The 53,322-nt window shown below is 46.1% G+C and carries 71 protein-coding genes, 1 tRNA gene and 3 pseudogenes (2 of these 75 running past the window's edge); all 75 read right to left on the bottom strand.

What is annotated here, in order from left to right; genetic code table 11:
* A protein-coding gene (locus DXA97_RS10070; RefSeq protein WP_001820670.1) for a recombinase family protein crosses the window boundary here: on the bottom strand, positions 1-1,807 show its 5' portion. It extends 50 nt beyond the left edge of the window; 1,807 of the gene's 1,857 nt are visible here — the first part of the coding sequence; its start codon is at positions 1,805-1,807; its stop codon lies off the left edge, out of view.
* 54 nt (positions 1,808-1,861) lie between these two features.
* Positions 1,862-2,053, bottom strand: a complete 192-nt coding sequence (locus tag DXA97_RS10065) for a hypothetical protein (RefSeq protein WP_001820669.1) — start codon at positions 2,051-2,053, stop codon at positions 1,862-1,864.
* Between the two features lie 71 nt (positions 2,054-2,124).
* Positions 2,125-2,355 carry a PC4/YdbC family ssDNA-binding protein gene (locus DXA97_RS10060; protein ID WP_001206986.1) on the bottom strand — a complete coding sequence of 77 codons (231 nt, stop codon included), beginning with the start codon at positions 2,353-2,355 and terminating at the stop codon, positions 2,125-2,127.
* 45 nt (positions 2,356-2,400) lie between these two features.
* On the bottom strand, positions 2,401-3,255 hold the full coding sequence (locus DXA97_RS10055) for a ParB/RepB/Spo0J family partition protein (protein ID WP_000743700.1): 855 nt from the start codon (positions 3,253-3,255) through the stop codon (positions 2,401-2,403).
* Positions 3,256-3,263: 8 nt separating this feature from the next.
* Positions 3,264-4,229 (bottom strand): MobV family relaxase, encoded by a 966-nt coding sequence (gene mobV, locus DXA97_RS10050; RefSeq protein WP_001820668.1) that lies wholly within the window; start codon positions 4,227-4,229, stop codon positions 3,264-3,266.
* A 525-nt stretch (positions 4,230-4,754) separates the two neighbouring features.
* A complete protein-coding gene (locus tag DXA97_RS10045) occupies positions 4,755-5,780 on the bottom strand; it encodes an AAA family ATPase (protein ID WP_001170964.1) in 1,026 nt (341 codons plus the stop codon).
* Between the two features lie 154 nt (positions 5,781-5,934).
* Positions 5,935-6,409: pseudogene (locus tag DXA97_RS10040) on the bottom strand (sigma-70 family RNA polymerase sigma factor).
* Between the two features lie 83 nt (positions 6,410-6,492).
* Positions 6,493-6,918 carry a sigma-70 family RNA polymerase sigma factor gene (locus tag DXA97_RS10035; protein ID WP_000323895.1) on the bottom strand — a complete coding sequence of 142 codons (426 nt, stop codon included), beginning with the start codon at positions 6,916-6,918 and terminating at the stop codon, positions 6,493-6,495.
* Positions 6,919-7,011: 93 nt separating this feature from the next.
* Positions 7,012-7,521, bottom strand: coding sequence for a sigma-70 family RNA polymerase sigma factor (locus DXA97_RS10030; protein ID WP_105116765.1), 510 nt, complete (start codon positions 7,519-7,521; stop codon positions 7,012-7,014).
* A 599-nt stretch (positions 7,522-8,120) separates the two neighbouring features.
* Positions 8,121-9,340: pseudogene (tet(40), locus tag DXA97_RS10020) on the bottom strand (tetracycline efflux MFS transporter Tet(40)).
* Between the two features lie 50 nt (positions 9,341-9,390).
* On the bottom strand, positions 9,391-11,310 hold the full coding sequence (tet(O), locus tag DXA97_RS10015) for a tetracycline resistance ribosomal protection protein Tet(O) (RefSeq protein WP_117477955.1): 1,920 nt from the start codon (positions 11,308-11,310) through the stop codon (positions 9,391-9,393).
* 492 nt (positions 11,311-11,802) lie between these two features.
* Positions 11,803-12,864, bottom strand: coding sequence for an IS30 family transposase (locus tag DXA97_RS10010; protein ID WP_118684069.1), 1,062 nt, complete (start codon positions 12,862-12,864; stop codon positions 11,803-11,805).
* Positions 12,865-12,953: 89 nt separating this feature from the next.
* Complete coding sequence (locus DXA97_RS10005; protein ID WP_243017113.1) at positions 12,954-13,637, bottom strand: hypothetical protein; 684 nt, start codon at positions 13,635-13,637, stop codon at positions 12,954-12,956.
* Positions 13,638-13,658: 21 nt separating this feature from the next.
* A complete protein-coding gene (locus DXA97_RS10000) occupies positions 13,659-13,856 on the bottom strand; it encodes a helix-turn-helix transcriptional regulator (RefSeq protein ID WP_003023288.1) in 198 nt (65 codons plus the stop codon).
* 465 nt (positions 13,857-14,321) lie between these two features.
* On the bottom strand, positions 14,322-15,029 hold the full coding sequence (locus tag DXA97_RS22155; protein ID WP_347561551.1) for a phage tail tip lysozyme: 708 nt from the start codon (positions 15,027-15,029) through the stop codon (positions 14,322-14,324).
* Complete coding sequence (locus tag DXA97_RS22150; protein WP_347561550.1) at positions 14,999-15,730, bottom strand: phage tail tip lysozyme; 732 nt, start codon at positions 15,728-15,730, stop codon at positions 14,999-15,001. Before DXA97_RS22150 ends, DXA97_RS22155 begins: the two co-directional genes overlap by 31 nt.
* A 104-nt stretch (positions 15,731-15,834) precedes the next feature.
* Positions 15,835-16,290, bottom strand: coding sequence for a phage holin family protein (locus DXA97_RS09990; RefSeq protein WP_347561549.1), 456 nt, complete (start codon positions 16,288-16,290; stop codon positions 15,835-15,837).
* A gap of 2 nt (positions 16,291-16,292) precedes the next feature.
* Complete coding sequence (locus tag DXA97_RS09985) at positions 16,293-16,472, bottom strand: hypothetical protein (protein ID WP_117553022.1); 180 nt, start codon at positions 16,470-16,472, stop codon at positions 16,293-16,295.
* Positions 16,473-16,496: 24 nt separating this feature from the next.
* The gene (locus tag DXA97_RS09980; RefSeq protein WP_243107620.1) at positions 16,497-17,387 is read right to left on the bottom strand and encodes a reverse transcriptase/maturase family protein; all 891 of its coding nucleotides are present in this window, start codon (positions 17,385-17,387) and stop codon (positions 16,497-16,499) included.
* A gap of 35 nt (positions 17,388-17,422) precedes the next feature.
* The gene (locus DXA97_RS21565) at positions 17,423-17,557 is read right to left on the bottom strand and encodes a hypothetical protein (protein ID WP_279221156.1); all 135 of its coding nucleotides are present in this window, start codon (positions 17,555-17,557) and stop codon (positions 17,423-17,425) included.
* Positions 17,558-17,883: 326 nt separating this feature from the next.
* Positions 17,884-18,240 carry a diversity-generating retroelement protein Avd gene (gene avd / locus DXA97_RS09975; protein WP_118719849.1) on the bottom strand — a complete coding sequence of 119 codons (357 nt, stop codon included), beginning with the start codon at positions 18,238-18,240 and terminating at the stop codon, positions 17,884-17,886.
* A 3-nt stretch (positions 18,241-18,243) separates the two neighbouring features.
* Positions 18,244-19,422: a hypothetical protein gene (locus DXA97_RS09970; protein WP_118719847.1), complete on the bottom strand. Its 1,179-nt coding sequence runs from the start codon at positions 19,420-19,422 to the stop codon at positions 18,244-18,246.
* Positions 19,415-19,852 carry a hypothetical protein gene (locus tag DXA97_RS09965; RefSeq protein WP_055056154.1) on the bottom strand — a complete coding sequence of 146 codons (438 nt, stop codon included), beginning with the start codon at positions 19,850-19,852 and terminating at the stop codon, positions 19,415-19,417. The genes DXA97_RS09970 and DXA97_RS09965 overlap by 8 nt, the downstream gene beginning before the upstream one ends.
* Positions 19,853-19,866: 14 nt before the next feature.
* Positions 19,867-21,003, bottom strand: a complete 1,137-nt coding sequence (locus DXA97_RS09960; protein WP_118719845.1) for a hypothetical protein — start codon at positions 21,001-21,003, stop codon at positions 19,867-19,869.
* Between the two features lie 5 nt (positions 21,004-21,008).
* On the bottom strand, positions 21,009-22,163 hold the full coding sequence (locus DXA97_RS09955; protein WP_118719844.1) for a siphovirus ReqiPepy6 Gp37-like family protein: 1,155 nt from the start codon (positions 22,161-22,163) through the stop codon (positions 21,009-21,011).
* Positions 22,164-22,167: 4 nt separating this feature from the next.
* Positions 22,168-23,055 carry a phage tail family protein gene (locus DXA97_RS09950; RefSeq protein WP_118719842.1) on the bottom strand — a complete coding sequence of 296 codons (888 nt, stop codon included), beginning with the start codon at positions 23,053-23,055 and terminating at the stop codon, positions 22,168-22,170.
* Positions 23,056-23,058: 3 nt separating this feature from the next.
* Positions 23,059-23,820: a hypothetical protein gene (locus DXA97_RS20895; protein ID WP_243107619.1), complete on the bottom strand. Its 762-nt coding sequence runs from the start codon at positions 23,818-23,820 to the stop codon at positions 23,059-23,061.
* Positions 23,814-26,057 (bottom strand): PblA, encoded by a 2,244-nt coding sequence (locus DXA97_RS09945; RefSeq protein ID WP_243107618.1) that lies wholly within the window; start codon positions 26,055-26,057, stop codon positions 23,814-23,816. Before DXA97_RS09945 ends, DXA97_RS20895 begins: the two co-directional genes overlap by 7 nt.
* 205 nt (positions 26,058-26,262) lie before the next feature.
* Positions 26,263-26,667: a hypothetical protein gene (locus DXA97_RS09940; protein ID WP_009297822.1), complete on the bottom strand. Its 405-nt coding sequence runs from the start codon at positions 26,665-26,667 to the stop codon at positions 26,263-26,265.
* 49 nt (positions 26,668-26,716) lie between these two features.
* Complete coding sequence (locus DXA97_RS09935) at positions 26,717-27,280, bottom strand: major tail protein (RefSeq protein ID WP_002591275.1); 564 nt, start codon at positions 27,278-27,280, stop codon at positions 26,717-26,719.
* 7 nt (positions 27,281-27,287) lie between these two features.
* Positions 27,288-27,614: a hypothetical protein gene (locus DXA97_RS09930; protein ID WP_002591274.1), complete on the bottom strand. Its 327-nt coding sequence runs from the start codon at positions 27,612-27,614 to the stop codon at positions 27,288-27,290.
* Positions 27,611-28,042: a hypothetical protein gene (locus DXA97_RS09925; RefSeq protein ID WP_002591273.1), complete on the bottom strand. Its 432-nt coding sequence runs from the start codon at positions 28,040-28,042 to the stop codon at positions 27,611-27,613. The genes DXA97_RS09930 and DXA97_RS09925 overlap by 4 nt, the downstream gene beginning before the upstream one ends.
* Positions 28,043-28,044: 2 nt before the next feature.
* The gene (locus tag DXA97_RS09920; RefSeq protein WP_118719840.1) at positions 28,045-28,368 is read right to left on the bottom strand and encodes a hypothetical protein; all 324 of its coding nucleotides are present in this window, start codon (positions 28,366-28,368) and stop codon (positions 28,045-28,047) included.
* A 14-nt stretch (positions 28,369-28,382) separates the two neighbouring features.
* The gene (locus tag DXA97_RS09915) at positions 28,383-28,610 is read right to left on the bottom strand and encodes a hydroxymethylglutaryl-CoA synthase (protein WP_117469162.1); all 228 of its coding nucleotides are present in this window, start codon (positions 28,608-28,610) and stop codon (positions 28,383-28,385) included.
* Positions 28,611-28,623: 13 nt separating this feature from the next.
* The gene (locus DXA97_RS09910) at positions 28,624-29,337 is read right to left on the bottom strand and encodes a hypothetical protein (RefSeq protein WP_118084366.1); all 714 of its coding nucleotides are present in this window, start codon (positions 29,335-29,337) and stop codon (positions 28,624-28,626) included.
* Between the two features lie 14 nt (positions 29,338-29,351).
* Entirely contained in the window at positions 29,352-29,702 is a 351-nt protein-coding gene (locus DXA97_RS09905) for a DNA-packaging protein (RefSeq protein WP_118719838.1), read from the bottom strand.
* Between the two features lie 17 nt (positions 29,703-29,719).
* On the bottom strand, positions 29,720-30,169 hold the full coding sequence (locus tag DXA97_RS09900; RefSeq protein ID WP_118562909.1) for a hypothetical protein: 450 nt from the start codon (positions 30,167-30,169) through the stop codon (positions 29,720-29,722).
* 52 nt (positions 30,170-30,221) lie between these two features.
* On the bottom strand, positions 30,222-31,454 hold the full coding sequence (locus DXA97_RS09895; RefSeq protein WP_118719836.1) for a phage major capsid protein: 1,233 nt from the start codon (positions 31,452-31,454) through the stop codon (positions 30,222-30,224).
* Between the two features lie 28 nt (positions 31,455-31,482).
* Complete coding sequence (locus tag DXA97_RS09890) at positions 31,483-32,079, bottom strand: HK97 family phage prohead protease (RefSeq protein WP_118562910.1); 597 nt, start codon at positions 32,077-32,079, stop codon at positions 31,483-31,485.
* On the bottom strand, positions 32,069-33,349 hold the full coding sequence (locus DXA97_RS09885; protein ID WP_118719834.1) for a phage portal protein: 1,281 nt from the start codon (positions 33,347-33,349) through the stop codon (positions 32,069-32,071). Before DXA97_RS09885 ends, DXA97_RS09890 begins: the two co-directional genes overlap by 11 nt.
* 17 nt (positions 33,350-33,366) lie before the next feature.
* On the bottom strand, positions 33,367-34,809 hold the full coding sequence (locus DXA97_RS09880; RefSeq protein ID WP_243032069.1) for a terminase large subunit: 1,443 nt from the start codon (positions 34,807-34,809) through the stop codon (positions 33,367-33,369).
* Between the two features lie 219 nt (positions 34,810-35,028).
* The gene (locus tag DXA97_RS09875; protein WP_174805388.1) at positions 35,029-35,382 is read right to left on the bottom strand and encodes a hypothetical protein; all 354 of its coding nucleotides are present in this window, start codon (positions 35,380-35,382) and stop codon (positions 35,029-35,031) included.
* A 105-nt stretch (positions 35,383-35,487) separates the two neighbouring features.
* On the bottom strand, positions 35,488-35,787 hold the full coding sequence (locus DXA97_RS09870; RefSeq protein ID WP_118719832.1) for an HNH endonuclease: 300 nt from the start codon (positions 35,785-35,787) through the stop codon (positions 35,488-35,490).
* Between the two features lie 175 nt (positions 35,788-35,962).
* Positions 35,963-36,382, bottom strand: a complete 420-nt coding sequence (locus DXA97_RS09865; protein ID WP_118719830.1) for a hypothetical protein — start codon at positions 36,380-36,382, stop codon at positions 35,963-35,965.
* Positions 36,383-36,949 (bottom strand): hypothetical protein, encoded by a 567-nt coding sequence (locus tag DXA97_RS09860; protein ID WP_118719828.1) that lies wholly within the window; start codon positions 36,947-36,949, stop codon positions 36,383-36,385.
* A 20-nt stretch (positions 36,950-36,969) separates the two neighbouring features.
* Positions 36,970-37,365, bottom strand: a complete 396-nt coding sequence (locus tag DXA97_RS09855; protein ID WP_118627668.1) for a single-stranded DNA-binding protein — start codon at positions 37,363-37,365, stop codon at positions 36,970-36,972.
* Between the two features lie 80 nt (positions 37,366-37,445).
* Positions 37,446-37,724 carry a DNA-binding protein gene (locus tag DXA97_RS09850; protein ID WP_118719826.1) on the bottom strand — a complete coding sequence of 93 codons (279 nt, stop codon included), beginning with the start codon at positions 37,722-37,724 and terminating at the stop codon, positions 37,446-37,448.
* Complete coding sequence (locus DXA97_RS20160) at positions 37,721-37,888, bottom strand: hypothetical protein (RefSeq protein WP_182436857.1); 168 nt, start codon at positions 37,886-37,888, stop codon at positions 37,721-37,723. The genes DXA97_RS09850 and DXA97_RS20160 overlap by 4 nt, the downstream gene beginning before the upstream one ends.
* A complete protein-coding gene (locus DXA97_RS09845) occupies positions 37,881-38,114 on the bottom strand; it encodes a hypothetical protein (protein WP_002591257.1) in 234 nt (77 codons plus the stop codon). Before DXA97_RS09845 ends, DXA97_RS20160 begins: the two co-directional genes overlap by 8 nt.
* Positions 38,107-38,904: an ASCH/PUA domain-containing protein gene (locus DXA97_RS20890; RefSeq protein WP_243107617.1), complete on the bottom strand. Its 798-nt coding sequence runs from the start codon at positions 38,902-38,904 to the stop codon at positions 38,107-38,109. The genes DXA97_RS09845 and DXA97_RS20890 overlap by 8 nt, the downstream gene beginning before the upstream one ends.
* Positions 38,892-39,374, bottom strand: coding sequence for a ParB/RepB/Spo0J family partition protein (locus DXA97_RS20885; protein WP_243107616.1), 483 nt, complete (start codon positions 39,372-39,374; stop codon positions 38,892-38,894). Before DXA97_RS20885 ends, DXA97_RS20890 begins: the two co-directional genes overlap by 13 nt.
* A gap of 208 nt (positions 39,375-39,582) precedes the next feature.
* Positions 39,583-40,386 carry a ParA family protein gene (locus DXA97_RS09835; protein ID WP_117469153.1) on the bottom strand — a complete coding sequence of 268 codons (804 nt, stop codon included), beginning with the start codon at positions 40,384-40,386 and terminating at the stop codon, positions 39,583-39,585.
* A 28-nt stretch (positions 40,387-40,414) separates the two neighbouring features.
* The gene (locus tag DXA97_RS09830; RefSeq protein ID WP_055056142.1) at positions 40,415-40,825 is read right to left on the bottom strand and encodes a VRR-NUC domain-containing protein; all 411 of its coding nucleotides are present in this window, start codon (positions 40,823-40,825) and stop codon (positions 40,415-40,417) included.
* Positions 40,812-41,105, bottom strand: coding sequence for a hypothetical protein (locus DXA97_RS09825; RefSeq protein WP_243107615.1), 294 nt, complete (start codon positions 41,103-41,105; stop codon positions 40,812-40,814). The genes DXA97_RS09830 and DXA97_RS09825 overlap by 14 nt, the downstream gene beginning before the upstream one ends.
* A gap of 1 nt (position 41,106) precedes the next feature.
* A complete protein-coding gene (locus tag DXA97_RS09820) occupies positions 41,107-41,616 on the bottom strand; it encodes a hypothetical protein (RefSeq protein ID WP_243107614.1) in 510 nt (169 codons plus the stop codon).
* A complete protein-coding gene (locus DXA97_RS20880; RefSeq protein ID WP_243107613.1) occupies positions 41,601-41,873 on the bottom strand; it encodes a hypothetical protein in 273 nt (90 codons plus the stop codon). The genes DXA97_RS09820 and DXA97_RS20880 overlap by 16 nt, the downstream gene beginning before the upstream one ends.
* 171 nt (positions 41,874-42,044) lie before the next feature.
* A complete protein-coding gene (locus tag DXA97_RS09815) occupies positions 42,045-42,572 on the bottom strand; it encodes a hypothetical protein (protein WP_118719824.1) in 528 nt (175 codons plus the stop codon).
* Entirely contained in the window at positions 42,569-42,889 is a 321-nt protein-coding gene (locus DXA97_RS09810) for a hypothetical protein (RefSeq protein WP_118719822.1), read from the bottom strand. The genes DXA97_RS09815 and DXA97_RS09810 overlap by 4 nt, the downstream gene beginning before the upstream one ends.
* Positions 42,879-43,133: a toxin PIN gene (locus DXA97_RS09805; RefSeq protein ID WP_118719820.1), complete on the bottom strand. Its 255-nt coding sequence runs from the start codon at positions 43,131-43,133 to the stop codon at positions 42,879-42,881. The genes DXA97_RS09810 and DXA97_RS09805 overlap by 11 nt, the downstream gene beginning before the upstream one ends.
* Entirely contained in the window at positions 43,123-43,851 is a 729-nt protein-coding gene (locus DXA97_RS09800) for a single-stranded DNA-binding protein (protein ID WP_118719818.1), read from the bottom strand. Before DXA97_RS09800 ends, DXA97_RS09805 begins: the two co-directional genes overlap by 11 nt.
* Before the next feature lie 20 nt (positions 43,852-43,871).
* Positions 43,872-44,171, bottom strand: a complete 300-nt coding sequence (locus DXA97_RS09795; RefSeq protein ID WP_022279749.1) for a hypothetical protein — start codon at positions 44,169-44,171, stop codon at positions 43,872-43,874.
* A gap of 12 nt (positions 44,172-44,183) precedes the next feature.
* Entirely contained in the window at positions 44,184-44,525 is a 342-nt protein-coding gene (locus tag DXA97_RS09790; protein ID WP_002591245.1) for a hypothetical protein, read from the bottom strand.
* 5 nt (positions 44,526-44,530) lie between these two features.
* A complete protein-coding gene (locus DXA97_RS09785; RefSeq protein WP_022279748.1) occupies positions 44,531-44,773 on the bottom strand; it encodes a hypothetical protein in 243 nt (80 codons plus the stop codon).
* Positions 44,770-45,138 (bottom strand): hypothetical protein, encoded by a 369-nt coding sequence (locus DXA97_RS09780; RefSeq protein WP_118719816.1) that lies wholly within the window; start codon positions 45,136-45,138, stop codon positions 44,770-44,772. The genes DXA97_RS09785 and DXA97_RS09780 overlap by 4 nt, the downstream gene beginning before the upstream one ends.
* Entirely contained in the window at positions 45,110-45,664 is a 555-nt protein-coding gene (locus DXA97_RS09775; RefSeq protein ID WP_002591242.1) for a hypothetical protein, read from the bottom strand. Before DXA97_RS09775 ends, DXA97_RS09780 begins: the two co-directional genes overlap by 29 nt.
* Positions 45,636-45,974 (bottom strand): hypothetical protein, encoded by a 339-nt coding sequence (locus DXA97_RS09770; protein ID WP_002591241.1) that lies wholly within the window; start codon positions 45,972-45,974, stop codon positions 45,636-45,638. Before DXA97_RS09770 ends, DXA97_RS09775 begins: the two co-directional genes overlap by 29 nt.
* A gap of 235 nt (positions 45,975-46,209) precedes the next feature.
* Positions 46,210-46,282: transfer RNA gene (locus DXA97_RS09765), tRNA-Ile, on the bottom strand.
* Between the two features lie 19 nt (positions 46,283-46,301).
* Entirely contained in the window at positions 46,302-46,691 is a 390-nt protein-coding gene (locus DXA97_RS09760) for a hypothetical protein (RefSeq protein ID WP_118293907.1), read from the bottom strand.
* A gap of 29 nt (positions 46,692-46,720) precedes the next feature.
* Positions 46,721-46,915, bottom strand: a complete 195-nt coding sequence (locus DXA97_RS09755) for a helix-turn-helix domain-containing protein (protein ID WP_002591239.1) — start codon at positions 46,913-46,915, stop codon at positions 46,721-46,723.
* 163 nt (positions 46,916-47,078) lie between these two features.
* Positions 47,079-47,297: pseudogene (locus tag DXA97_RS09750) on the bottom strand (DUF6674 family protein); the annotation flags it as partial.
* 59 nt (positions 47,298-47,356) lie between these two features.
* Complete coding sequence (locus tag DXA97_RS09745; RefSeq protein ID WP_117477954.1) at positions 47,357-48,046, bottom strand: SpoVG family protein; 690 nt, start codon at positions 48,044-48,046, stop codon at positions 47,357-47,359.
* Positions 48,047-48,049: 3 nt separating this feature from the next.
* Positions 48,050-48,448: a hypothetical protein gene (locus DXA97_RS09740; protein ID WP_117477953.1), complete on the bottom strand. Its 399-nt coding sequence runs from the start codon at positions 48,446-48,448 to the stop codon at positions 48,050-48,052.
* Positions 48,441-49,058 (bottom strand): class D sortase, encoded by a 618-nt coding sequence (locus tag DXA97_RS09735; RefSeq protein WP_117477952.1) that lies wholly within the window; start codon positions 49,056-49,058, stop codon positions 48,441-48,443. The genes DXA97_RS09740 and DXA97_RS09735 overlap by 8 nt, the downstream gene beginning before the upstream one ends.
* A gap of 13 nt (positions 49,059-49,071) precedes the next feature.
* Positions 49,072-52,992, bottom strand: coding sequence for a helicase-related protein (locus DXA97_RS20875; RefSeq protein WP_243107612.1), 3,921 nt, complete (start codon positions 52,990-52,992; stop codon positions 49,072-49,074).
* Positions 52,989-53,322 carry the end of a class I SAM-dependent methyltransferase gene (locus DXA97_RS22145; protein WP_347561547.1) on the bottom strand. Its footprint extends 3,281 nt past the window's final position, so only the last 334 of its 3,615 coding nucleotides appear in the window; its start codon lies off the right edge, out of view; the stop codon is at positions 52,989-52,991. Before DXA97_RS22145 ends, DXA97_RS20875 begins: the two co-directional genes overlap by 4 nt.

Genomic DNA, 53,322 nt, shown 5'->3' with positions numbered 1-53,322 from the left:
CTCTGCTCCTGCGTTTGCTCTCGTTTGATTTCTCCCTCCGTATCTTCTTGGCACAAGCAGGACAATACCTTGATGCACCAGAGCCCGGGACATATTCAACGCCGCACACCGTACAATTTTTAGCGGGCATTGCTGCCCACCGTTTTGTAGGTATGATATGTAATTCATCGACAAAGCCGATGAATTTATAGTAAATCTTGATTTCCTGCTTCACTGTTCCGTCTGCCATCTTCTCACGCTCCGAAACAAGTATCTTGTCTATGAGTGCGTTTATAACTGTTGCATCCAGTTCTTTTAAGCCTTGATAATTTCGGATAAGGGCGAGGAAGTCACGGATTCCCCGTGATTTCTCGTAGCTTTCATTAAGAGTTTCCGTCACCTCTTTCAGCCTTGCTTCAATTTCAAGCTGCTCTTTCTGGTATTTCCCCGACATCATCTCAAAATTCCGCTCGGTAATACGCTCCATGACCTTATCCTCGTAGAGAGAGGAAAACAGCCTGTCCAGTTCCGCAAGGCGTTTGTTCAGCTTCTTACGTTCTTTCTCTAATGCTTTCGCCCTGCTCTGGTCTGTTTCCGTGAGCCGCTTTTCTATGGCCCTGACCGCCTTTTCATCATTCACTGCCATATCCGCAAAACAGTTGATGTCGGCAAGAACGGCATTGAATAAATCCCTTGCTTCTATATTGTGGGCACTACACTCGCTTCTTCCGTTTCTTGCATAATTATTACATGAATACTGTACACAGTCGATAATCTCTGGGCGTTTCCTCCTGTGTACGTTCATTGCCCGCAGAGCACATCCGCAGTCCACACACTTGATAACGCCTGCAAAAATATTTACAAATCCTCCCTTGTTCTGTGGAAGCCTACGACTTGTAATAAGCTGTTGGACAATATCAAATTCCTCCTGCGTGACTATTCCCTCATGGGTATTGGGTATCACTTCCCATTCTTCGGGCAGCTTAGAGGGGCGTTTCTTGCTTTTCATATTGGCGGCAATCCGTTTGTAGCCTACAAGATTTCCCGCATATATCGGGCTTCTTAAAATGCTCCTCACGCTGTTCCCACTCCAAATATAGCGTTTGTCCTCGTTCCCCTCAAAATGACGTTCAAAGCCTGTTTCGCCACGCTCCGCCGCATAAGCGGCAGGGCGTAGGATATGCTGTTTATTAAGATGTCTGCAAATTTTGGCAACTCCATTCCCTTTTAATGCAAGGTCGAATATCTCTTTTACAACATGTGCCACTTTATCATCTATCAGCAGATGGTTGTGGTCGGCAGGGTCTTTGATATAGCCATAAGGGGCGGTAGTTCCCATGAATTTCCCCTGTTGAAACCTCGCCCGATATGCCGATTTTATCTTAACAGATATGTCAGCGGCATACATTTCGTTTAAAATGTTGCGGAAAGGCGTGATGTCCATAGCAGATTTATTCAAGGTATCTACGCCGTCATTGACCGCTATATACCTCACGTTATGCTCTGGGAAGAAAACTTCCAGATATAACCCACAATCAAGATAGTTTCTCCCCAGACGGGATAAATCTTTCGTAATCACGCAGTTTATCAGACCGCTTTCAATGTCTTTTATCATATTCTGGAAACTTGGTCTTTGGAAATTTGTACCAGAATAACCATCGTCCACATACGTTTTTGCTATGTGCCATCCCTGCTTTTTCACATAATCCGTGAGGATGGATTTCTGTGTCGCAATGCTCGCACTCTCGTTATCCGTACCATCGTCTTTAGATAAGCGGCAATAAATGCCGACTAAATAGATTTTCTTTTCTTCTTTGATTCCTGCCATACTGTAAAACCTCCGTATCTGTCCTATCTGTTTTCATGTCCCATTGCGTACATTCTAAGCGGACAGCCCCTCATTGTCGAAGGTGTCGCCCTCGGCAATCTTCTTCCGAATATCCTCGGAGATAATCGGGACAAACGCTTCTGTAACGGTCTGTGTGCCGACATATTCACGGCTGATTATCATCTGCACTGGTGCTTTTGGCACGATACGCTTTCTCTTTTTATCTGCTTTCTTATCCTCGCCCATACTTAAATCTTCCTTTCCAGACAGGGCAGGGAAGAGTTTGGAAATGTCCCCGCCCTGCCAATCAGATACCATTAATCCTCGCTGTTTAATTCTTTCTGTAATGCTTTAAGGAGTGCCGCCGCTTCATCAGCGTTCAGCGTGATTCCCTTGCCGCACTTTTCACGGTTCGGGGAAAAGCTGCGGATGTCATACTTCGGCTCTTTCCCATTCCATGAAATGAGATTGATTTCCTTTGTGTAGCCACTGTCGCCCGTAGACAATACTGCGATTTCCTTTACGATTTCATACTGGATTTCTCTCATTCTCCATACCTCAACTCTCTGTATTTACTTCCCGAAAAAAGAAGATTAGCGGCTGTCACGGTTGCGTTTCCTCTGCAACTCACGCTCCAAAAGTTTGATGATGGTTTCCTCCATCTGCTTCGGCGTTGTGTTCTTCGGAAAGTATTTTTTCAGCTTGCTTGTGTTGATTTTCAAGGTTTCTTTCTGGTTGCCCTTTTCCTCCGTCATAATCGCAAATATCGTATCCATGTCAAGCCGCCCGCTCTGGCTTAACTGTTTCATCCGCTGTGCCTGTGAGAGTGAGGGCGTTGCTTCTTCGCTCTCCATCGTGGCAAAGAGGTTTTCCTGCTCGTCTTTCTTCAAGAAGGACAGTTCCACCGCAGGCGTGAGGGCGATTTTCCCCTCGTCCACCATCTGCAAAATCGGCGGTATCAGTTCCGTCAGGCGGATAAAACGCTGCACGGTCATCCTGCCCACGCCGAAGCCCTGTGCCACCTTGTCGTCCGTCCGCAACTTCGTCACAACTTGTGACGAGGTTAAGTCTGTGCGGAAACCCTGCCGCTTCATGGCTTCGGATTTCATCTTGTAAGCAAACGCCCGCTCCGATGGCAGGATATTCTCACGCTGCAAATTGCTGTCTACAAGGGTGATGATGGCTCGGTCACGGTCTAAGGGCAGGACAAACGCAGGCACGGTATTTATCCCTGCAAGTTCAGAAGCACGGACACGCCGCTGTCCTGCAATCACTTCATAACCGTCCCCGTCCTCTTTCGGGCGTGTGATTATCGGCGTGACAATGCCAAATTCCTTGATGCTTTCCGCTAACTCTGACAGTGTTTCATCTTCTGCCACATGAAACGGATTGTCGGGGAACGGGTACAAGTCTTTGGTCTTTAACACCTTAAAATCCTGTTTCTTCATTCACATATCTACCTTTCTTTCGCTCTGCTTCTATGATTTTTCTGCAATTCTTCCAACACTTCGGGCGGTATTTTTGACAGCAGCCGCCCCATCTGCTCGTTGGTTCTCTGCAATTCAAATATCTTCTGATTCGCTTTCTGCACCTTTAGTTCCTGCTCGTACTTTTCATCACGCATACGCCCCGCATAGTCTGATTCCTGCCCAATTCTCTCTTTCAAACTGTCGATATACGCCTGCTGTTTCCCGATTTCCTTAGAGAATTTCTCCACGTCTGGCAGCCATGCAGAGAGTAAATCTAACGCTTTATCCCTTTTCTTCCCTGCGTTAAAGGCGTTGATGTCGGATAGGGCAGACACGATTTCTTCATACTGTTTATCAAGCCTGCCGCCTAATTTATAGAGCCATGTGGGGACGTGTTTCCGCTTGGTTTCCATTGAGGACTGCCCCCGTTCAAGCTGATTCCACCGTGAGGACATCCGCTCATGGTAGGCGGTCTGCCACTCGGATAATGATTTCTGGTTGCCTAAGATAGCTTTCGCTGACAGCTTATTGTCTGGCGTAATCGGCACAAAGCAGAGGTGCATATGGGGCGTTCTCTCGTCCATATGGACGACAGCGGAGAGGATATTCTGCTTTCCAACACGCTCCGAAATGAAGTCAAGAGCCGTCTGGAAATACGCTTTTTGTTCTTCGGGCGGTAACTGGTTCATAAATTCTGGTGAAGCTGTGATGAGCGTTTCCACCATCATCACGCTGTCTTTCCTTGTCCTGCACCCCGCTTCGGCTACCATGCGGTTAATCTCTTTCTTGTAGGTGTACTTTGGTGGTGCTATGAGATGGTAATTGTTTTTAGAGCGTTCCATATCTATATCTGGGTTGCTTTTGTAGGCTTCTTTCTTCCGCTCGTTGTGGCGTTCACAAGCCGCAACGCCGCCCGCTTTTCGTTTCTGGAAACGCAGGATTGCATAAGGCATAGGCGGATTCCTCCTTTCTTTCGGCGGGTGACCGTCCTTTGGGGTGACAGCGGTGACGGTGGTGACAGCAGTTTTGGGATACCCCCTGCCGACTGCCGCAACTGTCACCCTCACCCCCTGCATGACGGTCATGTCGATGATGACGGTGTTTTTGGGATACCCCCCCTCGCAAGAGCCGTCACCGTCATGCCGCCATTCTTTTATCCGAAGCCGTAAGGCGTAGGATAGCAGGGCACAGCCCTGCCTTAAGGGAGTCCAGAGGGAACGTCTGGCACACGACTTTGCAGGGCAAAGTGTAGTGTGTTACACCCTGTAAACGCAGTCGGAAAAATCGGAATGATTTTTCTGACCGCAGGGGTGGTTTTACACGACCGAAAAGGGCGAGTAAATCTCACGCCTGCATTTTGCGTTTACGGGGTGTTCTCCCGTAGGGATGACAGCGGCAGGGTATCCTAAAATCACTGTCACCACCGTCACTGCTGTCACCCGCAGGGCAGAGCCGCCAGCTTTACATGGCTTTAAGCGTCAATGACAGTAACAGGGGGGTATCCTAATATCGCTGTCACCACCATCACCGCTGTCACCCGCCCTCCTTGCAAGGGCAATCCGCCTGCCGTCTTTCCTGCGGCTGTACTGGTAGCAGATACGGTTCTCGCTTAAAAATGTGGTGCGGTATTCATTCAGCCATTTCGTAATCACCGTGGGTATGGTTTCCGTTTCCCCCATAGCGGCTAACAGTTCCGTTGCCGTGCCTATCCATTCTTCCTTATCCCTCATAAAATCCACCAACCGAAAAAGGACATCTGGTATCGTTTCTTTCGCAAGCTGCTCCTGCGTTTTCCGCTCCACAAGCTCCCAACGGCAATCACGGAAACGCAGCGTGTATTCCTGATAAGGCGTGTCCCTGCCCGTCACATACAGCTTGGCGGTGTCAGACGCACGTTTCTCCTTTTCCAGAACAAAGGTAGCGTCCGCACTCCCCGTTAATCCTGTCGTCCCAGACACCTTGTTGAACACGTCGCTGTCATTCTGCTTTCGGATGTGGTGTACGACAATGACCGCCAGAGAGTGCCTGTCGGCAAAGTCTTTGATGAGGGAGATGTCCCCATAGTCGCTTGCATAGGCATTGTCTTTTGAAGCTGTACGGACTTTCTGCAAGGTATCAATGACAATGAGCCTGCTGTCTGGGTAATCTTTCAGATAATCTTCAAGCTGCACGATAAGACCGTCTGACAGCTTGCAGCTTGCCACGGCAAAGTGGAGCCGCCCGCTTGCTTCGTCCGTCAAACGAAATAACCTGTCCTGTATGCGGCAGAACGTGTCCTCAAGGCAGAGGTAAAGCACATCGCCCTCCATTGTCGGCATATCCCATAAAGGGATTCCCTGCGACACGCATAAGCATAGCTTCAGCATGAGCCAGCTTTTGCCTATCTTCTGTGAGCCGCAGAACAGCGATAAGCCTGTCGGGATAAGGCTGTCCACCACAAAGGATGGTTTCTCAAGCGGTTCATAAAGGAGCGTTTCGGCGTTGACTGTCTGTAACTTCTGCATGGCTTTCCTCCTTTCGGGCGGTGTCTTTGTTTTCGTTGCACATAGGCGTTGACCTCCTTAAAAATAGATTTACTCCCACGGAAAAAAGTGAGAGTATGTAATGCCGCCAATCCCACACAAATAAAAAACAGATTTCTTTTTCGGGCGGTGTCGGTCACGGTTGGAGATATTTCTTCAATTTCCGCCTTTACTTTCTCCTTTGCAATCGCAACAGATTTCTGTATTGCCGAAGCGGTGCAATGCTCCATAGCGGCGATTTGGTAAAAATTGAACTCATACTCGTAGTAGAGCAGGAAACGCCGCCTTTGTATCTCTGGAAGGCTCCCAACCGCCTTATAGAGCGTTTCATTCCGTTCTTCCTCAACCATGCGTTCATCAAGGCTCTTAGGCACACGCAACGCCCGTCTGTAAAGGGTTTCGTCCCATACCTCGTTAAACTCCCTGTGCCGCTCGTCCCATTAGAAAAGATTCCTGTTCCTGCGCTCCATCTGCCGAAACTCCATAAAGAACTGTTCCGACACTTCCAACTCGTGGGATTTGCCCTGCCCGTCCTTAAAGCTGATAAAATACCTTGTGCCGCTTTCCGTGGATTCCTCCCGAAGCGTGTATGCCTTAACCCTGTATGCCATCCTGTTGTCCTCCTGCAAAAAATGAGTGAGGGGATTTCCATCCCTCACCCAGTAGCCCGCAGGATGGCAGGCTGTTTTAGAAGCTATAAAATTTTCCGCAGCTTCTTCCGCAGATGGTCTAACCTCGCATAGATGGCACCAGTCGTCAAATGCACAAGCGGGGCAATCTCCTTTGTGGAATACCCCTGCATTTTCAGCAGGACGATTTTCAAGGTACGCCCGTCCACCGTGACTAATACTTGATAGAGATTTTCGCTCTCAATCTCTTCCAGTAACTCCGCAACCGTACCCACTTCCGCCTGCCGCTCCCTGCCTGCCATGTCCTCAAGATATTCCGCAACGTCATTCGTCCATCGGTAAAACCGCCTGTTGGAATTGAAGTCTGCCCTGTCCGCCATGCGTATCTGCTCAATGGTCGCTTCATCAACGCCGCACTCACGCAGCAGCTTTTCCTCCGCTTCTTTCCAGATACGCCATTTCCTGTCCTCCCGTCCGTGGTTGTATGCCATTCTTACTTCCTCCAATCAGAATTGATTGAGAGGGCAGAGAAAAGCCCCCTCATCTTCCCAAAGGAAAAAACAAGGGGCTGAACGCCTTAAATTTTAATTTTCTATTATCTTTCTTAGTTTTATTAGGATTCTGGCTTTGCGTTTGTTTACAACGCTCTGGGTTATGCCCAACCTCGCCCCGACTTCACGCTCGGAAAGTCCGTCAAAAAAGATTGCCTGTATCAGCTCCTGTTCACTATCCGACAGCAAAGGCAGGGCGGCTTTCAGCCTGTCCACCATGACCGCATTGACAACGGTTTCTGCAATGTCCACCGCTTCATCAGTGATAAAGTCCAGAGGATTCCCCTCGCTGTCCGTAAATCCGTCGAGAGATAGCAGTCTATTCTTTGTATCTAATTTTTGCAGATAACGCCACCGTTCCTTGTCACGGTAGAAGTCTGTGTATTGCTCCCTCACGACTTCAAGCAGACAGCCTTGAATGGGGATAAACAGCTTGTCCATATAGGTCTGGTCGGATTCCCTGCAACGGCAGAACTCCGTGTAGGATAATTCCACATAGCCGCCACTTTCTCTGATATATACCTTTCTTGGTGCATATTTCACCATAAATACCTCCCATCTGAATTTTTGAAATGTAAAAAATCCAGATGGAGAGGCGGAGAACGACACCGCATATCAGAAACAGCCCTACGGCACTTTCCAACAAAAATCGACAAAAGAAAAACCGCAAAGGCTCTGTGACCTTTACGGTTATAGGAAATAGTAATTCTATTGTATGGAGATTGTACTTCTACTTTCAAGGTGAGAAGTACCGTTGCACTGGCAGAAATTTTTTTAACTGGTTTCCTGCCGTTCTCTGATATGCTATGTATTGATAAATTTTGCTTCGTATGAGCAGATAGATAACTGCCCGAAAAAAGGACATAAAAAAATCCCTCCAAATTTAAAAACAAATTCAGAGGGTAATTTAGGGTATAACAAAATAACCCACCCGAATATCGTTTTTTTTATTTGGTGAGTTTGTTCTTTCAAATACGAAACAAATGCTCATGTACGGTAAAGTATCACAAGAAAATTATGTCGAATTGACAGCCGCCTCCGCTATACCGAATAAGGAAATAAAGAGTCCTCAAATTTTGCGCTACTAAATGAAGACGAGCGGAAGTAATCTCCCGCTCGTCAGTAAACTTAACTATGCCATATCAATCCCGCTTCTTTCCCGCCACCGGCACTAAGAACAGCGCGGGCAACAGCAGGAAAGCGGTACAGACCAGCCCCCAGGGTATGGACACCTGCTGGGCTACCAGCCCCACAATAGGCCCGCCGATGATCTGCCCGAAAGAGTCCAGCTGTCCGCTGGTGGAAAAGACTGTGGCGCGCATTTTCTCATCCACTTGGTCGTTCATCCAGGCGGCCAGCACAGGCTCCTTGATGGTGCGCATAAGCCCCGCCAGCAGGAACACCAACAACATGAACCAAAAGCTCCGCCCCACCGCGAAGAGAACCAGGAACAGGATATACCCGGCGCTGGTGGACATGACCACACTGGTTCGGCTGACAGTCCCTTTTTTCTCCATGCGGGCGATGAGCAACTGAGAAGCCAGAATACCTAAGCCGTTGCCGATAAGACTGATAACACCGAACCAAGTGACGCTGTTCAGCGGCCCGATAACGGGTATTACCGTGTCATCCAGAAAATGAGCGGTGGAGAGCCGGTCAAAGCCTTCACTGGCAAGTCCCCCGCATAGTGTGATTGCTAAGAGCGCCAGCAACACAGGTGCGCCTTTCACAAAGCCCAGGTTGAGCTTGAACAGGCAGACAAAGTCTTTAAGCAAGCCCTGCCGTTCCTCAATAGCAGGGGAGAAGTTGGTTTCTGGCATGATGCGAACCATCACCAGCCCCAACAACAAGCACAAACTGCCCCCCAAGATGAGAGGCATTTGCAGGTTTATGTTTCCCAGCAGTGTGCCCAGCACCACGCCCAGAACGCCGCCGATTTGCCCCATTTGACTGCCCCGCAGGAACACCTTGTCTATGGGTTTGTCCTCTTCCTCCGAGGCAATCCACGCCTCCAGAGCGCCGGTGATGAAGGTATCACCGCAACCCCAGACAACCTGGCCAGCAGAACCGGCGCGAACCACGGTAGCGCACCCTCCATCAGAAAGCCCAGGCCGTAGAGGAACATTCCAATCAGCACCGAGCGCCGACGGCTATACAAATCCGCCACCACACCGGTGGGCATCTCGAACAGAAAGCAGGAGGTCTCCTGAACCGTCCCTACCAGGACAAGCTGGAAAGCATCCAGCTGCACCACCTCCAGGTGGTACACGATGGAAAGCACTGTGGACATAGAAACCGCCAGGGAACAGACAAATCGGAACAGCAGGTAGACAGAATATGCCTTTGAATTTTTAGCAAACATGAAGTTACATTCTCCTTTCAAATCTCATTTTATATGACTTTTGCAAGCTGTTAAGCTAACTTGTGGAACATATGCCGAACCTTATCTATACGGCTATTCGGGCGGCGGGGTTGGCAAATAAATTTACCAATAGCTGGCTGGTATCCTTTTAACTCTGTCAAGCAGACTCCCTGCCCATTTGTGAAATAAGTTAAATCGTTCCTGTATTCTTGAATACATCTAGCAGGGATTTCTCCTTTCAGAATGACCTCGTCATTCTTTATCTGAGTACTTACAATATCTGCACAATACCTTGGAGCATCATGATACGCCCGTGAGAGATATTCCTGCGGTGCATAAATTTCAAAGTGGAGATATGGCTCTAATAGTTCTGTCCCTGCTTTTTTTAAAGCCTGCTCCAATACGATAGGGGAAAGCAGCCGAAAGTCTGCGGGGGTACTTACAGGACTATAATACAATCCATATTCAAAACAGATTTTACAGTCTGTCACTTTCCATCCATACAGCCCCTGCTCGCAGCCATAAAGAACCCCCTCCATAACCGCATTTTGGAACGATTGATTTAAATATCCAAGTGAAACTCTGCTTTCATACTGCACTCCGCTTCCAATAGGGAGCGGCTCTATGGACAACCCGACAGAAGCCCAGAAAGGATTTGGCGGGACTTCTATGTGGATGGTATATTCTGCTTTTCTAAGCGGTCTTTCCATATATATAACAGTAGGCTCTTTTATTTCTGCCTCCACATGATATTTTTCCTCAAGGATGGCACAAATGACTTCCATCTGCACATTCCCCAAAAAAGAAAGTATAATCTCATGCGTTGTAGTATCCACATAATATTTTAAAAGAGGGTCGCCATCTGAAATTTCTGTAAGTGCCCCAAGCAATATTTCCCGCTGTTCAGGTTTCTTTACTGCAATCGTTGTTTGGAGCATAGGGAGAGGATTTTCAATAAATTTTCTCTGCGGCAACAGCATTTCGTTCCCCAAAATACTGTTTAGCTGCAAAACATCATTTGGTAAAATTACAATATCACCAGAGCAGGCTGTATCGGATGGATATAATTCACCGTTTGTCGGAACACACATCTCTGTGATTTTTATTTTCTCTTTTTCAGATATTCTAATAACATCCCTCAAATGCAATGTTCCGCTATATATACGCACATAAACAAAACGCCGCCTTTTCTCTGAATATTCAATCTTAAAAACCTGCCCGCATAATTCAGATTGACCTTCAGGCGTTGATGAATAAAATTTACTGGCAATCACTTCTATAAGCTGCCGAATCCCCAGATTGTTTTTAGCGCTTCCGTGATAAACGGGAAATAACGTTCCGTTTTGGAATCTCCTGTTTTCTTCCTGTTCCAGTTCTGACATTTTAAACGGTTTCCCTGACATATATTTCTCTAATAGTTCATCGTTTCCCATAATTACCGCATCCCACTGTTCCATATCGTCATTGTCCGTTACATTTATATGGGGATGCTGCCCAACCTTTTGCTTCACTATAATTTCCGAAGAAAGCTTTGCTTTCATTTCCCGATATACCATTGGCAAATCAATCCCCTCTTGGTCAATTTTATTGATGAAAAAGATTGTCGGAATCTTCATTGTCTGTAGTGCATGAAACAGTATACGGGTCTGTGCCTGTATGCCATCCTTTGCAGAAACTAATAATACTGCTCCGTCTAAAACGGATAAAGAACGGTATACTTCCGCCAAAAAATCCATATGGCCTGGCGTATCTATAATGTTGACTTTTACATCCTCCCACTGAAAAGATGTCACTGCTGTCTGGATAGTGATTCCCCTTTGACGCTCCAAATTCATTGTATCTGTCCTTGTTGTGCCTTCATCTACGCTCCCTAGTTCTGCAATTGCACCACTGGTATATAATAAACTTTCCGTTAATGTTGTCTTTCCTGCGTCAACGTGAGCCAGAATGCCTAAGTTAATTATTTTCATGTGATTTTCCTCCTATCAACACCCAAAAAAGGGCATAAAAATACCCAGTGATAAATACTCCTATCACTGGGTAAATAACTCCAATAGCCCCAAAACACTTATATGTTTTCGGGCATATAAAATTACATGATAAAAGTATTCTTAAACTGGGTACAAAAAACTAAGCCCCATATTAAAAGTGAAACGGGACTGCTACTTTTTGTTCCCACTATCAAATTGACAGTTTATTTAAGAATACCTTGCCGCATATTTATTAACTCCTTGTATAAAACTGAATCTAATTATATTCCTTAACCCTTTATTTGTCAAGCCCTTTTTAGCATTATTGACAAGAGTAAAAATGTCAACATTAAATTCGACATTTTTTCATGTTTTTATTGTTTTGCCGTTTTGCACAATACGTAGCCTGTTTTATTGTATATTTTCACTTTTAGGCAGCGTAATAGTAAGGCTGCCACTGCTGCCAGCCTCTCACGCTCCCTATTTCCGTTCTTATGCAAGCTGCTTTACCTCTTCCTCGAATAGTTCCCCTGCTGAATGATAGCCATGTATTTTGCGTGGGTATCCGTTTATCCAGTTCTCTATACTCTCTACCTCTTCCTCTGTCCTGTCGTCAAAATTTGTGCCTTTCGGTATCTTCCGGCGTATCATCTTATTTGTTACCTCATTTGTGCCACGCTCCCAACTGCTGTACGGGTGGCAGTAATATACCTTTGTCCGCTTTTCTCCCTCGTTGATAATAGAACGCTGTAAGCCCTCTGCATCTGCAAACTCGCTGCCGTTGTCTACTGTGATTGTCTTAAATACCCGCTTAAACATATCAGCGCCCCATTTTCTTTCTAATCTATCCAGTGCCGCTACTACTGCCTCGTCTGTATGGTCTGGCAGTTTAAATATAATCTCGTTTCTGGTTTTCCGCTCTGTCAGTACCAGCAACGTATTTTTTGACTTTCCCCGCTTACCTAAAACGCTGTCCATTTCCCAGTTGCCGAACTCTTCCCGTGTATCTATCTCTTTCGGGCGTTTGTCTATACTCTCTCCTGCTGCCGTCCTTTTCTGTTGCCTCTGTACTTTCTTATAATTTCTCTTCTTATTCTTCTTTACTGGCAAATTCTTATTAGACAACTTAAGGAAAATACCCTTATCAATGTAGCTGTATAAGGTCGTTACGCATACTGTTACGGAAAAGTCCCCCTCTTTCCCCTGTGCTTTCAATTCTCCCAGTACCGCAGCTGGGCTGTAATCTTCATTTACTATTTTATCCTCTATATAATTTGCGTATGCAATATCGTTTCCTATTTTAAGTTGTGTACCCCTTGCCTTTAAATTTTCCTCTGCTTTCATTTGTGCCTTGTTTGGGCTATAACTTAATGTTTCTGTATAGTCGCTATTTCTGTGCATATATTCCCCTCGCTTAAGCTCATTGTATATAGTGCTGCGGTGTACGCCCAGCTGTTCTGCTATCTCTATCACGCTATGCCCTGCTTTTTTCAATGCCTCAATACTTATACGGTCTGTCCATGTCAGTTGTCGGCTGCCTTTCTTATTCGCCATTTCTGCTACCTCTCTTTCGTTCCTGTTCTTTCCCCATATACGACGAAAAGCCGCAAACTTTTTTACAAGTCTGCGGCTTATGCCTTTACCTATTTACAACACTTTTTACAAGCGGTGTATTTCTTCCTTGCTTGGCTTAGCGGTATTCTCTTTGGGTTTTTCATTCCCGAACAGTTAGGCTTACTATGGTATTTTTTGTTGCTACGGTCTACATATACTGTAGTTTCTCCCGTATGCTGGCTTACGCTGGGCGTTGCGTCCTCGATTACGTCAAGCTCTATATTGCACCCGAACGTCTGTACCCCCCCCCCAGAAATTTCCAGTATTTCTGCGGTGTAGCGGGCTTTCGGGTACTTTCTCGCTAAGTCCCCCGCCAGCTCTGCCGATAGATTGCCTATTACCTTATCGCCCCACTTTACGTATGCGGCAGGCTCTCCGTTGTATGTATACTTTTCTACTGTAATATCTTCACTGCCGGACATTCTACTTAAAATATCCTGCCTGTTTTCTCCGTCCTCATTATTAAACGTCACGCCTACTACTTTCGTTCTGATTGTATCTAAAATTCTGCCACCAGATACAGCGGCAGGCGCTGGCGTTCTGTTTCCGTTCTCTTTTCCTGCTCTTTTCTTTTTTAGTCCAAAATAGGCACATACTGCCGCAACCACAATGCAGCCCACCCCGCCTGTTATATTTCCAGACGGCAGCGCCGTTAAGCCGCTTACCGCAAATAATGCAGTCGCTGCCAATAAAATTACCTTTTTCTTTGTCATAGTAAGCCCTCACTTTCGTATCTACTTCAATTCTAAAATTTCATCAGCAGAGGCGTTAAGCTCTCTGCATATTTTCGCAAACATTTCTATTGTCGGTGCGTGCGCCCCGTTCTCCCACCTGCTTATATCTTTCTGGTGGACTTGCAGGCGTTCCGCAAGTTCTGACTGTGAAACGCCCGCTGCTTTTCGTGCTTTCCTTATGTTCTCGCCTAAATTCATGCCTTACCTCTCTTTTTCCTTTGCTCTCAAAATGAAAGCAATAATCAGCTTTACCAGTCCTACTACTACTAAAAATACTCCTAATTTCAAAAGCATACTCTTTACTCGGCTGTGGGTTTGTGTTATATTTTTTATAGGCGGCGGGCTTATCGCCCGCCTGTCGGTTAGGGCTTTCGCCCTAACCTATGTGCTTACCGATTATGATAAGTATTATGCCTATGATTAAGTCTATCAATGCGTTGATTGTCAGGTCTCGCCATTCGATAGGCTTTTTCTTTTGTTTCTTTTTCTTACCCATTGTGCCGTTTCTCCTTTCCAGTGGCTTTGCCTCTTATTTGTTCTTATCTCCTTTCCATGATTTTATTATATACCAACTTTGGTATATTGTCAATTCTTTTATGCGGAAAATGCTATAAAATTGTAAAAAAATAGAGGGCAGACAGTGAACCGCCCACCCTCGAAAACTTAAGCTAATCTTGTGGCATAATCTAAGCTAATCCAGCCTGCGCCACTCTTCAAGCGTCCCCAGCCAACGCTTGCACCCTGTCCGGCTTTCACTTCCACAATGGTAAATACTCCCTTTCCTGTGGTTTCTCCCGTCTTTGCATAGTTCGTGCCTGCTCCTGTTCTGATATTAAGGTCTAAAATATCTACCTGTACGCTAAACGGAACGCCTGCACTTGCCTGCTGCCCTGCTGCGGTATATACCGCCTTGCCGTTATCATCATATACAGTATAACCCGCCTTGCAAGCGCTCTTTGCATTTTCCAGCGACGTAAACGCCCCCAGCTGGCTTGCTGCGTCCGTCCAGCTCTTGCGCACTCTATAATACTTTGTACCGTTTCCTGCTGCATACTTTTTACAGTATCCCTCGCCGTACTCTGCACGCTTTTTCTTTATTGTTTCGCTCTGGTCTGCTGGCTTTTCATATCCAGTAAGAACGGCATCAGATGCAGCACGCACGCTGCCCGTCTTTTTCAGTGCGTCCATTACTGCTGTGTATCCCTGCAATTCTTCCCATAAAAAGCCCAGCTGCATATTAAGGTCTGCAATGGATACGCCCGCCTGTTTTGCATGATTAAGCAACGCTTGCTTTCTGCTCCAATGCGTCCACTGCGCCAGCCCATAGCCTGCACTGTCCTTTACAAAATTGCCATAGCTGCCATTATCCACCGCTGCTGTATATTCTGCGTCCGTCTTACCCAGCTATTGTTATAGGTGTTCTGTAAGTTGTTCGGCATAAGCCCGCTTTCAGCATACAGATTACCCATAATACCAGCCACGGCATAAGCATTTAAGCCCTTTCCTGTAAGAAAATTCCAGATTGTTTTTTCATTGCCGCCCTGCGGTGTTTCTGCCTGTCCGCTGATTTTACGCTTAAACTCGTCCCATGTGTGGGCGCTGGTGTTATATACATACGGGTTAGGGCAAATCTTGCCCGTTACGTCGTAATGTCTGATTACATGAGATGCAGGCACACCGTATTTATTCATAAGGTAACGGGTAAGCTCTGCCGCTGCCTCTACTGTTGCGTCCTCAAAATACCAGTCTTTATCTGTTGCGCCCATGCTCTTTGTGTTTTTCTTCCTTACGCACATTTCAATACCGATACTATTAGCGTTTCGGCACTCTGCGTGCTTATAGCTCGACGCTCCGCAATGCCACGCTATATTAGCGTCCTCTACGCACTGCCATACCTCGCCGTTAAATCCTACAAAGTAATGCGCCGACGCATTTCTATTGCCGCCGCCATAATATCGGCAGTTGTCCTCTGCGCCGCCCAGTGCGCCTACATAATGGATAACAATATACTTAATTCTGGAAACGCTGCCCTTATTGAAATTGTACTTACTTATCTTTCTGTTAATGTTCATATTTCCTGCCTTTCCGCATACAAAATAAGCGCCTGCGGTGTCCCGCAAGCGCTCTTTGTTGCTATGTCCTTATTGTTCTTATCTTTCCTGTGTCCTGTGTTCCTCTACGCTGCCTGTGGTGCTGTCCCCGTCCAGTTCGTCTGTGTCCGGCAGTTCGTCCGTATACTTCGCCAGAAACTCCCGCACCTTTTCCCATACCTTTTTACGGGCAGCCCGCATAATGCCATATTTTTAAAAATGCTCACTACCTCATAGGCAATGTAAAGCAATGCGAAAAATTCAGCCACGCCCACGGTATCAAGCCCTAAATATGTACGTGCCTGCTCCGGTATAAATCCGATTAAGTTAATCTTAATCAGTACGTCGATTGCCAGCATGAATACCAGAGAAATAAGCATACCTACTTTTCTGATAGCCCCGTCAATGCCTGCGCAGCTGTTAAATTTCTTCTCTTTGATTGCACGCAGCACGCCAAAAACCGTGTCGCACACAATCGCCAATACTACCAGCTGGATAATTTTGTTATGTGCCGCCGCCTCAATAAATTCTGTAATAGTCATGTTCATAAATCCTGCCTTTCTCTTAATTGCAAATCTTTTGCCCGCTCTTTCAGCTCTGCGCCGTCGTAGCCTGCTGTCTGCTCCCAGCTTTCCAGAGTGGCTATTAAATCAGCAATAAGCCTGCTTTGCTTTTCTATGGTTTCCTGTTGTTCTTGTACTACCCTTAATAAATTGCTACTCATGTACTCGCTCCTGCATTTTGCCGCTTAAGCAGCCTTTTCTATGGCTGCCTCTGCCAGCGTTTCTATTTTCTTTCGTAGGTTATAGCTGTCGGCATGTCCTGCGTGTCCCGTCCAGCTCTGTATACTCTTTTGTAACTGCTCTTTTGTGATTTTCCCGCTCTCGCACTTCTTGATAGTACGCTTTATGCGCTTTATGCTGTCCTTTCGTACTTTCCTGTGCGTTGCCCTGTGTTTGTAGCCTACAAAGTCTATACCGTTCTTTGCTGCCAGTATGGTAGTTTTCGGGTTAAACTCTAACTTAAGCTCTTCCCGTAAGAATTGCTCTATCCGTGCAAGCCAGCTGCGCAGCTGTTCCTTGTCTGGGCTTAATATTACAAAGTCGTCCATATATCGTATGTACGCCTCTACGCCCAGCTCATGCTTAATAAACTGGTCTAATGCGTCCAGATAGATATTTGCAAATAACTGACTGGTAAGGTTTCCTACTGGTATCCCTACGCCGTCCGGCATATTGCCGTTGTGGTCTATTATCCTGTCCAGCAATGCCAGTACCCCAGCGTCTTTTATAACCTTACGTATTTCAGTTTTTAATACCGCATGGTCTATGCTCTGGAAATAGTGGTGTATATCTGCCTTGATAGCATAAAGCGGCTGGTCTGGGTGGTATTTGTTCCACTCATACAGCCACTCTTTTAGCGTATCAGACGCAGCGTGCATACCTTTACCTTTCCGGCAGGCGTAAGACTGCGATATAAACCGCTTATCAAATATAGGCTCTAACACGTTGTTTATGGCGTGCTGTACCACCCTGTCATAGAACGGCAGCGCCATTATCTGCCGCTCTTTCGGTTCGTACACCTTAAAGTAATGGTATTTGCTTGGCTCATAGGCAAGGTTTATAATATCTTCCCGCACCTTGTCTAAGTTTTCCTCTTTGTCTTTCGTAAAAATCAGTACGTCTTTTCTGTGGCGCTTGCACTTTCTGGCTTTATTGTAGCTTTCTGTACGTTTCCGTAGTCGCCCATAGCCTCTAAAAGCGTGATGCGCCGCCCATCCTTGTCGGTAATGTATCCTACTCTCTTCAAGTATTAAGCTCCTGCCTTTCGCCGTAGCTACTAACCAGCAGCCGTATTTTTTCTCTTTGCCTCACGGCGGGACAGCCGCTCTGACTATAGGATATTAAACACTTGGTCTTATTCCTTTCTAAGTCCTTGCCAGTATTCCGTAGAACTCTGTGCCTGTAATGTTCTCACTAAGTCACACGCCCCACGCCCGCCAACGTTCGTGTTGACATTCCACGGGTAATTGTTGCAATTCACGGCACGTGCGCCGTCCTGCACGCCATTGTTCCAGTTGCCGCCCGCTATCAGCTCTGCCAGAGGCTGTAAGTAAGCAGCTGCCCCATATTCTGCTATTTTCTTGCCTTTACCTCTTCTATCAGTTCTCCCAGCATAACGCCTATTTCTTTCAGCTTACGGCAGCTCTCGCCGTAATGTTTTGCGTTCATGGCGCTATATTTCAAATCGTGCGCCAATCGCAGCAATTCTTTACTTTCCTGTAATGCGGTATCTACTGTGTATAAATGGCTTTTCGTTGCCGTCTTGTCCCACTTTATAACCTCTTGCAACATTTCAAGAATTGCGTTTCTGGTCGCAGTCTGTAAACTGAATTTTTCAAATTTTGGATACTTTGCAAGTAAAGGATAGATATATAGCAGAAAATCGTATATTTTCTGATGTATAATATCTGTTTGTGTCTGTGTGTCCATGTCTTACCCCCGTTTATACGGCTGGGCTTTCGCCCGCCGTCTACCTAAGTCACACGCCCCACGCCCGCCAACGCCCGCGCCGACACCCCACGGGCAAATGCTGCAACCCACGGCACGCGCGCCGCCCCGCACGCCATAGCTCCAGTAGCCGCCCGCTACCAGCTCTGCCAGAGAATATGCGTAATACTGGTAAATGTTACCAACGTCGTAAGACTTCTCGCCCGTGTTCAATGGGCTTTTTTTGTCCCATCCCCACGCAACGCTTGCGTGATAGTCTGCATTTGTGGCGTGTTCTGCTCTTGTGATAAGCTCGCTTGTATGTTCCCACACACGCCCCACGGCATCTACGACACCCACGCATGAAACGGCATTTACTACGCTGCCCGTTGTGCCTCTTCCCGTGTTTGTTGTAGCGCTCCATGCGTTTGTATTTGCGTTGTCCAATCCAGCAGGGCTGCCAAAAGCATACGCACAATATTCTGCATAGCTCGGCATACGCTTACCGCTCTTTGCCAGACGCTCTACAAAGTTGTACCAGTTCATGTTTTCTGTACCCGTCATAGGTGCGCAGCCGTACTCTGATTTCAAGCCCTTTGCTCCGTCGTCAGAATTAAGGTAAATATCTACCCATGTGCCGCCGCCTAAATATACCATGCCCTCTGGGCTGCATTTCGGGCGGTGTCCCAGTGTCCATACAGAACGTGGTACAATGCCGTTGCTTACTGCACTTTCCCAGCCTGTGCCAAAAATAACACTGCTGCCATTAAGCGGCTGTAAATTACTGTCCACCTTGCGGCAGCGTCCATAATGAAAGCCGCCGATTTTACGGCTGTTTGTAGCGTTCCAGCCCGTCGGGTATGTAGAGTTAAGGGAAATTACGTATTTCTCGTCTGCGCTGTCAATTCTGCTATCGCAGATATATACGTAATAGTCTTTACCTACCGTAAAAGCGCTGCCTGCGTCCAGATTAGCAGCCGTAAGAATGGTGTTTGCTGTCTTGAAAATTCCAGCACCACCCACGGCAATTACGCAACCCTCTACTACGGTCAGTTCATTTGCTCCGCTGGCGTAAATGTACTCATTGCTCGGTGCTACAATATCGCTGATTGTAGCCATTTTATTTACGTTCAAAAGCGCCCTTGCGTCGGTCTTTGTAACGTCGTCCACTAATAATCTACTCATACTGCTTTAATACTCCTTTCAGTGCTGCAATGTCGTCTGTTGTCATTCCTGCCACGGTGTCTGTGCGTTCCAGCGCAATTACCTTGCAGCCCGCTTTTACCGCTTTGGAAAGTGTAAGGGCTGTTCTGTCGTTTCCTGCCTCTCCTGCTGCCGCTGCCTCGTCGGTCTGGATATGTGTTACTCCCTGCACCGTGCCGGATACGTCGCCCGCTACGAATTTCATACCTACAGCTGCCTCGTCGCAGTAATATACCGTAACCGCCTTTTTCTCTTCCTCTACAGCTGCTACGCCGCACTCAATATAACGCTGGTTCTCTGCGCTCTCGATTTTCGCCAGCAAATCTGCTGCCGCCAGTTCTCCGCTTGCTACCATAGCAAGGCAGTTGTAATAATCCTCTTTTGTCTTTAATACTTTAGGAAATCCTTTCATGGTCTGCCGCCTTTCTAAAATGTATTTGCAAGATAGGAATTACCCACGTAGGTAGCCCCTAACACTGCCGTTTCTACTGTTCTTTCGTAATGCTGGCTCATGTATGCTGCGCCCATGTAACACAATCCCAGTACAGCATCATGCTTATAGTCAATGCCCCAGCCGCTTTCTACTCTCTTAAGTCGCTCGTCCAACGCTGCTATTGCCTCTTTGGTTTCTTTCGTGCCTGCCTCTGCCTGCTTTTTCACTTCCTGCATGGCTGTTGCCAGCTCTTCAATTTGCAGTTGCAGGCTGCCTGCTATGTCCTCGCCCAGCTTGTCCTTGATACTCTCAAACCATGTATTAAATTCGTTTTCAGCGTCCGACTGGAATAGCTTAATTTTTGCCATAAATTCTGTATAGGCGCTTAAAAGTTCCTTGTCCCAGTTGTCAAGCGTGCTTTCAAAACTGCTGTATCTTTCGTTAAACTGACTCTCATACTGCGCAAATAAGCCCTCTGTCTTGCTTACGTAGCTGTCATATACGCCCGCAATCTCTGTAAGGTACTTTTCCATGTTCTGCTTATATGTGCTGAACTCGTCCAGCACGGCTGCGCTGTAGGTGTTGAAAAAGTCCGTAAACTGCTTTGTAAGCACGCTTGCGTCTATCTCTTCCACTGTTCCCGTCACAATGCCGCAGACTGCGCTATTAAACCGCTGGTCTGTGATATTCTGCGTCTGTATCCTTGTTACGCCCTTGCCTACGTAAATATCTGCAAGCGCAAGCTCCCATATTTCCGTAGTGCGTGTTACTGCCGTTGCTGTCGGCTTTGCAGACGGTGTGCCTTTCAGCACCGCAATATACATATCTCTTTGCGGCAAATCCCAGCGAACTACTACCCTGTCCACCCTGTTAAGCGCTCCCTCTGCCGTATCCAGTGTTACGCTAAGCGTTGCAGGATTTCTAAAGGCGTAGCCGTTTATAAAGGCATAGCCTGCATTTACTTTTATTTCCATGCCGCTGTAAGCTACCACCTGTAGCCCGTCGCTTGGCTTTGGAAAAATGCCGTTTGCAATGAAAGTAGCAAAGTACCACGCCCAATCCTCGGCTTTATATACCCTGTCGTACTCTCCGTCTACTGCCACGGCGTTAAACGGTAAGCTGTTTGCCATTTCTGCTACCTCACTTTCCTAATCTGGTCTACCAGTGTCGGCAGGCTGTCGCCAAAAGTCGCCTCTATGGTTTCCTCGCCTTTCTGGTATGTTTCTGTTACTTCTGTAATGCGTGCATCTATCTGTATGCCCCACTTGGTTTCTTTGCAAGTAATACGGTCGCCTAAATCAAAATCAGCCTTAAATTTTAAGTTTGAATTTGTATTTATGGTACTTACAAAATTTATGTTCTTGCCGTAGTTTTCCAGTTCTACGCTGCCTCTCGTTTTCAGCATTGCAATATAGGTATTCAGCAGTATTGTTACCTCTGTTTCCCCCTGCTGGTACTTTCTGGCAATGTCCGTAGCGTCGCAGAATACCTCTACTAAATCCAGCCCCGTTGCGCCCTCGCCGTCCACTGTGGTTACTGGCTGGCTGCCGTCGTCGTCAGCTGCTCCCTGCACATAAATAAAGTTGCCGCAGTTCTCTATACTGGCTGTATATTCCTGCTCGTTGACATTATCAAAATCTCTTGAAAATATGCAGGGTGTGTTACCCTCGGTATTTGTGGCTGTAAGGTCATTGCCCTTATACAGATAAAAGCCAAACAGTCCCTCTCTTTCGTTAAGCAGAATGTCGTAGCCCAGCTTTCCAGCCTGCGCCCTTGCCTTTACTTCCTGCCCCAGCTGTGCGTATACCTCGTTTGCATATTCAACCGCCACGCCGTCTATGGTTTCCTGCGCCAGAAATGTAAACAACGGAAAACGCCGCTTTGTGCCTGCTGCGCTGCCGCAGTTGTTCTTTATCATAAGGTTTATAAGATACTGGTTCGTACCTGTTGCCACAATCTGCGGATAAATGCAGCGCTTATTAAGCCACCAGCTAAGCATATAGCCCTGTGCCTCTAACTGCTCTAAGCCGTTCTCGTCTTTGGTAATGTGTACGTAGGTTATCTGCGCTGCCCTGCGCCATACGCCGCCGTCAGCGGTCTTTACTTCCTTTTTCCCGTCGTGCTTGGTTATTAAATTGCCCTCTACCAGCAAACGGCTGTTATTGTCCGTAATCGGCGCAAGCAGGCTAAAAGTTCCTACGTCAAAATACTTTGTATGCCATATCAGGCTTGCCAGCTCGTCTATAGCTCCCAGCGGCTGCACCGTCTTATCGAATACTCTAAGCTCCATACCGTCACACTCCTAAAAATTCCTTGCTGTAGAATATGGATACTTCCAGAGAATTTACGCCGCTGGCTGCATCATATCTAAACATATTGTCGCCTATAGCAAGCTGCATAAATGTACTGTCTACATCAATGTAGCGGAAATAGTCGGTTTCTACGCCGTCCCTTATCAGCTTAGCGCCCTTGCTACCGTACTTCGTGTTAATCTCTATCACGTCGCCCGTTTTCATAGTGGCGTTAATCTGTATAAATTCCTCGGTATCCACATTAAGCAGTATCGGGTTTGAAACTGTCCCCAGTGCTGTAAACCTTATCCTCATTCCTGTTGATACGTCGCCCTCGTTGTAGCAGTCCACTATTACGCTTTCCGCTCGGTATCCGTATATCATGCTCTTTGTGCTGTCCTTTTCGATAGCGCAAGGGAAATGCCACGCAGCCACCCAGCTTGCTATATCCTCTTTTGTTTCTTCCTCTTCCCGCCAGAACGGGTTAAGGCACTCTATTTGTAAATCAAACTCATAAAGTACCTCTTTCTTTAGTATCTTAGGCTCTCCATACGCCCTGCAATCAATCACACGCTTAAAGCCGCCGTACTCATACACCAGCGTAGCGCTAAGCTCTGGGTTAAATATCTTAAGCATACGGCGGCGCAGTTCCAATGCCTGCGCCTTACCCCGTGTGTTGATATGTCCCACTACGTCTATGTCCCTCGCCTCGATACGCTGCCCTACGTAGGTGTCGCCGTGCTGTCCCATACTGTTTGTGCTGTAAATGACGCTCGTAACGCCGGAAATGCCCTCTACGTCTTTACTTATATTACAATGGTATACGCTGTCTACTCCCAGCTCTAACCGCTCGCCCCTTGAATTTATGTAAGTCAGTTTTTCATTTTCCATGTGTTACACCGTCCTTGCTATCATTCTGAACTGTCGGGCTGCCTCTTTCTGCTGTTTTGCATAGTCCGTGGTATTCGCATAAATATACTGATTGACAACTACGCCGCCTGCTGCACTGCCGCCGCCTCTCGGCTTTGGCTTTTTGTCGTCGTTATCATACTTAAATTCATTGCCTACATTTACCTTTGCGTCTACGTCAAACTCCTGCGGTACGCTGTCCTCAATCATTTTCTTAACGCCGCCGATTTCATTAGAAAAGCCAACACCGATACCCTGCGCCAGATATACGCCGATTTCGTCACGCATCAGCTTAGACGGGCTGGCAATTCCGAATAAATCTTTAAGGAAGTCGGTAACATCTCCTACCCAATCGCTTATTTTGTCTTTTATCCACCTCGTAGCGCCGCTTATGCCGTTCCAGATGCCCTCTACCATGTTTTTACCGAACCCTGCAAACGTACTGCCAATATCCTTAAATACGTCTGTTATTCCAGTAATTACATTTTTCATGCCCTCTACGGCTTTGTTCTTTACTTCTGTACCCCATGTAGCCACTTTGGAAATTGCACCAGAAATGCTGTTATAAATCTTTTGCGGTATTTCCTTAACAATCGTAACAATGCCCGTTACCATGGCGTTCATTACCTCTTTGGCTTTCGTAAGCATATTGTTACCCCATGTAGCCACTCTGGTTACTGCCCCTACTATGCTGTTCCAGATTTTCTGCGGCAGTTCCTTAACAATCGTAATAACGCCTGTTACCATGCATTCATTACCTCTTTGGCTTTCGTAAGCATATTGTTACCCCACGTAGCCACTCTGGTTACTGCGCTTACTATACTGTTCCAGATTTTAGCAGGCGTTTCTTTCACAATCGTTACAATGTTCGTAAGCATTGTGTTCATTACTTCTTTGGCTTTGGTTTGCATATTTGCGCCCCACGTAGCCACTCTGGTTACTGCGCTTACTATACTGTTCCAGATTTTCTGCGGCAGCTCCTTAACAATATCTATAACTTTCGTTACAAAATCCGTTATAACTGTGCCGCCTTTTTCCTGCATATTTGCGCCCCACTCTGCTATTTTCTCAACGCCCGCAACGATTGCCTGCGGTATCAGAGTAGGTAGCTCTTTTATTTTATTTATGATTGTCGTTACCAGCTTGCCTGCCGCCGTCAAAATCTTAGGCAGCCCCGTAATCAGTCCTGTTACAATGGCTGCTATAATTTGCGGTATGGCTGCGATTAAAAGCGGTATTGCATCTATGATGCCGTCAATCAATGCAACTATAATATCGCCCGCACTTTCGATAATAAGCGGTATGCCCTCAACCAGTGCATTTATGATAGCCGTTATGATTTCCGGCAGTGCCTCAATCAGTACAGGCAGCGCTGCTACCAGTCCCTGTGCCAGCCCCGTAAGCAGCTGTAATGCTGCTGTAATCAGCAACGGTATATTTTCTATCAGCATGGTTACAATGTTCGTAACCACCGTTACGATTGTTGGCAGCAATGTAGGTAACGCTTGTGAGATACCTTGCGCCAATTCCGTAATAATCTGTACACCTGCCTCTAAAAGCTGCGGCAAAATGGTAAGTAGCGTATCTATGATTGTCGGTATAATCTGCCCGATTATGCTTATCATTTCCGGCAGCATTCCAACCAGCGTATTAAGCAAGTCCTGTACGCCGCTCATTAAAGGCGGTAATAACTCCTGTATAACCTGTGGTATATACGTTGCAAGCTGCTCTACGATTTCTCCCAGTCCGCTTACCAGCCTCGGCACTGTTTCTATTACCCTCGGTGCTATATTCCCTACCACTGTTACAATACTGTCTACCAGATTGCTTGTAAGCTGTGAGAAATTCGCCTCGCTGTCTGCCATTCCAGCTACCCAGTTGTCCCACGCTGAACTCATAGAACTAACCGAACCCTCTATTGTTGTACTTGCCTCTTTTGCCGTTGTCCCTGTTATGCCCATTTCCGTCTGTACGACGTGAATAGCGTCTACAACGTCTGAATATGATGAAATATCATACTTAATGCCGGATAGCTTGCTTGCATCATCAAGCAGTCGCTGCATTTCCTCTTGTGTACCGCCATATCCCAGTTTTAAGTTATCCAGCATGGTATAATTCTGCTTTGCAAAACCGTTATAGGCGTTCTGTATAAGCGATATATCAGTACCCATTTTATTTGCATTGTCTGACATATCCGTAATTGCCACGTTTGCCTTTTCTGCTGCCGCTGCCGTGTCATTATTCATACTGGCAAGCAGCGACGCTGAAAAGCTGGTAACTGTTTCCATGTACTCATTTGCAGACATTCCGGCTGTTTTATATGCGTCGTTTGCATAACCAACAACCGTATCAGACGACGTTTTGAAAAGAGTTTCTACACCGCCTACAAGCTGTTCCTGTGCTGCGTATCCCTCTATCGCTTTTGTGGTAAGCGCTGCTATGGCTGTTGCCGCTCCCGCAACTGCTGCCGCCGTCGCCGCTGCTGCTGCTTTAAGCGCTGTACCCATTCCACTTAGCACGCTTGTAAATCCAGAAAATTTTCCCTTTGCGTCGTCTGCCTGTTCCCCGCTGTCTTTTATTTCCTTTCCCATTTCGTCAGCGGCTTTTTCTGCTTTTTCCATTTCGTCAGTCGTTTTGCCTAATTCCTGCTCTGTCTTTACAAGCGCTGCTTTCTGGTAATTTAACTGGGTTTCAAGTTTTTTACTTTCTTCGCTATTGTCTCCTGTTGCCTTGCGACATTTTTCTAAAGCCGCCTCGGTTTCTTTTACCTTTTTTGCCTGCTCGTCGTATGTTTTCTGTAGTACCGTCTGCTTTGCTTTCAGCGCATCTACGCTGCTTGCATTGTCCTTATATTCAGCCGTTACAAGTTTCATTTCAGAATTAAGCACTTTAAGGGTGCTGTTAATTTCCTTGCAGGCTGCTTTATACTCTGCCTCTCCGTCAAAACTTAACCTTGTTTTGACGTTCTGCGTCTTATCTGCCATAATTAAAAGCCCCCTAACGCTATGTCTATATCGTCCATGTTTTCTGTGGCTGCTGGTGTCCCCGCCTGTTTCTGTCGGAAAATGTGCGGGTTATATTCCTTGTGATATTTAAACAGTGTCGTTATCTGGTATGGTGTTTTTCTCCACGCCTCACGTTCCCTGTATCTCAAAAGCACTACTGCAATATACAAAAGCCGTGCAGTATCTAATTTTCCTGCACGGCTGCCCTGTTTCCCTCTTCTGTTGTTTCTTCTCCGTCGTTTTCGTTCTCTGTGTCGCTGTTGTCTCCCGCAGTTCCTCTGTAGAACGATTTAAAAATAGCGTTCTGTACTTCCTGCAAATTTCCTGCGTGTATCAGTCTGCCTACCCTTTTCTCTTCAAGCAGCTGGGCGTTTTCGTCCTCTGCTAAAAGTGCCTCGTTAATAAGCAGCGTAAGTAACCACCTTGTATCTTTAAAAAGGTTTGGGTTATCTTTATTGAATACCTCGCTTAATTTGTCGTAGCCCCCAAACTTTTCCTGTACTTCGTCTAATGCGTTCAGTGAAAAAAGTAAACCATATTCTTTGCCGTTCAGCTCTACGGGAAAAGCCCCGCTCTTTAATGCTCCCATGATATAAAATTAAGGCGCAGCCCATGCTACGCCTCTCTCCTTTCCTGTTTTATACACTTTCCATTGCTGCTGCCTTTTCCGGCACTGCTGTAAACCACGTTTTAGCCGCTGCGCTTTCCTCTGTTCCCACAAAGTCTGCTTTCCACAAGTTATCTTTCTTTCTTGTTGTAAAAGATGCCTCAATGTCCGGCGTGTTAAATTTGATACTCTCGCCCTTTGTTTCGTACTTTTCAGACGGTACTTTAAATTTTGCTTTAAGCAGCCATACGTAACGGTATTTACCACCCGTTTTCTTAGCTCTGAACCCTACAGCAACATACGGCGGCTCGTCCTCTTTTCCCGCCCATACTACGCTGTTCTTATCTACTGCCTGTCCCAGCAGCTCTGCCAGCACTTCCGGCGTAAGGTCTTTAATTCCCAGTTTAAGCGTTCCGCTTGCAAACTCCGTGACGCTCTCGCTTAATGTGTCGTCTGCATACAAGCTGCCGTCTGCTGTCTTTACGGATAAATCGGCGCTCATTGCCTCTGCCATTTTCTTAGGTGTCCCGTAGCTCTCTGCTCCGTCTGCCTCTGTGCATACGGCATAATATAAATCTTTCAGTCCCAGTGTCATTGTTTAATCACTCCTCTTTCAAAATCTCGACTGTGATAGGCACTAACCAGTACCCCGTTTCTGTTTCGTAGCTTTCTGCGTCTATGCTGTTGATATAAACGCCTGCTGCTTTCAATACCTCTTTTGTCTTATCAAGCTGCGCCTCAAAATCGCCCTTATGGAAAAGCGTAACTCTATACATTTCCCTGCGCTCTTTCTCTTCGTCGTCTGCATTTACCGCAGGCGTACCCAGCAGCCGCAGAAACGTATAATATGCGTCTGGCTTATCCCGTCCAGTGTAAACGCCTCTCTGGGCTGGCAACCCTGCGCTTTCTAAAATCTCCTGTATACTCATTCGCCTGTTTCACTCTCCCATATACTGCGCTGTGCCTCTACTACCTTTTCGTGCGCCTTTTCGTTTGCCACTGTCATATAAGGGCGTGCAGCGTGGCTACTTGTGCCGTACTCTGCCACAAAGCCGATTGTTGCATAGCGCACCTTGCTTTTATCTCCTTTTCTGTCGTTTCCATGCTTTGCCCGTCCCTGTGGGTATATCTCTACGTATTTCTCCGTATCGTCGCCCTTTACGTCCGTGGCTTTTATGGAATTGATAAAACCGCCCGTTTCATTCAGTCCCATTGCCTGTGCCTCTGCTCTCTGTGCCTCTATCAGCACATCAGCACCAGCTTTAAGCATTTTGGGTACTGCCTCAACTGTAGCCGCCTCTCTCCGGCTGAAAGCGTCTATAATATCTTCCAGCCCGACTGTGTTAAACTCTCCCATGCTTACACCTCGTTTCTGTGGCGTAAATCTGTAAGCGTAAGCTCTATGGTGTCTGTTCCTGTATCGTAGGTCTTAAGTACAAAATAGCGCCGCCCGTTTACTTCTACTACGTCCTCGCCGCCATAATCTGCCTTATGTACCTCGTACTTTGCCTCTACCAGCTTTCCTGTCTGCTGGCTCTTGAAATACTCGCTATACCCCACTGATTTTTTATTACAAAATACAGTACGGGTTCTTTCTTTCGGCTTTGTCGCAAATCCGTTTTTGTTTACCCTGTCTTTTTCGCTTGCCTCGCTTATCAGCGTTATTTCGTCTATCCAGTCCATACCTTACCTCTCTTTTAGGTGTCCGTTTCGGACACATAGCCCAAATAAACGCTACCGCAATAGCAGTTACCCAGATATGCAGCATCTGTTTTATGCTCTAAGGCATCTATGCGCCCGTCCAATGTTTCCATGTTTTCGTAAACTTCTGAAAACGTATTATTTACAGCCTGCATATTGCTGCTTTCTCTGGCTTTCATTTCCTGTACCAATGCCTTTAAGCTGGTAAAGCTAAACCACCTCATGCCAGCACCTCACTTATGCAAACAAGGCTTTTATTTCCTGCTGCGTAATTTCTGTAAGGTCTGCTGCTGTCAGTGCCGTTATTCCTTTTGTAGCTGTAAATTTGCCTGTTTTGTTATCATACGCAAGCCCTGTAATCACATTGCCTGCGCCCGTAACTGTTACGCTTAAATCGTCCAGCTGGATAAGTCCCGCTACTGCCTCATTGATTGCTTTTGTTACGTCTGCGGTCTTTGCGTATGTTGTCAGTGCATTTGCAATGGCTGCCGTTACTTCCGTAGTCTTTGCATAACTGCTTAAGTCTACTTTCCAGTCTCCCACCTTTTCCAGTTTACCGTTAATTACCATGTATTCGCTGTAAAGGTTTCCTGCCTCTCCACTGGCATTTTTTACCATGTAAATTTTCTTTTCTGCGTCGTCCGCTACTGTATCAATGTCTCCCGTGCTGTCTACCATTACACGGCTTAAGTGATCTGTCCCTGCAATCGCTGTGGAAATAGCGGCGGCTACCTCTGTTGCGGTCATTCCGTCTTTAATTCCATAGCCTGCAAGCGTTGTAGCTGCGTCTGCTTTCCCGTTTATAAGGCTTTTCAAATCCTCTGTAAGATTTTCTACAGCTACCTTATCAAGCCCCCCCAGCGCCCCTATGTCGCCTTTTTCTGCATAGCGTTCTTTAATTTCCGCTACCAGAAATTTAAGGGTATCGTATGTAACTCTCTTAATTGCCATTGCTCTTATTTCTCCTATTCAAACAAATCCTTAATATCCTGCTCTCCTACTTCGTCGTCCGCAGTATCTGGCGTAACGCCGCCTGTGTATTCACTGGATAGGCTTAAGTGCATTTTAAGACACTCGTAAGATTTCCAGAATTGCTCTGATTTATCAGAGTATCCAAATTCTGCCTTGCAGTATAGCGTAATGGCTCTAATAATCAGTGCGTCTGTTTCTTCCAGTTTCTTTACGCCTACGTCCTGCAAATCCATTTTGCAGGCGGCTATACAGTCGTTTATTTCCTCTGTGATTTTCTCACTGGTGCTGCTGATACGCAGCGCCGCCCGCATTTTCTCGGTTAATGTTGTGGTATCTGCTGCCATAGCCTGCACCCTCTTTCTTACTCTTCTATTACTGCTGCTACGCCTGCCTCTTCCAGAACTGCTGCACGTTCTCTGCTTACTGCGTATTCGTCCCCAGTATCCTTAATCTGGTTTAATTCCTTGTCAAGGAAACGGCGCTGTGCTTTTACTTTTACAAGCTCTGTGGCTGCCTCTTCCTCTTCGGCTTTCGCTGCTGCCTTTCTCTCTTCCTCGGCTTTTGCTGCTGCCTCTGCCGCCTTTCTCTCTTCTTCGGCTTTCGCTGCTGCCTCTGCTGCTGCCTCTGCCGCTGCTCTTTTATCCTCTTCTGTAAGCTCGCTTTCGTCCGGTATGTCTACCTCAACCGCTGCGCAGCGTGTAGCAATTTCTTTCTTTGTTCCCTCTGCATCTACACCCAGCTGCTTTGCCAGTTCCTGCAAATCTTCTTTCTTGTAGCTTTCCAGTTCTTTAGCGTCTAAATACCCTTTCATGGTCTACCTCGCTTTCTGGCAGCCAGTGTTTATACACCAGCTGCCTTGTTAATTACACTGCTTCGATTTTCTTTACAACTACAAGGCTGTTTTTGTCTACTACCTTGCCGTCTACAAGCATAATGCCCTTTGTAATCTGGTCGTCTGTGTCGTTGTCCTCATACTTCTTTACGCCCATAGAGTAGTTTGTATTAAGCACGTAGTCCTTGAAATTGAAAAGGAATGCAAAAATTGTATCTTTCGCAAGTGCTGCGCTGTAGCTTGCTACGTAATCGCAAAGTACAACTGTTCTGCCTAAAAGCGTTCTCTCCGGCTTTCCAGATGTTCCATAGTTCACTTTTGCGATAGGCTGCCCGTTCTTATCTGTCATGCCTACATACTCCATAAAGGTCTTTTTACTCATGCACCACACAGCGCCATTTTCATAAGCCATAGGTAAAGCACCCTCTGCCTTAATCAAATCACTGTAAGACGGTGCGGCGCTCTCGATTGTCTGCCCGTCGGCTGATGTCTCTGCTAAAATTCCTTTCGGTTTTCCTGTTCCGTTTCCGTCAATGATTGCCTGCTCTAACGCTTTTGTCATTGCCTCAACAATATTGTTAATAAGCAGTGTTTCAAAAGCGCTGATTGCCATTGTATCTACTTCCAGAGATACGGCTACTGCGCAGCGCAGCTTATGGTATGCAAAAGTAATCATGCCGTCTTTTGCAATATTCTTTTTCTGCTTGTCGCTGCCTGCTCCCTCATTTACCCATGTTGCAGTAGGCTTTACAGTAGATACAGGGATAGAAACGCCGCCCTTGTATGCAGTTCTGGTTACAAGGGCTAAAATCATACCTGTGCTTTCCAGCTTTTCTACAATCTGGTTAAGCACTGTGGTAGGGATAACTGCGCCTACGTCTGTGCTTTTGCTTACCGCATCTGCTCTGTACTCTTTCGGCAGCGCCTCGCCTCTGCATACATATTTCATAAATGCTTTGCGGTATTCCATGCTGCCGTATTTGTCGTCGTTATCGCCCTCGCCAGCTGCTCCCTTGAAATTTCTAAGCACTCTCTGCTGTCCGCTGCCGTCTCCCTCTCCGTCGCCTACGCTTTCGCCTGCTGCAATTCTCGCAAGCAGTGCGCTACGCTTTTCTGCTGCTGCCTTAATTGCCGCTCTCTCTTCCTGTAAAGCTGTTACCTCATTCTCCAGCGCTGTAATTTCTTCCTCTTTCAGCTCCGCTGCTCTTGTGGTAAGCTCGTTTTTAATTGCTGCTAATCTTTCCTCAATTTCTTTTAATCTCATTGTTATGTTTCCTTTCTGGTCTTGGATTTTATAAGCTCGCTCTAATCTTTAGTATTGCTGCCCGCCTCTTAAGCAACTCCTGCCGCTCCCGCTCGTAACTCCTACTCGCAAAAGCACGGGCGCTTATTTCAGTATCTCCGTTTGCTGGAATGCTCACGGCTGATACATCATAAACTTTCTTGATTTTCAAAATCGTCCTTGTATGTGTTTCTCTGTCGTAGCTTTCCTCTGCTACGCTAAAAGCCCATGACATTTTATTTATCATGCCCGCCTCTATGTCTTGGTATAGCCCACGGGCTAAATCTGTCTTGCCTAAATCAGCCGCCACCTTAAGCCCTTTATAGTCCGGCTGTAAAATCAGTGTCTTATTTGACTGTCTGGCAAATACCCTGCCCTCATGGTCGTACTGCATGATAACGTCGCTCATGTCTGCACCGTCTAAAGCGTGTGCGTCTATTCTTTCGTAAATCTTTGTGCCGTCCTCAAATTCATACAGCAAATATGGCGTATCAAACGTAGTGGCGTAACCCTCTACGTAATACTCCGTCTGTATCAATTTCGTTGCACTCTGCGCTGTCAATGGCGCTGCCAGCGCCCTATATTCCCGCTCTTTCTTAATCGGCATTATTTACACCCTCTTTCTCTCCCAGCCCGCCTGCTGGTTCGCCTGCTGCCGCTGGCGGTGTCTGCTGCGGCTCTGCCTGCTGCCCCGTTGCTATGGGCGCTTGCTGTGTAATTATCTGTGGCTTTCCATTACTGTTTTGCAGTTCGCTTACCTCGGTATACTCTTTGCGTATATAATACTTTTCCCCGTCCTCAACGTGTGCCATGTTCCATATATCCATAACGCCGTTTCTGTTCAATAGCGCACGGTCAAAAAGCTGTGTGCTTACACTTAACTTTGTGGCGTTGCTGGCATATTGCAGGCGGTTTGCTGAAAAGAAAATAGCATTACCGCAAGCTCTTTCTCTCTCGGTAAAACTCATATTTGTCATAACAAGCGATAACTGTATTGCAAACGGTTCTATTTTCCCCTCGTAGTAAGCATTCCACGTATTTTCATCAAATTTATTTTGTAAAATATCCATGTTTGTACCAAAATGCGTGCATACATTTTCCTGTATATTCTGCATCTGCAATGCGTTTGGCGTGTATGGTTTGCTCTCTACCTGTTTCAGCTCACTAAACTTGTTATCATAAATTATCATGCCGCTATCGTTGTCTGCGCTTAAGTTATCCTCGGTAAAACGCTGTCGCTCTTTCTTTATATCCTCTGGTTTCAACATATTTGCCACTTTTGCCAGAAAGCGGATATTTGCAGAATTTTTGACAGCGTTTATAATTCCCTCGTTTTGCGTATGTATCAGTTGCATTGTTGGCTTAAGTGTTCTGTTGTCCTCTCCGAAAAGGTCGTCTGTGTATTCAAAGTCTGTCATAATGCCTACACGTTCAAACTCTATAGCTCCATGCTCGCCATTTGCAAACAGATACCGTAAATACACCTGCCCTGCTGCCTCTACGACTTCGCAGCGTTGCGCTCTCAATGGATACCAGCCACAAAGCCGCCCGTACTCGTCCTCGATAGGTATAATAAAAGCGGTGTGTTCCACCGCTACATACGTTGCCAGACGCTTAATAAATTTTGTTGTGTCCATAAAATAGTTGGGCTTATGCTGTAGTGTCTTTTCCAGTGACTTAAGGGCGCTGCCCTCAATCTCCGGCTTAAGTTTACTGCAATGTGTCGCAAAGCTGTTTACTGCCGTTCTGGTTAAATCCATTTCATATACGCCGCCGTTATAACTGGTAAACGTCGGGCTGTATCCGTTCAGCATTTTAAAATAGCTGTCGATATATCGCAGCTCTTTACCATGAAAAAGATAATCTAAAAATTTCATGCCGTTTACTCTCCTTTCTATGCGGCATTTTTAAGCAGCTCGCCGCACTCTTCCCAGTATTTCTGCCGCACGGTCATTGCATCTATGACAGATACAAAGCCGTCGATATGCGCCCGCTGCTCGATTTTTATAGGTCTGAATTTTCTTGTTTCCATGTTGTGCTTAAGCGCAACATTTAAGAAATGTGTCTTTAGTAAATTGTTGTCGGCTATCTTAAAATCGCCGTCTTTTATGATGCCCTCAAACTCCCTTATAACTGGTGTAAGGTTTTCGCCTTGGTAAACGTCGTCCATGTGAAAACCATAATTTGCCATATCGGTAATAAGGTACTGAGCGCTGTATCTGTCGTAGCCGATTTTTAAAGGTCGTATTCCGTAATCTTCCAGTAACATAGTAAACCAGTCGTAAACGTCGTGGTAGTCTACGTAATTCTCGCCGCTTAAGGTTATCAGCCCCTTTTTAACAAATATGTCATACGGCACGCCGTCCGTAGCCTGTAAGTATTCCAGCCTGCCCCGTGGCATAAAGAACTGTGTAAACGCATACAGTGTACCGTCTTTCTGAATAACCACACTGGCTGCCGTTAAGTCCGTTGTCTGGCTTAAGTCGATACCGCCCACTGCGTAGCAGTCCCTAAAGTCCTCTAAGGTCTTTTCTACTCCGGCGTTCTCTACTGTCTGATATTCCAGCCATGCAATAGAGCTGTTCTGCTTGATATTGCAATACTTTGTAAGGAACTCTGCTTTTTTACTTAAGCTGCCCTCTGCTACTGCTATCTCGTCCATAAAGAAACTTTCTTTTACGGATACGCCCATGTTAGGGTTAGCCTTTTTCAGTTCGTCTATGTCGTTCCACTTCTCCACATCATCAATCATGTAAAGGAATGGTAATAGCCTGCGCTCTTTGCTGTTTCCTTTCAAGAAACTTGTGCTACGTTTCATTAGTTCATCATAAATACTGTCGTTGATATATCCGGCAGTGCTTATGCTTAATATCATAGGTTGAGTACGTGCGCCTAAAGCGGATTTCATAACCTCATACTGCTTTAGTCCAGCGTCCCCGCTCCATGCTGCCATTTCATCACATACCACAAGCTGCGGGTTAAATCCGTCTGACTTCTTGGCATTAAAAGCAATCGGTTTTATTACCGTGTTGCTCTCCGCAATATAAATATCGCTGCGCCGTTTCTTTGCCAGCTCCGCTAACTCGTCCTCTGCCTGTACCATTTGATAAAATCCGTCATACACCAGCGCCGCTTGGTCTAATTTCGGCGCTAAGCAGTATATTTCTTGTCCATACTCCGGCTCTAAGTACGCCATATATGCAATAATCGCAGATGCAAATAAACTTTTTCCGTTTTTTCTGCCAATTACAATAAAAATTTCACGGAAAATACGTATTTTTTCTGCGTCCTGTATGCCAAAAATAACAGAAACTATGGCTTTCTGCCATAGCTCCAACTTGATTAAATCATTACGTCCCTTGCTGTGGTGGCAAAAGTTCTCTATGAACCGTATAGCCTTATTCGCAGCCTTTGCATTAAAAAAATACTCCTGCTTTTGCAGCCCGTTTATAATGATTTCGTATATTTTCTTTATCCATTTTCCCGCTATGATTTCGCCGCTTGTAATCTTTGCGTGGTACTCATAGATATAATTTCGATAAGGCGGCAATATTGCTTACTCTTCCCGCAAAGCCGCCAGCCTGCTTGTCTTTCGTTTCGCAGCTGGTACTAATTCCGTAAGCTGCTTAATCACTGCTGCATAGTTCTTACTAAGCGCTATGTAAGTTTCTGCCTCTGGGCTTTTCTTTGTTCCCCACTGGTTCTGCCCGTTCTGGTACTCACTCGTCCAGCCGTCTTTTTCAAGTTTCGCCTGTAAGTCGTCCAGCTCAATGCTCATAAATGCAGCCTTTTCTATCAGCGGCGTTACTAATTTTCTTTTGTTTTCGTCTAAGTCCTTGAAAATTCCCTTAAGTCTGGTCTTTTCGGTCTTTATCCTCTGTTCTTTGGTTTTCTCTTTCTTTGTTGCCATTCCTTTACCCCGCTTTCCATTCCTGCGCCGCACCACACCCCCTACACCACCCGTGCGCACGCCCGTAGGGTAATTTTAGGGTATCCCCCTCGGTATTCGCCCCCTTTAATTATTTTTCTGATATGGGGGGAGTATGCCGCCGTTCTCGTCGAACTGATACCGCTTATGCCTCTCCTGTTTGTGGTGTTCCTTGTTGTGGCAGTCTTGGCACAACGCCTCTAAGTTATCCCAGCACAACGTAACGCTTATGTCGTTTATGTTCTCTCTGTTAAGCCAGCGCTTATGATGCGCTATCTTTGCTGGCTGCCCGCAGCGTTCACAAATATAATCTTGTGACATTAAATAAGCGGCTCTGGTTTTTTCCCATGCCGCTGATAAATAAAAACTCTTAGCCCATGCTTTCATACTGTCCCCTCTCTTTCTTCATTCCCCAGCGCCCTAAGTTTCATGCGCTGGGTGGAGGCTAAAGAATGAATAGAAAAAGAGTAGGCAACTGCTGCCGCACATGGCTTAAGCTATCGCCTACTCATTTCATGCTACCATTGTATCTCTTTTGTTTTCCCATGTAAACACCACGTTTTTACCACGATATTACCCGCTGCTGCTCTGTTATCATTTCTCTTACTGGCACGCCTGCTGCTCTTAGCTGCTCGTATATACTCCTTATCTCGTGCCTAAACCAGCCTGCATACTGCATGGGTACTGGCTGATATTGCCGCCCCATAAATGGGTTATCCGCATACGCTGCCACCTGTGAAAACTCATATAGCAGCAGTGGCTTACTCTGGTCTAATAATAGCCGCAATATATATGCTGTCGTTCTTCCGTGTAGCCGTCCCTCTGGCGGCTGCCATATCCCAGTTATTATATATGACCTCTGCCACTCGTAAAGCTCAAATCCTAACGCCTGCTCTATATGCTTTATCAACCTGTCTGCCGCCTGCTGTTCTCTCGCTGTTTCCCGCTTTCTTTTTATCCATGCTTTTATTTTTTCAAACACTTACTTTACCCTCTCTTCGTCAATCCCCCACAATAATACTGACAGCTCGTTTATGATGCCCGTAACCCAGCGCCTCGGTGTGTTCTTTCCTGTATCCAGTTCCTCTGCGATTTCCGCATAGTCCATGCCCTGCATGAAATACATTTCAAAAGCCTTGTACTCTACACCTCTGCCTGCTGCCTCTCTGCGGCGCTCTATCTCTTCTACCGCTTTGTCTATATGTGCTGTCATTATCAATGTCTTAAAGCGTGTGCGTCTGATACTCTCTAAGTATGTACGCTGCTGCTCGTCCGTCATGTCTTTAAGTTTTAACTGCTGCCCGTCGCTTATTGCGTTCTCGATATGAAAAGCCATATCACGGTAACATTTCATAAGCGTAAAAGTGTTGTGGTATTTCTCTTTCTTCCTCTCCTGCTTTTCCTGTCGTTTCAGTTCCGTTATTGCAGCCTTTGCCTGTTTCTGCATCAGCTCTGTTAATTCGCTTTCATGCAGTTGTACCCAGTTTTCAGCCTCTGGCGGCATTTCTACCCCTGCCGCCGCTGTTGTCTTTGTTTCTTCCTGCTCCATGTTCTGTACCTCGCTTTCTGTTAATTAAACGGTAGCTCTTCGTCTGCTCCCTCTGGGATATTCATAAACCCGTCACTCTCCGGCAGTTGCTGCCCTCTCGCCTCTGCCTCTGCTTTGCTCTCTCCAAATCCCACGCTGTTTGCCACAACCTCTGTGTAATATACCTTGCCGCCTGTTCTCTGGCTTTCGTAGCTGCCTGTTTTAATCTTTCCTGTTACCTCTGCTTTACTTCCCTTGCTTAACCATTTCTGCGCCCATTCCGCAGTGCGTCCGAAACACTTAATATTTATAAAATCTGTGTCTTTCCCGTCGTCTACCGCAAGCGTAAAGCGGGTAATAGCTGTGCTATTGTCCTGCCCGCCATATCTAAGCTCTGGCTCTCTTGTAAGCCGCCCTGTAAGTGATACATTATTCATTCTCTCTGCCCCTCTCTTCCAGCTTGTCCAGCTTTGAAAATATCGCCAGCAATTCCAGTGCTATAATTCCCAGTAAAATATTAGTCATTTTCTACCGCCTCGCTTTCTTCTCTCAATCCTGCTGTCAAATTGCTAAACGCTGCTGCTACGTTCTCGCATAATGTCGCCAGTGCTGGCTTTATACTCTGCGCCCAGCTGTTAATAGCTGCCGCCAATGTTTCCGCTGCTGTTGGTAAGGTTTTATTTATTTGTCTTGCCATTTTTCTTGCAAGCCTGCGCTTTTTTCGCTTGTCCAGCTCTAACGGCGGGTTTACTCCATGCTTTTTCTTATAGTTCTTTTTCCACTGTCTGTATTTCACTGCTTACGCCCCTTTCTCCATACCGCATACGGCAATATCCATACTGGCGCTGTTATTATCAACACCGCTTTTGCTGTGCATATCGTCACAAATACTGCTACGTCTACTGCTGCCTGAGCAATTTCTTCCACTGCATCTACTATGCCGTCCATATACTCAAACATTTACTACCCCGTTTTCCTGCTTAATCTCAATATTTCTGCCGCCTCGCTGCTTTATAATTGCCTCTACGTGCAAGTATGCAGGCAGCATAACCACGCTGCCTGTTCGTAACTGATATTCTACGCTTTTCCGCATCTTCTCGTATTGCTCTGCCTTGCAAAACGCCGTACAGCCCAGAATAATTGTAAATACCTGTGCTTTCTTCTTTTTCCGCTGCCGTCTATTCATGCTCTGCCCCGCTTTCTGTGTCCGTTTCGGACACCTTACCCGTATAGTCTGTTACTCTGATACCCAGAATACAGTAGCCCTCTGTAAGCCCTGTATAATCTTCCAGCATATAAATAATATCTGCATCAATCGTGCGCCCTGTATGCTTACCGTCCTTAAATTCCAGCATTTTAAGGCTGTCGCCCTGTTTATAGCCTCTGTCATTCTTCCGTAGCTCAAAGCCTTTTTTCCCGCTTACTACGTCCTCGTAATAAGATGCCACTATTTTTATCTCATGCTGCTTATGCTCTGTGTTTCCCTCGCTTGGCAGATGCTCCATTTTTTCTGCGTCTGCCCGCTCCTGCAATTTCTTCTTTGTCTGGCGGTCTATAGCGTCCTGCTCTTCGCTGTACCGCTGTTCGTCCGTCTTTTCAGCCTCTGCCTTGTTTATGTACTGGTCGCATTTCTGGCACGTTCCCGTTTTTACGTTGCAGTCCTTGTATTTCTGGCAGGAATAGCACAAAGACGTTATGCTTTCTGGGTGCGGTGTTTCGTAATCGTCCCCTGCCTTTTTCTCTGCTACCTTTTCCGCTATTTCCTTTGCCCTCACATTTTTGCCCGCTGCTGCTTTTTTCGCTATTTCTTTCTGCTCGTCCTCGTCCAGCTTTGCTGCCTCGTATGCAGCAGTGATACCTAAATTGCCCTCTTTCAGCTGCTCTTTAATCTCCGGCGTTGCGTTGTTGTTGATTGCGTCCATTCTGGCTACGTTTGTGCTGCTCTCATTTATCATAGCCGCCACTAAATCACGCATTTTGCCTGTATCTCTAAGCCGTCCTCTTCCTTGGCTCTGATAAGCGCCGCTTTGGTACGCTCTACTAATCTGGTTTTTTCATAGGCTGTAAGTTCCTGCGTATATCCGTTGCCAGCCAATAAGCGCAGCTCATACATTGCCTCGCTCATGTCCATAAAGCGGTAAAGCACTTTCTCATACTCTTTATGCCCCCGCTCTAAGTTCAAAATATTTGCCTCATTACGTCTGTGTCCGTCGATTATACGGTATTCCCCGTTTACTCTCGCCAATACTGTAGGCTGTTCCTGTCCTACGTGTAAAAAGCTGTCTGCCAGCTCTTCTATGTTCTCTAATTTCTGGTGTGTATTCTCCTGCGCTGCCTTTACCTCATAAGGGCTTAAATAAATCTCTTTGTATCCGTCCGTCTGTGCCTGCTGCCCTGCTGCTTTCGTCTTTGCGTTCAGAATATCGTTAATACCAAACTTTGCCATATTCTCTACCTCGCTTTCTCAATCCTTTGTTTTTTCTTACACTGTCCCATTACTCCGTTGCACATTTCGCACGTTCTCCAATGCTCGCAAGCGTCGCTTTTCGGGCATTTCTTCCCTGCAAATTTGCTGCCCCAGTTCCAGCACTCCGTACCGCCAGTCCTGCGGCAATGCCAGTAAACGCATAATCTCTCTTTATGTGCCACGCTTGCTACCTCGCTTTCCCTGTATACGCTGTTACAAATTTCTTGTACCCCTGCGCCGCTCCGCAGCATGGGCTATACTCATAAATCGGCTTACGCATGAAAGTATTTTCTGCTACTTTCTTGGAATACCGAATGATACCCAAAATATTAAAATCTGTCTTTTGTTCCAGCCACTCTACGCCTGCTGCCTCGCCGTCTGTATTCTGGTATGACGTAATCAGTACGCCTGCCAGCTTTAATGCTGGGTTAAACGCCTTTGCGTCCTCTATCTGCTCTGTCACAATGTCCAGCCCCTCTAAAGCGTCCTCGTCCACCTTTACGGGTACTATTACCTCGTCCGTAATCGCCAGCGCATTTATGACATTAAGCCCAATATCGGGCGGGTTATCAATGATGCAGTAATCATACGCCCGCTCTGTTTCCACATAGTCTATTTTTGCATATCCGAACCCCAGCACTTTTGCTACTGTCAATCTCTTATAGCGCTCTGTCTGGTTCTCGCTGTCCTCTTTGGTTAAATTCCATGTAGCCCCAAATAATGACATATTCGCTGTTATAATGTCGATACCCTCATACTCTGTATGCTGTATCAGCTCGTCTGTGCTATTCCAGTCCCCAGCCAGCAGCTTTGTAACTGGTGCTATGTTCTCTGCATCATATCTGCTGTACGCCTTGCTTAAATTTCCCTGCTTATCGTTGTCAATCAGCAGCACTCTAAAGCCTCTCCTGTAAAGCTCATACGCCATGTTCGCTGCTGTAAAGGTCTTGGCTACGCCGCCCTTTAAATTCAAAATGCTTATTGTTTTCATTCTTTGCCTCTCTTTCCTGCGTTCGCCTCTAACGCATGGTTACTGTTTCCTGCTCTTTTGTAAGCTCGTCTGAATGTAATAAATACTGCTCTATCAACTGCGCTGCTGGCTGCCAGCCGTAGCAGACGGCGGTATAATAGCCCTGCTGCCGTAGATACTCTAACCACTCTTTCTGTTTCTTGGTCGTCGTGTTCTTGCCCGCCTTAAGCTCTATGTAAAGCCCGTGATACCCAGCCCTTGCAGCTGGTAGCATAATATCCGGCACACCAGCCTTTACGCCCTGCCTCTTAAGCGCCACCGCTGTTGCTGCATCACGTTTGCCGCCGTTTGGCACATGATACATATATTGCAGTTCCGGCATAAGCCCTGTTCTGTATGCAGCCCAGCTAAATAATGCCTCTTGATGCCCGCTTTCGTCGTCCAGTCTAAAGTTTCTCATTTTCTCGCCTCGCTTTCTGCTTAAATTCTACATACTGGCAAATTCTAAAAAGTAGCCCGTCCTTATGCGGCTTGCTGTTCTCTATCGCCAAAAGCGTTATTGTTTCCTCGCTTTGTAGTCCTACATTTCCCAGTACGTCCCAGCGGCATATATCGTAGTATCTGCACCGCAGGCAGCAGCGCTTACAGTCCTTGCCTTTCTGGAATAACCAGTATTTAATTTTTTCTATCATGTTTTCTGCCTTTTCTGCTGCAATGGCAATACCCTTGATTATCTGCATTTCAGCTCCCCCTATCTGTTATTTTTACTAAGGTGTATCTTAAATACCCATAGCCGTAATACTCTGGGCTGTGTACCCCCATGCTTACACTGTTCTTGTCCACGTAATAGCCCTTTATTGCCTTTGGCTCTTTCTTGAAATACTCACGGTCTGAAATTATGTGATACTCTGGCTCTGGTCTTACTAAATTCTTGCTGCAATTCCAGCGCTTACCCTGTAATGCTCCGTCAGTACCCTTTTTGTGCGTTCCTGTGTACTTGATTAAATAGCTTGCCAGTTCTGCATAGTTGCCGCTGTCGTCCAGAGGGAATACCTTTACTCTGTTATGCCCCTCGTATGCCTTATACCAGCAGCGCTGTAAAATCTCTGTGTCAATTTTATTTACTACAAGGTGGTGATGCCTCGCACCTTTCTTGCCTATCTCCATAACGTGTATGTATTTGAACTCTAACCCTGCTTTTCTGTACTCCTTTCTGCACTCCCTCAAAAATACGTCTATGTCCTGCCGCATCTGCTCCGGCGTTCTGTCCGACTCTCCTTCCTGCGGATATAGTCAAGCACTAAATGGTAGTCCCCATAGCCATAGTTTGCATTTATGAGTATCCTTAACTTTCTCTCTGCCTGTCTGGTGTTTACTTTCTCCTGCTCTTCTTTTGTTGGCTTTACCTTATCCCCTCTGCTGATACCTTTCTTTTTGTATCTGCTGGTAAAGTACCTCTCTATCTCTATCGTATTTCCCGCTTTTGTTACCCTCTCTACGTATGGCATATATCTACCTCTCTGTCGGTTCGTTAATACTTTTATCAAGTGTTAAAACGGGCTGCCTGCCCGTTAAATTTCTTGACTTTGCGCCATACATAGCTTATAATTTTTATAGTATTTCAAAGCTGTATAGCTTAGCGCCTATGGTGTTTCCCCACCGTAGGCGCTTTTATTTTTTCATGTTTCCTGCCGCTCTCTTATGCGGCTTAAGGCATACTCATAAGCCCGTCTATATGCAGCTGTGCAAGTGTTGGCGGTACAGCAGTTCTCATACCCCATAATGCTACATAATCTACGCTCGTAACAATGCTTGCACTCATGCAGCTTTGCGTAGTCGCTCGCTGCCCGCTCCTGCCGCTTTTCCTCATATCGCATATATGCTTTAATCTGGCTCGCATCTATAACCGCAATTCCCAGCGTATTTGCTGTATGTATTTCTCTGTCCATTCCCTCTGTTATGCCGTATTTCACGCCCGCAATAACAAAATCGCAGCCTTTCAGCAGCGCAAGCCCAGCAGCCATGCCCCTTGCCCGCTCTTCCGGCTTTTTATCGTCCATGCACTGCGTCATATATAAATGCGGCGTAATGGGTGCTAAGCCCGCCTCTAACGCCTGCCGTGTCAGCTGCTGCGCATAATCTATGTTTCTGTCCAGCTCTGCACCGTCTTTCGCCCTGTATGGGCTGCATATATAAACCTTTCTCATGCCTTTTTACCCGCTTTCTGTTGTGCCTCTGCCCGTGCCTGTTCATTTCCTGCCAGATATGCTGCTAAGCACATCAGCTCGTCTGCTCCCTTTTGGTCTATAAAATTACAATCAACGCAGCATTTACAGTACCCCGTAATCTGTAAATATCTGTCGTATACTTCCTGTGGTGTCTGGCACTGCTTTAAGCTGTCCACCATGCCTGCAAGCTTCTGTATTGCCTTTATGCCTGCCTCGCCGCCCTTTCCGTGTATCCCTACTGTAATCTGCCGCATTTTTGTTGCGCCGTCTGCTCCTAAAATTGTTTTACTCTTCATTCTGTGCCTCGCTTTCTTCCTTAAACCCAGCCAAAAGCATAGTCATTGCATCTATCGCTGTATCAAAATGTTTTCCCAGCTCTGCTGCGTCAATAAGCCCCTGCTTTGTGTTTCTTCCGTTCCCTTTTATTGCTTGCGTTTGCAAAATAGGTTTTAACTGGCTAAGCCCAACTATGCTGTTCTCTAACTCTTCCTCACTCACGCAGATTTTTACATAGCCCTTGCCGATATGTTCAACACTCATTTTCTGCCTCTTCCTTTCTTCTAATCAGCCGTACCGATACCTCGTAAGCTGTGCGCTGTTCTCTTTCTCCTGTGGCTGCATCAAGCACCTTTTCATACTGGCGGCTCTGATACCGTCCCAGCAGCTCTACAGTGTCGCCCTGCTGCCACTGCGCCGCCTCGTCTGCCTGTTCCTGCCAGCAGATGCACGGTAAAAAGCAGCTGCCGCCTGTAAGCTCATTTCTTACCTTTACCGTAATATCAGTAATGTGCTTGCCTCTCGGCGTTTCTCTGTGTGTTGGCTTATTCGCTATAATGCCTCTTACTGCTACCTCGTCCTGCTCTACTGCCTTTTCTGATACCGCCACAAAATCTGCCAGAATATATACCAGCAGTCTACCGCTCTGGAAGTCCTTAAGCGTCTGCGCCTTGCCTGTCAGTAAAAGCCTGCTGCCCTCTACAAATTCCTGCATAACATCAAACTCTATGCCGCTGCAAGCCTTGTATGGTACGTCCTCTGCAAATACTACCGTTACCTCGTCCGGCACGCCGCTTGGTCTTACCGTTTCCAGCTTTGCCATATAGCCACAAAACGGCAGCCCACATAGCTGCTTAATTTCCTTAATCTGTGTAAGCGTTCCTACCAGTCCCGCTGCATTTTCCTTGATACCGCCACCTGTAAGCTCGTCCATGATTGCAGTATCTAAATCCCGTAAAAAATCCGGCTTTTTCTTTGTCATACTTCCTGCTCTTTCCTTTCTTATATGTAAATGGTGTAGTAAAGCGACATCTGCAAATCACTAAACTTATACTGTGCTGTCTGGTCTGGCTCTAATGGTTTCAAAAGCCCCAGCTCTTTCCAGCGTCTGTGCGTTATCTCCGGCACTGCTCTAAACTTCTTTACCTCATGCCCGCTGTATTTTCGGTATTCCTCGCTTATCTCATGGTCTGCAAACGGTTTGAACGCTGCCAGATACCCTACGTAAACCTCTGCTTTGCCCTCGATAATGCGCAGGCGGTCTGAACTCTCCAGCGTGCCTATAAATTCCTTTACTGTCACTGTCTGCCTCTCCTACTTCTCTGGCATTTCGTACAGCCTCGGTATTACTGCTGCAAACGGCTGTACGTCCATGCCGCCCCTTATTACAGCTGCACCGCCAGCCGTAAACAGATAGCTTACGCACGCTTTCTGTATCTCGTCCAGCACCTCTAAGCAGCGCTCTTTTGTGGCATACTCTCCAATTTCTTCTAAACACCCGTCACTTATGCAAATTACGTGGCGCTTTTTGTCTGCCTCTGCGCCGCCTCTCTTTTTCTTTATGTCCTCGTACTCTCCATACTCTACGCAGGCGTAATTACCGCCCAGTCTATACAGCTTTTCTTTATTCTGGCTGCGTATATATACCTCGCTCATTGCCTTTATCTCCTTGCCTCTAAGTTTTCCATTTCAGAAATGCAGTTTGACGGTATCAGCTCATAAGCTGCCGCCTCTATTTCTGTAAGCGCCTCTTTGTACTCAATGTATCCCCACGCCTGCCGTGCTATCTCTGGTACGTTCTGCCGTTCCTCAAAATTTTCTATATGCAAAATCTCGTTTCCCTGCGGCTTTGGAAATGTTCCCAGCGATAACGGGCGTAAAGGGCTGTAATATCTGTGGCTCATTCTCCCGCCCCGCTTTCCTCTTTATGTTCTTGGTAGCCCTCTAAATAGCCTAATGCCTCTACGTCAATTTCCTTGCCGTCCTTACCGTCGCTGTTTATCCGAATTTTGCCGTAGTATGAATAAATACAGCAGCCGTCATAGTCGTATACTCTTATACTGCCCTCTGTGGCTGCCTCTGGTGTTTCAATAACCAGCGGCTCTGCCTGCTGCATCTGCGCTGCTACCTGTTCGTCTGTTACTGGCTCGCTGTTCTTTCCTCTGTACCAGATAGCCAGCATAAACAAAATGATTGCCAGCACGCCTACCGCTATAACGGCTGCGCACTGTATCAGTTTCTTAACTGCCTGTCGTTTTCGTTTTCTCATTTCCCGCCTCGCTTTCCTCTATCATTGCAGCCCTGCTACGCCGTTCTATCCCCGTAGCCATAAACGCTATTTTCATATCTCTTTCGTTAAATTCGTCGTAGTCTCCTACTGGTGCATCTTCTGGGAAAATCTTCTGTGCCTGTATGAAAGCGTCCATAAATGTACTTAATTCCTCATAAAATACGTTTCTGTAAAATTCAAACTCTAACTCAATTTCGATTTTCTGCGCTTTCGTGCAATATATGCCGATTTTCTGCCGCCGTCCGTATGGCTTGTATGCTGTTCTGTCAGATTTAGCACCCATGACCTTATACATACACTGCCGCAGCAGTTTTATTTCGTGCTTTCCGTTGTAGGAAAATATCGTATATTCATACTCTTCCTTTTGCAGTTCGTCTAAGGAATTTATACCGTTATCCTTAAGCAGCTTTGCAAGTTTCTTTTGCGCTGTCGTTTTCTCGCCGCCTACGCCCCGCTCTGCCAGTGCTTGCAGCTTTTTAATACGCTGTATTGTTTTTTCGTCCATGTATTGCCCTCTCTTCTGTAGCAAAATAGTAGTTGTCTACTATCAGCATTTTTTTACTGAAAAGGCACATAAGCCCCAGCGGTACGGTAATAACCGCTATTGTTATGTCGCCCTCTGTCGCCCATGCCGCCAGCACGGTAACTGCCAGCATTGCAAGCCCGTAGGCTTTCTGCTTAATGAAATACCAGCGGCGGGCTTTCTTTGCCTGCTCCCGCTGCCGCCTCTGCTCTTTTTTCTTTCGCATATCTGCTATGGCATCTGCATAGCCTCTCTGGTATGCGTCCTCTACTATCAATGCCTCTGCTGCCATTCTCTGCCTCTCTTCCTTTCGGCGGCGCTCTCTGTCTTTCCATGTGTGCCGCTCTCCTGTTCTGGCGTTTGGTTTTACCGTGCGGGCTGCTTTTCGCATTAAAAAGCAGCTGAAAACCTGTTGACTGTCCACATACTTTCTGGCTGGTATGACCGCCGCTATTTTTCCACGGTATACAGATTGCAGCTATTAGCCTGCTGCCCTCTGCCGCAGGCTCGCCATGCCTGCTACACAATGTGCCGTGTGGGATTTGAACCCACGACTTGCCGCTTATGAGGCGGCTGCTCTAACCGCTGAACTAACGGCACTCGTGGCGGCTGCTGCCGCCTACTCATTAAATAAAAAGCCTTTTTCTATTAAAAATCTTATCCAATCGCAGCCCGTTACGTCGTCCCGCTCAATGAATTTGTAAAAGCTCTCTGCGTCCTCTATTCCGTATTTCTTCAAAATGTTTCTTGCGTTCTTTGCTGCTGGCGTAGTAAAAACATTCTCTGCGTAAAATGTAGCCTCTATAGTCCCGTAGCTGTTCTTTCCTGCTGGTGTTCTCATTTCCACTACGACTACATTCTTTTTGCTTTTTCTTCCTACGCCCTTTCTTATTACTACTGCCTCACTGAATAACCAGCCATTCCAGCCGCTACGCATAGGTGCAAACTGTGTGCGTGGCACTTCTACTAAGTCGCCTGCCTGCAATTTATTAAAATCTACTTTTTTCATGTGTCTTACCTCTCTTTTGTTATTCTTGTTTATAACGCCTGCTGCCCTGCTGCCGCCGTGTAGGTTTTCAGTGTGGCGTTGCAGCGTTTGAACTCCCTATAAATTGTGTCCCTATGCGTTCCCAGTGCCTCTGCAATATCACTTACACTGCTGCCCTGCTTACTCATAGCCTCTATGGTCTGCCTGTCCTCGTAATGCAGACGCTTGTACTTTCGTTTCGCCATGTTCTATGCTCCTTTCCGTCCTCATTTGCTTTTATGGTAAAAAAAATAAGCGTGTCAGAGTTTTTACGCTCTGCACGCTCTTCTTTTCTGCTGTTTCCTATAAAAAAAGAAAATCGGCAGAGGCTTTATAACCTCTTGTCGATTTTCATTCTAAAACTTATCCATTATTGACAAGAGTATCTTCCTGCATTTCTTTGATCTGGTTCTGCATATTGGTGAGTTCTTCCGTCATGGAATCAATCTTTTTCTCCAGTCCATCCACATAGCTGCATATCTCAAATACATCGTTTGCCTGCTCTTTCATGGCATTTTTCTTTAATAAGTCGAGAAGTTCTCTTATGACCTCCTCATTGGTAAGTGTTTTTCCTGCTTCCATATCCATTCTGTTTCCTCCATTCTGTAAATGGGGCAGCCTTGGCCGCCCTGTACTCTGATTACTGATTATCGAAAGGGCGTCGCCTCTTTGTCCTTCTCTTTATCGGGATTGCCATGATGTTTCTCTGCACTCTCTCTTGCATTTTCGTTGCTCTTATCCTTTGCTTTCTCATATTCAGAGATAATCTCATTATAGAGTTTTTCCCTGAAATCCTTTGTGACCGGATAGCAGACATCCTGGTAGATTGGCTTGCCCTGCTCGTCCACCTGCTTTGTCTTATAAGAAGGCATTGATACAAAGATTTTCTCTTTGCCCTGCACGATATTGATGTTATTTACGATGAAACTGTTTTCAAAATAAATGCGTGCAAGTCCCTTGATGTTACTACCTTCCCTCTCATAAGGTGTTACAGTTACGGAAAACTCCGGCATTTCCTGTGTACGCTCCTGCTTCTGTGTCTCCTCTTTCTCCGGTTCCTTAATTCTTGCATAGGCATCAAGGATATTGGTATAGAGTTCCTCTCGAAACTCTGCTGTGATAGGATTGCACACATCCTTATAGATCACACCGTTGCTTTCATCACGCTCATTGGAGCGGTATCTTGGCATTGATACAAAAAGCTCTCCCTTATCCTTATTCTCAAGGATTGCAATATTGGTAATCTTAAATGAATCACCAAATACTACTGTTGCAAATCCTTTGATGTTGCTGCCCTCTTTTGCTCTTACTTCGTTTACTTTAATTGAATACTTCATATGCTATTCCTCGCTTTCTTTTTGTTCTTTGTTTTGCTCCGGTATGATAAGCTCACACCAAAGCTGTTCTATCTGTTCACAAGACAATCTGCCATTAAGCCAGTTGCCAAGTGTAACGACCATTCCATCCTGCTCGTAATAGAGCCACTCCTGTGTTTCAATGTTCCCCTCATACACGATAGTCACATCAAAATCAGGCATAAATAATCCTTCCTCTGCATCCCATACACAGGCTATTCCCTGTCTGAGTGTCAGATTCAGGCTTTCGACATACACAGACCAGCCGCTTACGACTATCTGAAAGTCATCATCAATCTCAGCAATATCATCCTCGATGTCAATTAGCTCTTCCATTTCTGCTACTGCCTCTTCTATCTCACCTAATCGGTATCTCTTATTCATCCATCACCGCCTCCTTATAAATGCACCTGACCACAAAACGCATGGTTCCTTTCTGGGAACAGGTAAAAAGAGTTAATTCTTTTTCTGTACCCTGTGTCTTGATGCTGTTATCATACGGATTTACTACCTCTGTCTCTATTACCTCATAGATATGCTTCAGCCCATTTTTGTCGGTTATCATTACTTCATCACCTATGGATATCTGACTTAGTGGTGTAAAAAATGTGCCATATCTGCTGCCATTATGACCGCACAATACACAGTTGCCACTTTCTCCGATTCCTGCAGTCTCTTCTATATGACCAATCCCTGCATTAAGCACTTTACTTGTGGTTCCTTCCATTACCGGATACCTGATATCTAAGCCCGGTATCTCAATGATGCCGATAACACCGCCTTCTTTAAGAATGGCTTCATCCTCTTTACTAATGGAGGTTTGCTCTTCCTCCACATCTGTTTCTTCATCGTAATCATCCTCCAATGTCTGCTCAAATTCACTTATGAGCTGTTCTGTCTGTTTTTCTCCGGTTGTCCGCCAGAAAAAAGGGACTGCCATAATGGCAATCCCTGCTGCAATCAGTAGTCCTGCGACCACTTTTCTTATGCTCATATTATTCACTCTCCTATCGTGTTCTGCCCTCTCTGTCGGCTGGATAAGCACCTTTATCCTCTGCTACAATTGCTGCAGATTCCATTCTGTCATCAGCTTCTCTTTCTTCCTCCGGTCCGCTCAGGTCTGCATCCACAGCCTTTGCGTTCTCAAGGTCAAGCTGGGCATTCAGTTTACACTGCCTAGCCAGCTTTTCTTCCAGTTCCTTGCTGTACGCAAATGGCTTGTCATACTCTGCCTTTGATGCTTCAAGGTCATTCTGGTACTGCTCAATCTTCTTTTCAAAGAAATCAATGTTCTCATGGAGTCCATTGAACAGGTTTTCCAGCTTCACCATGCTGCCGATAGGACTTGTGGAAAGCTCTGCTTTATACTCTGTCTTTCCACGAAGCACCATATAATTGATGCCAAGGAAGTTCTTTTCCACAAGCAGCTCAAATCCGTGGAATTTACCGATTACAGTTGTCTCTCCGGTCTTACATTTACTGATTGCTTCAAGCATCATCGTTCCGCCATCCACACGCTCTGTGTAAGTTACTTTGCCTATGGTAATGGCAAATTCCGGATTATCAATCAGCTCTTTATCCCTTGCCTTTACATCCTCTCTTACATTGGCAAGCTTTTCTGTTGCTGTCTTAATCAGCTTCGGATACTTAATCATAAAGTTATCCTGCAAGCCATATCTCTGATTGTCATAGGATGCCTTTAAGAGCTTTAATCTCTGGACATCATTGTCAATCTCCATCTTTTCCTTGATTAAAGGATTGCCTGTGGCAACCGCTTTAATCTCTGCATAGGAAAGTGTTGCCTCGTCGATATCCTCACAGCTTCGGCTTACAGCCTTGCTTGTCATGACCTGACTGATGAATCGCTGCTTATTTTCAACAAGCGACCAGTTGTATGCATCAAATGTCCCTTTGGTGACATATCTGTAGATTGCCACCTCTTCATTTTCATTACCCTGTCGTATGCCTCGTCCTTCCCTCTGTTCAATAGAAGAAGGCTTCCAAGGGCAATCCACATGATGCATTGCAACAAGGTGTGTCTGCACATTGACACCTGTTCCACACTTGTCCGTTGAACCGATAAGAACCTTCTTTTTACCTGTCCTCATCTCCTTAAAAAGTGCGTCCCTTTGTGCATCCGTCTTGGCATCATGAATAAAAGCTATCTCATCTGCCGGAATACCATACTGGATCAGTGTTTCTTTCAGATAATCGTAGATGGTAAAGTCCTTATCTGGTCCCGGTGTGCCGATGTCCGAAAAAATAAGCTGGCAGCCTATATGACCATCAGCATTTCCTTTCTCATATTCTTTCCATACATTCTCCGCTACCTTATTGAGTTTTCCATCCGGATTGTTCGGCGCATCCTTATCAATCAGTCTGGCATCCGTTCCAAGAAGTCTTGCCTCATGGGTAATCTTTAGAAAGTTATCCACGCTTGGATCAACTCCACCGCCTCTGATACGCTCTGCCCTCACAACAAAGTCTTCCATGACCTGCTTCACATACCAGTCAGGCTCCGACTCCACTATAATAGGCTTGCCGCCACGGAGAGCTGGCACATCAAGGTCAAGCATGTCTGCGGTCTGCACATCTGCTACCTCACGGAAGATATTCATAAGCTCCGGCAGATTCGTAAACTTATTAAATCTGCTCTTAAAACGAAATCCGCTTCCCTCTACAGTAAGCTCAAGTGCTGTTGTCACTTCACCAAAGTTTGCTGCCCAAGAATCAAAGTGATAAATCCCCATCTCTTCAAGTGCCGCTTTCTGTAAGTAAAGCTGCATGACATACATCTCACACATGGTATTGGATATTGGTGTACCTGTTGCAAACACAATACCCCTGCCATCATTTATCTCAGACAAATACTGGCATTTAAGCTGCATATCCGTTGACTTCTTAGCTCCGCTACTGCTGATACCTGACACATTATTCATCTTGGAAAAAATCGCAAGGTTCTTAAAATTATGTGCTTCGTCTACCATAATAGAATCTACACCCAGTTCCTCAAAGGTAATAAGGTCATCCTTCCTGCTCTCATCTGACAAGGATTTCAGCTGTTCCTCCAGTTTTTTCTTCTGGCTTTCCATCTGCTTTACAGTCCATCGCTCTCCGTTACGCTCCTTCATCTCATCAATCGCATAGCTGATTTCATCAATCTGCTCGTTAAGCATTCGCTCCTTTCTCTCTGCGGAGATTGGGATTTTCTCAAACTGTGAGTGTGACATGATGATACAGTCATAGTCACCAGTTGCAATCCTTGATACGAACTGCTTTCTGCGGCTTTTTTCAAAATCACGCTCCGTGGCAACTAAGATATTTGCTGACGGATAAAGCCTTAAAAACTCTGATGCCGTCTGACCGATAAGCGGCTTTGGTACAACCATGATTGTCTTATTGGCAAGTCCAAGTCTCTTCTGCTCCATGCAGGCAGCCATCATCTCAAATGACTTTCCGGCACCGACACAGTGTGCCAGCAGAGTATTTCCCCCAAGAAGAATTCTTGCCACCGCATTTTTCTGGTGTGGCTTTAACTCAATCGCCGGATTCATTCCCGGAAACTGTAAGTGACTTCCGTCATACTCACGCAGGCGGATGTTATTAAATGTCTCGTTGTAATACTCCACATATTTCTGTCTTCGCTCCGGCTCTGCAAACAGCCACTCCTTGAACTTCTCCTTGATCATGTTCTGCTTTTCCCTTGCAAGCATTGTCTCATTCTTATTGACTTCGTAATGATACCTGCCATCACCGTCATCAATCCTGTCCCTGACTGTTACTGTCTTTAGATTCAGCGTATCCTCAAAAATAGAATAAGCATCCATGCGGCTTGTACCATAGGTCTTAGTAGCCGCCACTGAATGCTTATCCATGCTTTTATTCTCGATGAACCATTCCATGCTCATCTTATTTAAGTGTACCTGAATGCCTGTATTGTAAAACTGGCTTCTGACTGCCCTTGCCCGTCTTGGTGTATTGAGAAGCTCATAGATAAACTGCTCATAATCAAGCGGCTCAATCCATGTCGTGCCAATCTTTACATCAATATCCGAGGCTTCAATCCACTCCGGCTGTACCTTTTCAAGTGCTGCCACATTGCCTGCAAATTTTTCTGCCTGCGGATTGCCTGTATCCGCTGCCATAGCCTTTGCTACACGAAGCTTGTCTCTCACATTGCCGGAAAGATACTCGTCTGCCGTCTCCCAGCCGATGTCGGGATTGTTCTCGTTGTAGCGGTCGGGATTTAGGAAAATCAATCCATCCAGCTCTTCCACAAGAACTGCCCTTCTAAGCTCTGCCAAAGCATCATCACTAAATGTTATCTCATCAGCTGTCTGCCCGGACTTTTCTGCAAGTTCTTCCTTTACATTAGTAATATCCGGCTCATAGATAGAGAGCATATAGGCAAGATTTACATATCCAAATTCATTGACGGATACATTCAATGCTTCCACAGCAGTCTCAACCCTGTCTATGACAGTCTTTGCCTTAATCGTCTGCTTATAAAACATATCCGCTTTTTTCACCTCCCCGTCTTCATTTACTTCTTCAAGACTGCAAAGAAGTGGGTAATCGCTGTCATCTCTGAAAGCTATTCTGTTTGCTTTTGAAGTAATGGCTCCATACTGCTTTACGAAGGCATCATATTTTACATTAAGAAGTCTCTGCTTATCAGAAAGCTCCTCCTCGCTGCAGCCATCCATCTGGATATCAATCAGATCTCTTGTTATCTGTCTGATTTCATCAAGGCTTCTGATTCGCTCCTCGGCAGTCTGTGATACTTCTTTTCTTACCATCTCGGAATTTTCCCTGTAATAGAGTTTTCCTTCAAAAAATGTGTAAGTGTAGTTTCTCACATCCGGATCAGCCGGGATAACTTCCTCCGTCTGCTCCGCCTCATCTGCCACTCTCTCAAAATCTGTCATCTGGCTTTGATATTACCGATAGCTTTGTTTAATGCTTCATAAATATTGAAGTTCTCATCATCATTCACGCAGACTGTGTATCTGCTGTCCTGTCCGTAAATCCTTGTGTCATATTCCATAGATCCAAGCATCATTTCCGGATGCTCTGCAAAATAAGAGTTGACTGCAATGCCATTCTCAGTTACACCAAGGTGTACCCAGTCCGGCTCAATATCAATCTTTCTCTCCCTTTTCTGCAAAAACAGGATATCTGCTGTCACTTCGGTTCCTGCATTATCTTTAAATGCAGTATTCGGAAGTCTTATCGCTCCCACAAGTTCTGCTCTTTCA

Source organism: Clostridium sp. OF09-36 (assembly GCF_003481985.1).
GTDB lineage: Bacteria > Bacillota > Clostridia > Lachnospirales > Lachnospiraceae > Brotaphodocola.
The sequence above is the reverse complement of the archived record's forward strand: the minus strand, read 5'-3'. Positions and strand labels throughout refer to the sequence as shown.

What these genes read in the sequence shown, in the direction of transcription:
- DXA97_RS09785 (WP_022279748.1), bottom strand. Translation starts at nt 44,773, where the DNA reads ATGAGCCACAGATATTACAGCCCTTTACGCCCGTTATCGCTGGGAACA.
- DXA97_RS09815 (WP_118719824.1), bottom strand. Translation starts at nt 42,572, where the DNA reads ATGAGAAAGGTTTATATATGCAGCCCATACAGGGCGAAAGACGGTGCA.
- DXA97_RS09960 (WP_118719845.1), bottom strand. Translation starts at nt 21,003, where the DNA reads ATGGCAAACAGCTTACCGTTTAACGCCGTGGCAGTAGACGGAGAGTAC.
- DXA97_RS09775 (WP_002591242.1), bottom strand. Translation starts at nt 45,664, where the DNA reads ATGGACGAAAAAACAATACAGCGTATTAAAAAGCTGCAAGCACTGGCA.
- DXA97_RS10045 (WP_001170964.1), bottom strand. Translation starts at nt 5,780, where the DNA reads ATGCAGAAGTTACAGACAGTCAACGCCGAAACGCTCCTTTATGAACCG.
- DXA97_RS09950 (WP_118719842.1), bottom strand. Translation starts at nt 23,055, where the DNA reads ATGGAAAATGAAAAACTGACTTACATAAATTCAAGGGGCGAGCGGTTA.
- DXA97_RS20880 (WP_243107613.1), bottom strand. Translation starts at nt 41,873, where the DNA reads ATGCCATACGTAGAGAGGGTAACAAAAGCGGGAAATACGATAGAGATA.
- DXA97_RS09910 (WP_118084366.1), bottom strand. Translation starts at nt 29,337, where the DNA reads ATGGCAATTAAGAGAGTTACATACGATACCCTTAAATTTCTGGTAGCG.
- DXA97_RS09935 (WP_002591275.1), bottom strand. Translation starts at nt 27,280, where the DNA reads ATGACACTGGGACTGAAAGATTTATATTATGCCGTATGCACAGAGGCA.
- DXA97_RS09810 (WP_118719822.1), bottom strand. Translation starts at nt 42,889, where the DNA reads ATGAAGAGTAAAACAATTTTAGGAGCAGACGGCGCAACAAAAATGCGG.
- mobV (WP_001820668.1), bottom strand. Translation starts at nt 4,229, where the DNA reads ATGCCTTATGCAATCCTGCGTTTCCAGAAACGAAAAGCGGGCGGCGTT.
- DXA97_RS09830 (WP_055056142.1), bottom strand. Translation starts at nt 40,825, where the DNA reads ATGAGAAACTTTAGACTGGACGACGAAAGCGGGCATCAAGAGGCATTA.
- DXA97_RS10060 (WP_001206986.1), bottom strand. Translation starts at nt 2,355, where the DNA reads ATGAGAGAAATCCAGTATGAAATCGTAAAGGAAATCGCAGTATTGTCT.
- DXA97_RS09805 (WP_118719820.1), bottom strand. Translation starts at nt 43,133, where the DNA reads ATGAGTGTTGAACATATCGGCAAGGGCTATGTAAAAATCTGCGTGAGT.
- DXA97_RS09820 (WP_243107614.1), bottom strand. Translation starts at nt 41,616, where the DNA reads ATGCGGCAGGACATAGACGTATTTTTGAGGGAGTGCAGAAAGGAGTAC.
- DXA97_RS09800 (WP_118719818.1), bottom strand. Translation starts at nt 43,851, where the DNA reads ATGACAAAGAAAAAGCCGGATTTTTTACGGGATTTAGATACTGCAATC.
- DXA97_RS09905 (WP_118719838.1), bottom strand. Translation starts at nt 29,702, where the DNA reads ATGGCAGCAGATACCACAACATTAACCGAGAAAATGCGGGCGGCGCTG.
- DXA97_RS20895 (WP_243107619.1), bottom strand. Translation starts at nt 23,820, where the DNA reads ATGGTAACAGGCGTTATTACGATTGTTAAGGAACTGCCGCAGAAAATC.
- DXA97_RS10005 (WP_243017113.1), bottom strand. Translation starts at nt 13,637, where the DNA reads ATGACAAAGAAAAAGGTAATTTTATTGGCAGCGACTGCATTATTTGCG.
- DXA97_RS20160 (WP_182436857.1), bottom strand. Translation starts at nt 37,888, where the DNA reads ATGTTTGAGTATATGGACGGCATAGTAGATGCAGTGGAAGAAATTGCT.
- DXA97_RS09985 (WP_117553022.1), bottom strand. Translation starts at nt 16,472, where the DNA reads ATGAGTAGCAATTTATTAAGGGTAGTACAAGAACAACAGGAAACCATA.
- DXA97_RS09740 (WP_117477953.1), bottom strand. Translation starts at nt 48,448, where the DNA reads ATGAATAAGAGATACCGATTAGGTGAGATAGAAGAGGCAGTAGCAGAA.
- DXA97_RS09855 (WP_118627668.1), bottom strand. Translation starts at nt 37,365, where the DNA reads ATGAATAATGTATCACTTACAGGGCGGCTTACAAGAGAGCCAGAGCTT.
- DXA97_RS09745 (WP_117477954.1), bottom strand. Translation starts at nt 48,046, where the DNA reads ATGAAGTATTCAATTAAAGTAAACGAAGTAAGAGCAAAAGAGGGCAGC.
- DXA97_RS09790 (WP_002591245.1), bottom strand. Translation starts at nt 44,525, where the DNA reads ATGAGCGAGGTATATATACGCAGCCAGAATAAAGAAAAGCTGTATAGA.
- DXA97_RS22150 (WP_347561550.1), bottom strand. Translation starts at nt 15,730, where the DNA reads ATGAACATTAACAGAAAGATAAGTAAGTACAATTTCAATAAGGGCAGC.
- DXA97_RS09860 (WP_118719828.1), bottom strand. Translation starts at nt 36,949, where the DNA reads ATGGAGCAGGAAGAAACAAAGACAACAGCGGCGGCAGGGGTAGAAATG.
- DXA97_RS09770 (WP_002591241.1), bottom strand. Translation starts at nt 45,974, where the DNA reads ATGGCAGCAGAGGCATTGATAGTAGAGGACGCATACCAGAGAGGCTAT.
- DXA97_RS09735 (WP_117477952.1), bottom strand. Translation starts at nt 49,058, where the DNA reads ATGAGCATAAGAAAAGTGGTCGCAGGACTACTGATTGCAGCAGGGATT.
- DXA97_RS09965 (WP_055056154.1), bottom strand. Translation starts at nt 19,852, where the DNA reads ATGAAAGGATTTCCTAAAGTATTAAAGACAAAAGAGGATTATTACAAC.
- DXA97_RS09835 (WP_117469153.1), bottom strand. Translation starts at nt 40,386, where the DNA reads ATGAAAACAATAAGCATTTTGAATTTAAAGGGCGGCGTAGCCAAGACC.
- DXA97_RS10000 (WP_003023288.1), bottom strand. Translation starts at nt 13,856, where the DNA reads ATGAATTTAGGCGAGAACATAAGGAAAGCACGAAAAGCAGCGGGCGTT.
- DXA97_RS09760 (WP_118293907.1), bottom strand. Translation starts at nt 46,691, where the DNA reads ATGAAAAAAGTAGATTTTAATAAATTGCAGGCAGGCGACTTAGTAGAA.
- DXA97_RS09900 (WP_118562909.1), bottom strand. Translation starts at nt 30,169, where the DNA reads ATGAAAGGGTATTTAGACGCTAAAGAACTGGAAAGCTACAAGAAAGAA.
- DXA97_RS10055 (WP_000743700.1), bottom strand. Translation starts at nt 3,255, where the DNA reads ATGAAGAAACAGGATTTTAAGGTGTTAAAGACCAAAGACTTGTACCCG.
- DXA97_RS09890 (WP_118562910.1), bottom strand. Translation starts at nt 32,079, where the DNA reads ATGCCGATTAAGAAAGAGCGGGAATATAGGGCGCTGGCAGCGCCATTG.
- DXA97_RS09755 (WP_002591239.1), bottom strand. Translation starts at nt 46,915, where the DNA reads ATGGCGAAACGAAAGTACAAGCGTCTGCATTACGAGGACAGGCAGACC.
- DXA97_RS09870 (WP_118719832.1), bottom strand. Translation starts at nt 35,787, where the DNA reads ATGAAAGCATGGGCTAAGAGTTTTTATTTATCAGCGGCATGGGAAAAA.
- DXA97_RS10010 (WP_118684069.1), bottom strand. Translation starts at nt 12,864, where the DNA reads ATGGCGAATAAGAAAGGCAGCCGACAACTGACATGGACAGACCGTATA.
- DXA97_RS09885 (WP_118719834.1), bottom strand. Translation starts at nt 33,349, where the DNA reads ATGAAATTTTTAGATTATCTTTTTCATGGTAAAGAGCTGCGATATATC.
- DXA97_RS20875 (WP_243107612.1), bottom strand. Translation starts at nt 52,992, where the DNA reads ATGACAGATTTTGAGAGAGTGGCAGATGAGGCGGAGCAGACGGAGGAA.
- DXA97_RS20890 (WP_243107617.1), bottom strand. Translation starts at nt 38,904, where the DNA reads ATGCGTGATTTAGTGGCGGCTATGATAAATGAGAGCAGCACAAACGTA.
- DXA97_RS10065 (WP_001820669.1), bottom strand. Translation starts at nt 2,053, where the DNA reads ATGGGCGAGGATAAGAAAGCAGATAAAAAGAGAAAGCGTATCGTGCCA.
- DXA97_RS09970 (WP_118719847.1), bottom strand. Translation starts at nt 19,422, where the DNA reads ATGAGTAGATTATTAGTGGACGACGTTACAAAGACCGACGCAAGGGCG.
- DXA97_RS09955 (WP_118719844.1), bottom strand. Translation starts at nt 22,163, where the DNA reads ATGGAGCTTAGAGTATTCGATAAGACGGTGCAGCCGCTGGGAGCTATA.
- DXA97_RS09895 (WP_118719836.1), bottom strand. Translation starts at nt 31,454, where the DNA reads ATGAGATTAAAAGAAATTGAGGAAAGATTAGCAGCAATTAAAAACGAG.
- DXA97_RS09875 (WP_174805388.1), bottom strand. Translation starts at nt 35,382, where the DNA reads ATGGCAACAAAGAAAGAGAAAACCAAAGAACAGAGGATAAAGACCGAA.
- DXA97_RS20885 (WP_243107616.1), bottom strand. Translation starts at nt 39,374, where the DNA reads ATGGCAAAGTTTGGTATTAACGATATTCTGAACGCAAAGACGAAAGCA.
- DXA97_RS09930 (WP_002591274.1), bottom strand. Translation starts at nt 27,614, where the DNA reads ATGAGTATACAGGAGATTTTAGAAAGCGCAGGGTTGCCAGCCCAGAGA.
- DXA97_RS09825 (WP_243107615.1), bottom strand. Translation starts at nt 41,105, where the DNA reads ATGCAGATAATCAAGGGTATTGCCATTGCAGCAGAAAAGGCAGAAAAC.
- DXA97_RS09845 (WP_002591257.1), bottom strand. Translation starts at nt 38,114, where the DNA reads ATGAATAGACGGCAGCGGAAAAAGAAGAAAGCACAGGTATTTACAATT.
- DXA97_RS09945 (WP_243107618.1), bottom strand. Translation starts at nt 26,057, where the DNA reads ATGGCAGATAAGACGCAGAACGTCAAAACAAGGTTAAGTTTTGACGGA.
- DXA97_RS09990 (WP_347561549.1), bottom strand. Translation starts at nt 16,290, where the DNA reads ATGACTATTACAGAATTTATTGAGGCGGCGGCACATAACAAAATTATC.
- DXA97_RS09920 (WP_118719840.1), bottom strand. Translation starts at nt 28,368, where the DNA reads ATGGACTGGATAGACGAAATAACGCTGATAAGCGAGGCAAGCGAAAAA.
- DXA97_RS10035 (WP_000323895.1), bottom strand. Translation starts at nt 6,918, where the DNA reads ATGGCATACAACCACGGACGGGAGGACAGGAAATGGCGTATCTGGAAA.
- DXA97_RS09915 (WP_117469162.1), bottom strand. Translation starts at nt 28,610, where the DNA reads ATGAGGTGGTTTAGCTTTACCAGCTTAAAGGCATTGGTACAGGAAATG.
- DXA97_RS09925 (WP_002591273.1), bottom strand. Translation starts at nt 28,042, where the DNA reads ATGGGAGAGTTTAACACAGTCGGGCTGGAAGATATTATAGACGCTTTC.
- avd (WP_118719849.1), bottom strand. Translation starts at nt 18,240, where the DNA reads ATGGACACACAGACACAAACAGATATTATACATCAGAAAATATACGAT.
- DXA97_RS09780 (WP_118719816.1), bottom strand. Translation starts at nt 45,138, where the DNA reads ATGAGAAAACGAAAACGACAGGCAGTTAAGAAACTGATACAGTGCGCA.
- DXA97_RS09940 (WP_009297822.1), bottom strand. Translation starts at nt 26,667, where the DNA reads ATGGGAGCATTAAAGAGCGGGGCTTTTCCCGTAGAGCTGAACGGCAAA.